General features: G+C 60.1%; 50 protein-coding genes, 4 tRNA genes, 1 pseudogene and 1 CRISPR repeat array. Of the genes and pseudogenes, 18 read left to right on the forward strand and 37 right to left on the reverse strand.

The annotated features are described in order from the left end of the window. Positions 1 to 36 precede the first annotated feature (36 nt). Positions 37 to 804: direct repeats of the CRISPR family, unit length 28 nt; unit sequence GTATTCCCCGCTTATGCGGGGGTGAGCC. 87 nt (positions 805 to 891) lie between these two features. Then, positions 892 to 1,254, reverse strand: a pseudogene (locus FYJ43_RS12505) (hypothetical protein); the annotation flags it as partial. 170 nt (positions 1,255 to 1,424) lie between these two features. Next, positions 1,425 to 1,856 carry a hypothetical protein gene (locus tag FYJ43_RS00005; protein WP_154560891.1) on the reverse strand — a complete coding sequence of 144 codons (432 nt, stop codon included), beginning with the start codon at positions 1,854 to 1,856 and terminating at the stop codon, positions 1,425 to 1,427. 969 nt (positions 1,857 to 2,825) lie between these two features. Between FYJ43_RS00005 and FYJ43_RS00010 the strand changes: the two genes are divergently transcribed. Both FYJ43_RS00010 and FYJ43_RS12120 read left to right on the forward strand, forming a co-directional pair. Beyond that, positions 2,826 to 4,814 (forward strand): oxidoreductase, encoded by a 1,989-nt coding sequence (locus FYJ43_RS00010; RefSeq protein WP_154560893.1) that lies wholly within the window; start codon positions 2,826 to 2,828, stop codon positions 4,812 to 4,814. Positions 4,815 to 5,295: 481 nt separating this feature from the next. After that, positions 5,296 to 6,351, forward strand: a complete 1,056-nt coding sequence (locus FYJ43_RS12120; RefSeq protein WP_229771538.1) for a L,D-transpeptidase family protein — start codon at positions 5,296 to 5,298, stop codon at positions 6,349 to 6,351. Between the two features lie 569 nt (positions 6,352 to 6,920). On the opposite strand, the gene FYJ43_RS00025 is transcribed toward FYJ43_RS12120, so the two are convergent. From FYJ43_RS00025 to FYJ43_RS00040, 4 genes are read right to left on the reverse strand one after another with little or no spacing between them, the layout of a single operon-like run. After that, on the reverse strand, positions 6,921 to 8,033 hold the full coding sequence (locus tag FYJ43_RS00025; protein ID WP_229771539.1) for an HNH endonuclease family protein: 1,113 nt from the start codon (positions 8,031 to 8,033) through the stop codon (positions 6,921 to 6,923). Positions 8,034 to 8,067: 34 nt separating this feature from the next. Beyond that, positions 8,068 to 8,850: an NAD-dependent protein deacylase gene (locus tag FYJ43_RS00030; protein ID WP_154560897.1), complete on the reverse strand. Its 783-nt coding sequence runs from the start codon at positions 8,848 to 8,850 to the stop codon at positions 8,068 to 8,070. Beyond that, positions 8,847 to 9,560 (reverse strand): hypothetical protein, encoded by a 714-nt coding sequence (locus tag FYJ43_RS00035; protein ID WP_154560899.1) that lies wholly within the window; start codon positions 9,558 to 9,560, stop codon positions 8,847 to 8,849. The genes FYJ43_RS00030 and FYJ43_RS00035 overlap by 4 nt, the downstream gene beginning before the upstream one ends. A 45-nt stretch (positions 9,561 to 9,605) precedes the next feature. Further along, the gene (locus FYJ43_RS00040) at positions 9,606 to 10,853 is read right to left on the reverse strand and encodes an alpha/beta fold hydrolase (protein ID WP_154560901.1); all 1,248 of its coding nucleotides are present in this window, start codon (positions 10,851 to 10,853) and stop codon (positions 9,606 to 9,608) included. Positions 10,854 to 11,230: 377 nt separating this feature from the next. On the opposite strand from FYJ43_RS00040, the gene FYJ43_RS00045 reads away from it, so the two are divergent. Then, positions 11,231 to 12,289: a septal ring lytic transglycosylase RlpA family protein gene (locus FYJ43_RS00045; protein WP_154560903.1), complete on the forward strand. Its 1,059-nt coding sequence runs from the start codon at positions 11,231 to 11,233 to the stop codon at positions 12,287 to 12,289. Positions 12,290 to 12,358: 69 nt separating this feature from the next. Here the strand turns inward: FYJ43_RS00045 and FYJ43_RS00050 are convergent, their stop codons facing one another. Both FYJ43_RS00050 and FYJ43_RS00055 read right to left on the reverse strand, forming a co-directional pair. Beyond that, entirely contained in the window at positions 12,359 to 13,189 is an 831-nt protein-coding gene (locus FYJ43_RS00050) for a PRC-barrel domain-containing protein (protein WP_154560905.1), read from the reverse strand. Positions 13,190 to 13,333: 144 nt separating this feature from the next. Next, positions 13,334 to 14,503, reverse strand: coding sequence for a MalY/PatB family protein (locus FYJ43_RS00055; protein WP_154560907.1), 1,170 nt, complete (start codon positions 14,501 to 14,503; stop codon positions 13,334 to 13,336). Positions 14,504 to 14,638: 135 nt separating this feature from the next. Here FYJ43_RS00055 and FYJ43_RS00060 point away from each other — a divergent pair, with 135 nt between their 5' ends. Both FYJ43_RS00060 and FYJ43_RS00065 read left to right on the forward strand, forming a co-directional pair. Further along, entirely contained in the window at positions 14,639 to 14,950 is a 312-nt protein-coding gene (locus tag FYJ43_RS00060; RefSeq protein WP_326833191.1) for a type II toxin-antitoxin system VapB family antitoxin, read from the forward strand. Next, entirely contained in the window at positions 14,937 to 15,491 is a 555-nt protein-coding gene (locus tag FYJ43_RS00065; RefSeq protein ID WP_195839844.1) for a LytR C-terminal domain-containing protein, read from the forward strand. Before FYJ43_RS00060 ends, FYJ43_RS00065 begins: the two co-directional genes overlap by 14 nt. 12 nt (positions 15,492 to 15,503) lie before the next feature. On the opposite strand, the gene FYJ43_RS00070 is transcribed toward FYJ43_RS00065, so the two are convergent. From FYJ43_RS00070 to FYJ43_RS00090, 5 genes are all read right to left on the reverse strand, one after another. Then, a complete protein-coding gene (locus FYJ43_RS00070) occupies positions 15,504 to 17,018 on the reverse strand; it encodes a potassium/proton antiporter (RefSeq protein WP_326833290.1) in 1,515 nt (504 codons plus the stop codon). A gap of 125 nt (positions 17,019 to 17,143) precedes the next feature. Continuing rightward, positions 17,144 to 17,231: transfer RNA gene (locus FYJ43_RS00075), tRNA-Ser, on the reverse strand. A gap of 64 nt (positions 17,232 to 17,295) precedes the next feature. Further along, positions 17,296 to 18,705, reverse strand: coding sequence for a lipopolysaccharide biosynthesis protein (locus FYJ43_RS00080; RefSeq protein WP_326833192.1), 1,410 nt, complete (start codon positions 18,703 to 18,705; stop codon positions 17,296 to 17,298). Further along, positions 18,702 to 19,151, reverse strand: a complete 450-nt coding sequence (locus tag FYJ43_RS00085) for a nucleoside deaminase (protein WP_195839845.1) — start codon at positions 19,149 to 19,151, stop codon at positions 18,702 to 18,704. The genes FYJ43_RS00080 and FYJ43_RS00085 overlap by 4 nt, the downstream gene beginning before the upstream one ends. A 36-nt stretch (positions 19,152 to 19,187) precedes the next feature. Further along, positions 19,188 to 19,829, reverse strand: coding sequence for a tRNA adenosine deaminase-associated protein (locus FYJ43_RS00090; protein WP_154560917.1), 642 nt, complete (start codon positions 19,827 to 19,829; stop codon positions 19,188 to 19,190). Positions 19,830 to 20,000: 171 nt separating this feature from the next. Between FYJ43_RS00090 and upp the strand changes: the two genes are divergently transcribed. After that, positions 20,001 to 20,627 (forward strand): uracil phosphoribosyltransferase, encoded by a 627-nt coding sequence (gene upp / locus FYJ43_RS00095; RefSeq protein WP_154561993.1) that lies wholly within the window; start codon positions 20,001 to 20,003, stop codon positions 20,625 to 20,627. Between the two features lie 152 nt (positions 20,628 to 20,779). On the opposite strand, the gene FYJ43_RS00100 is transcribed toward upp, so the two are convergent. After that, a complete protein-coding gene (locus FYJ43_RS00100; RefSeq protein ID WP_326833193.1) occupies positions 20,780 to 21,349 on the reverse strand; it encodes a YbaK/EbsC family protein in 570 nt (189 codons plus the stop codon). 51 nt (positions 21,350 to 21,400) lie between these two features. Here FYJ43_RS00100 and FYJ43_RS00105 point away from each other — a divergent pair, with 51 nt between their 5' ends. Together FYJ43_RS00105 and FYJ43_RS00110 are read left to right on the forward strand one after the other, a co-directional pair. Next, on the forward strand, positions 21,401 to 23,296 hold the full coding sequence (locus FYJ43_RS00105; RefSeq protein ID WP_154560921.1) for an alpha-amylase family glycosyl hydrolase: 1,896 nt from the start codon (positions 21,401 to 21,403) through the stop codon (positions 23,294 to 23,296). Between the two features lie 198 nt (positions 23,297 to 23,494). Beyond that, the gene (locus FYJ43_RS00110) at positions 23,495 to 25,375 is read left to right on the forward strand and encodes a potassium transporter Kup (RefSeq protein ID WP_154561995.1); all 1,881 of its coding nucleotides are present in this window, start codon (positions 23,495 to 23,497) and stop codon (positions 25,373 to 25,375) included. Positions 25,376 to 25,421: 46 nt separating this feature from the next. Here FYJ43_RS00110 and FYJ43_RS00115 read toward each other — a convergent pair whose 3' ends face one another. Both FYJ43_RS00115 and FYJ43_RS00120 read right to left on the reverse strand, forming a co-directional pair. Further along, positions 25,422 to 26,135, reverse strand: a complete 714-nt coding sequence (locus FYJ43_RS00115; protein ID WP_154560923.1) for a type 1 glutamine amidotransferase — start codon at positions 26,133 to 26,135, stop codon at positions 25,422 to 25,424. Between the two features lie 115 nt (positions 26,136 to 26,250). Beyond that, the gene (locus tag FYJ43_RS00120) at positions 26,251 to 26,976 is read right to left on the reverse strand and encodes a glycerophosphodiester phosphodiesterase (RefSeq protein ID WP_154560925.1); all 726 of its coding nucleotides are present in this window, start codon (positions 26,974 to 26,976) and stop codon (positions 26,251 to 26,253) included. 56 nt (positions 26,977 to 27,032) lie between these two features. Here FYJ43_RS00120 and FYJ43_RS00125 point away from each other — a divergent pair, with 56 nt between their 5' ends. Next, positions 27,033 to 27,239: a PLDc N-terminal domain-containing protein gene (locus tag FYJ43_RS00125; RefSeq protein ID WP_154560927.1), complete on the forward strand. Its 207-nt coding sequence runs from the start codon at positions 27,033 to 27,035 to the stop codon at positions 27,237 to 27,239. A gap of 72 nt (positions 27,240 to 27,311) precedes the next feature. On the opposite strand, the gene FYJ43_RS00130 is transcribed toward FYJ43_RS00125, so the two are convergent. Both FYJ43_RS00130 and FYJ43_RS00135 read right to left on the reverse strand, forming a co-directional pair. Beyond that, positions 27,312 to 27,384, reverse strand: a tRNA-Arg gene (locus tag FYJ43_RS00130). Positions 27,385 to 27,598: 214 nt separating this feature from the next. After that, positions 27,599 to 27,688, reverse strand: a tRNA-Ser gene (locus tag FYJ43_RS00135). 236 nt (positions 27,689 to 27,924) lie between these two features. On the opposite strand from FYJ43_RS00135, the gene FYJ43_RS00140 reads away from it, so the two are divergent. Then, entirely contained in the window at positions 27,925 to 29,769 is a 1,845-nt protein-coding gene (locus FYJ43_RS00140) for an LCP family glycopolymer transferase (RefSeq protein ID WP_326833194.1), read from the forward strand. Between the two features lie 41 nt (positions 29,770 to 29,810). On the opposite strand, the gene FYJ43_RS00145 is transcribed toward FYJ43_RS00140, so the two are convergent. Both FYJ43_RS00145 and galK read right to left on the reverse strand, forming a co-directional pair. Continuing rightward, positions 29,811 to 30,782: a LacI family DNA-binding transcriptional regulator gene (locus tag FYJ43_RS00145; protein WP_154561999.1), complete on the reverse strand. Its 972-nt coding sequence runs from the start codon at positions 30,780 to 30,782 to the stop codon at positions 29,811 to 29,813. 128 nt (positions 30,783 to 30,910) lie between these two features. Then, on the reverse strand, positions 30,911 to 32,140 hold the full coding sequence (galK, locus tag FYJ43_RS00150; RefSeq protein ID WP_154560929.1) for a galactokinase: 1,230 nt from the start codon (positions 32,138 to 32,140) through the stop codon (positions 30,911 to 30,913). A 227-nt stretch (positions 32,141 to 32,367) separates the two neighbouring features. Between galK and FYJ43_RS00155 the strand changes: the two genes are divergently transcribed. After that, the gene (locus tag FYJ43_RS00155; protein ID WP_154560931.1) at positions 32,368 to 34,077 is read left to right on the forward strand and encodes a sodium:solute symporter family protein; all 1,710 of its coding nucleotides are present in this window, start codon (positions 32,368 to 32,370) and stop codon (positions 34,075 to 34,077) included. 55 nt (positions 34,078 to 34,132) lie between these two features. Continuing rightward, a complete protein-coding gene (locus tag FYJ43_RS00160) occupies positions 34,133 to 34,360 on the forward strand; it encodes a hypothetical protein (RefSeq protein WP_154562001.1) in 228 nt (75 codons plus the stop codon). A gap of 113 nt (positions 34,361 to 34,473) precedes the next feature. Here FYJ43_RS00160 and FYJ43_RS00165 read toward each other — a convergent pair whose 3' ends face one another. The 4 genes from FYJ43_RS00165 to FYJ43_RS00180 form a co-directional block, all read right to left on the reverse strand. Next, positions 34,474 to 34,965 carry a hypothetical protein gene (locus FYJ43_RS00165; RefSeq protein ID WP_326833291.1) on the reverse strand — a complete coding sequence of 164 codons (492 nt, stop codon included), beginning with the start codon at positions 34,963 to 34,965 and terminating at the stop codon, positions 34,474 to 34,476. Between the two features lie 70 nt (positions 34,966 to 35,035). Further along, positions 35,036 to 35,121, reverse strand: a tRNA-Ser gene (locus FYJ43_RS00170). Between the two features lie 136 nt (positions 35,122 to 35,257). Further along, entirely contained in the window at positions 35,258 to 35,743 is a 486-nt protein-coding gene (locus FYJ43_RS12125; protein ID WP_326833292.1) for a hypothetical protein, read from the reverse strand. A 413-nt stretch (positions 35,744 to 36,156) separates the two neighbouring features. Then, positions 36,157 to 36,813, reverse strand: a complete 657-nt coding sequence (locus FYJ43_RS00180) for a hypothetical protein (RefSeq protein WP_154560937.1) — start codon at positions 36,811 to 36,813, stop codon at positions 36,157 to 36,159. 173 nt (positions 36,814 to 36,986) lie between these two features. Between FYJ43_RS00180 and FYJ43_RS00185 the strand changes: the two genes are divergently transcribed. From FYJ43_RS00185 to FYJ43_RS00195, 3 genes are all read left to right on the forward strand, one after another. After that, on the forward strand, positions 36,987 to 37,985 hold the full coding sequence (locus FYJ43_RS00185) for an NAD(P)H-quinone oxidoreductase (RefSeq protein WP_154560939.1): 999 nt from the start codon (positions 36,987 to 36,989) through the stop codon (positions 37,983 to 37,985). A 167-nt stretch (positions 37,986 to 38,152) separates the two neighbouring features. Then, on the forward strand, positions 38,153 to 39,604 hold the full coding sequence (argG, locus tag FYJ43_RS00190) for an argininosuccinate synthase (protein ID WP_154560941.1): 1,452 nt from the start codon (positions 38,153 to 38,155) through the stop codon (positions 39,602 to 39,604). 327 nt (positions 39,605 to 39,931) lie between these two features. Beyond that, entirely contained in the window at positions 39,932 to 41,146 is a 1,215-nt protein-coding gene (locus FYJ43_RS00195) for an MFS transporter (RefSeq protein WP_154560943.1), read from the forward strand. A gap of 57 nt (positions 41,147 to 41,203) precedes the next feature. Here FYJ43_RS00195 and FYJ43_RS00200 read toward each other — a convergent pair whose 3' ends face one another. Continuing rightward, complete coding sequence (locus FYJ43_RS00200) at positions 41,204 to 43,351, reverse strand: cation:proton antiporter (protein ID WP_154562003.1); 2,148 nt, start codon at positions 43,349 to 43,351, stop codon at positions 41,204 to 41,206. A 356-nt stretch (positions 43,352 to 43,707) separates the two neighbouring features. On the opposite strand from FYJ43_RS00200, the gene FYJ43_RS00205 reads away from it, so the two are divergent. Next, the gene (locus FYJ43_RS00205) at positions 43,708 to 44,274 is read left to right on the forward strand and encodes a WhiB family transcriptional regulator (RefSeq protein WP_326833195.1); all 567 of its coding nucleotides are present in this window, start codon (positions 43,708 to 43,710) and stop codon (positions 44,272 to 44,274) included. 72 nt (positions 44,275 to 44,346) lie between these two features. Beyond that, positions 44,347 to 45,102 carry an HAD family hydrolase gene (locus tag FYJ43_RS00210; RefSeq protein ID WP_195839877.1) on the forward strand — a complete coding sequence of 252 codons (756 nt, stop codon included), beginning with the start codon at positions 44,347 to 44,349 and terminating at the stop codon, positions 45,100 to 45,102. A 40-nt stretch (positions 45,103 to 45,142) separates the two neighbouring features. Here the strand turns inward: FYJ43_RS00210 and FYJ43_RS00215 are convergent, their stop codons facing one another. The 8 genes from FYJ43_RS00215 to FYJ43_RS00255 all read right to left on the reverse strand — a co-directional run bounded on the left by FYJ43_RS00215 (position 45,143) and on the right by FYJ43_RS00255 (position 54,177). Further along, positions 45,143 to 46,468, reverse strand: coding sequence for a DUF4921 family protein (locus FYJ43_RS00215; RefSeq protein ID WP_326833196.1), 1,326 nt, complete (start codon positions 46,466 to 46,468; stop codon positions 45,143 to 45,145). Further along, a complete protein-coding gene (serS, locus tag FYJ43_RS00220; protein WP_154560949.1) occupies positions 46,465 to 47,739 on the reverse strand; it encodes a serine--tRNA ligase in 1,275 nt (424 codons plus the stop codon). Before serS ends, FYJ43_RS00215 begins: the two co-directional genes overlap by 4 nt. Before the next feature lie 82 nt (positions 47,740 to 47,821). Next, complete coding sequence (locus FYJ43_RS00225; protein WP_154560951.1) at positions 47,822 to 48,673, reverse strand: DUF2382 domain-containing protein; 852 nt, start codon at positions 48,671 to 48,673, stop codon at positions 47,822 to 47,824. Between the two features lie 197 nt (positions 48,674 to 48,870). Beyond that, positions 48,871 to 49,797 (reverse strand): prephenate dehydratase, encoded by a 927-nt coding sequence (pheA, locus tag FYJ43_RS00230; RefSeq protein ID WP_326833197.1) that lies wholly within the window; start codon positions 49,795 to 49,797, stop codon positions 48,871 to 48,873. A gap of 44 nt (positions 49,798 to 49,841) precedes the next feature. Beyond that, positions 49,842 to 50,573, reverse strand: a complete 732-nt coding sequence (gene aat / locus FYJ43_RS00235; protein WP_326833198.1) for a leucyl/phenylalanyl-tRNA--protein transferase — start codon at positions 50,571 to 50,573, stop codon at positions 49,842 to 49,844. 1,160 nt (positions 50,574 to 51,733) lie between these two features. After that, positions 51,734 to 52,588, reverse strand: a complete 855-nt coding sequence (locus tag FYJ43_RS00245) for an undecaprenyl-diphosphate phosphatase (protein ID WP_326833199.1) — start codon at positions 52,586 to 52,588, stop codon at positions 51,734 to 51,736. Between the two features lie 415 nt (positions 52,589 to 53,003). Beyond that, positions 53,004 to 53,498 (reverse strand): ferritin, encoded by a 495-nt coding sequence (locus FYJ43_RS00250; protein WP_154560957.1) that lies wholly within the window; start codon positions 53,496 to 53,498, stop codon positions 53,004 to 53,006. Between the two features lie 40 nt (positions 53,499 to 53,538). After that, positions 53,539 to 54,177: a hypothetical protein gene (locus FYJ43_RS00255; RefSeq protein WP_326833200.1), complete on the reverse strand. Its 639-nt coding sequence runs from the start codon at positions 54,175 to 54,177 to the stop codon at positions 53,539 to 53,541. A 99-nt stretch (positions 54,178 to 54,276) separates the two neighbouring features. Between FYJ43_RS00255 and FYJ43_RS00260 the strand changes: the two genes are divergently transcribed. Continuing rightward, complete coding sequence (locus FYJ43_RS00260; protein WP_407643710.1) at positions 54,277 to 55,644, forward strand: MFS transporter; 1,368 nt, start codon at positions 54,277 to 54,279, stop codon at positions 55,642 to 55,644. A gap of 127 nt (positions 55,645 to 55,771) precedes the next feature. Here FYJ43_RS00260 and rplI read toward each other — a convergent pair whose 3' ends face one another. The 4 genes from rplI to rpsF all read right to left on the reverse strand — a co-directional run bounded on the left by rplI (position 55,772) and on the right by rpsF (position 57,602). Beyond that, on the reverse strand, positions 55,772 to 56,221 hold the full coding sequence (gene rplI, locus FYJ43_RS00265) for a 50S ribosomal protein L9 (protein WP_154560961.1): 450 nt from the start codon (positions 56,219 to 56,221) through the stop codon (positions 55,772 to 55,774). Positions 56,222 to 56,235: 14 nt separating this feature from the next. After that, complete coding sequence (gene rpsR, locus FYJ43_RS00270) at positions 56,236 to 56,475, reverse strand: 30S ribosomal protein S18 (RefSeq protein WP_002514173.1); 240 nt, start codon at positions 56,473 to 56,475, stop codon at positions 56,236 to 56,238. A 127-nt stretch (positions 56,476 to 56,602) separates the two neighbouring features. Continuing rightward, positions 56,603 to 57,184: a single-stranded DNA-binding protein gene (locus FYJ43_RS00275; RefSeq protein WP_154560963.1), complete on the reverse strand. Its 582-nt coding sequence runs from the start codon at positions 57,182 to 57,184 to the stop codon at positions 56,603 to 56,605. 127 nt (positions 57,185 to 57,311) lie between these two features. Then, positions 57,312 to 57,602: a 30S ribosomal protein S6 gene (rpsF, locus tag FYJ43_RS00280; RefSeq protein WP_154560965.1), complete on the reverse strand. Its 291-nt coding sequence runs from the start codon at positions 57,600 to 57,602 to the stop codon at positions 57,312 to 57,314. Between the last annotated feature and the right edge of the window lie 69 nt (positions 57,603 to 57,671).

Consider the following 57,671-nt stretch of genomic DNA (forward strand, 5'->3'; position numbering starts at 1 on the left):
GCCTCCGTCTCACCCCACAGCAGCGCCACAACTGCAGTATTCCCCGCTTATGCGGGGGTGAGCCTACACGCCGTGAGCCATCGACGCCCCAGCAGTAGTATTCCCCGCTTATGCGGGGGTGAGCCTATCCCCAAAAAACAGTCTCCGCGGAACAAAAAGTATTCCCCGCTTATGCGGGGGTGAGCCGGATCATCGAGCGCGACGGTGGTCGCTGCACCGGTATTCCCCGCTTATGCGGGGGTGAGCCATGCTGAGCAGGCCTCAAAATACTGTCCAGTATGTATTCCCCGCTTATGCGGGGGTGAGCCGAGACGACTACTCATCCAAAGAATCCGCTATTTGTATTCCCCGCTTATGCGGGGGTGAGCCGGGCGGAGCGACGCCAATCAAGTTTCGGGCTGGGTATTCCCCGCTTATGCGGGGGTGAGCCGTATAGAAATAGGCGGGCGGGGTGAATTTGTGGGTATTCCCCGCTTATGCGGGGGTGAGCCGACACCCAGGTCTCCGCAACCTCGGACGAGTGGACGGCCGTGTATTCCCCGCTTATGCGGGGGTGAGCCTAGCGTTTTTCCCATTCTGGCGCGGAACAGCTAGTATTCCCCGCTTATGCGGGGGTGAGCCCATGGACCCGGCGTTTGCTGCGGCTCAGCGAACGTATTCCCCGCTTATGCGGGGGTGAGCCTGACAGGGTTTGTCCTTTGAGGCCCTTGGACGGGTATTCCCCGCTTATGCGGGGGTGAGCCGGGGTTCGGGGAGTGGGGAGCCCGATGTAGGGCGTATTCCCCGCTTATGCGGGGGTGAGCCGTAGTTGTGCATGGACAGGTTGGCCCGGTTGTAGCGGGGGTCGTGGAGACGAATGTCGGCGAAGGGGACATTGCCGATTGTGGCGTCGAACGTGCCGTCTGGGACGCTCGTGGCGGCGAAGGACTCGGCGCGGATGTTGGCGTCGGGGTACAGTGCTGCGGCAATGGAGGCAGTGGTGGGGTCCAGTTCGACGCCGGTCATTTGTGTACCTGTCGGGGCCAGTCCGATAAAGGTTCCCGATCCGCAACCGGGTTCAAGAACGCGCGAGTCGGTGGGTAGCCCTAACTCGGTCATGGTGTGCCACATCCGTGACGCGATGCGCGGATCGGTGTAGTGGGCGTTGATTGTGGATCGTTTTGCTGCAGCGAAGGCGTTGGAGTCGAGGAGCTCGTGAAGGGTTTCCCGGCGGTGGGCATGATTGGCTCGGCTCTCATCGAAGATGGCTGACATGCCTGAGGCTCCCCAACCTGACCACCGGGCGAGAACATCCTTCTCGTCAGCAGTGGCTACGCGCTGTTCACGCTGGAGAGTCTGCGCCACTCGGATTGCAGCCACATTCGCGTCGAACCGGGCCACTGGGGTAGCTGGCACGATCGGCTCTTGCGGGGCCTGCCACGACGTCAGTGACTCATCTTGTCGGTTTCCTCCGGGTACTGGGCGTCGATCTCCGCGTTGTCCCTGTCGATCTGATCCATCCGTTCTGCCCAACTCCGCAGAGACTCTGGGCTGCCGGCCTGTCCCCACATCGGGTCCGAGTCGGGACGACTCGGGTCGTTCAGTTCCTCGTCGTCCTCGATCTCGGGAGGTGCCAGAATCTCGGCTCGCACTATTTCCTCGGCCTGCATCCTCGCTCGGTTCAACCTCCCAACTTTGTGAAAATAGGTCTCCCCCGGTTCGTCCGGTCCGGCCAACTGAGGTGTCAACTCGCTGATCATCATCGAGGCCTGCTGGCCCAGATTCTCGAAGAACTCCTCGGGATTGTTCATCTGTTGCACGTGGCTCGGACAGGCTATCTGCCACGCTCTCCATGTCTCGCTGGCGTATCTGTTCATTGCTGACCTCCTCTTCCTGTGGCTGCGGTTGCGACCACCATTCCTCAAGGGTCGGCTGAAAGAATCCATTGTCGGCACGTCGACGTCGAACCACGGTCCACTCCCTCCACGAAAGTTGACCTAAAGTCAACGGTCTTGTGCGATCACTGAATCCTAATATCCGCCGCTACTTGTATCTTAGCATTCTTAAATTCAAAAACGGGATGCAGTCATGCTGTTTTGACGACATGGATGCATTAGGGCTTGTTTGCTGCCGTATGTGGGACTGGTCTTGGTGGAAGCGGTGGGCTTGTATTCCCCGCCTACGCGGGGGTGGCTTTATTGTTTTCGGTGAATCGTGTCCAGCACGCACAAATTCCTCGCCTACGCGGGAGTGGCCCTGAGCTGCGAGAATCCATCCCCCGCCATGACGGATAGTCCCATACATTCAGGAAGACCTAACCGTCATTCTCAGAAAACTGAGAAAATGGCAGAACCGGACCAGATATTCCAATCTCCGCCGGATAGGAACGTGAATGAACGTCTGCTTTGGAAGCAGGAGACCGCAGACTCCCGTTGACATCGGTCCCCAGCTGACCAGGAGCGCAGTCCCCACTCGTCGTGGCCCCAGCGTCTCCTGATCACCGCAGTCTTCTCGGCACCCCTCCAAGCCCGACAACCAGTCAGTGACCGACGGCGGGGCCAGAACCACCCGGCAAGCCCTCCTCGACCGCAGCACTTTGGCCTGACCTGACTGGGTTGTCCCAGCTCCCAAGTGAGCCACCCCCGATGGCAGCGAGTACCTGGGTGAAGCCCCGTGGATGACGCCAAGAAGAACCTGCACGCAATCTGGGAATCGAGCGGACGAAGCGCCGGCCGCCACACCTTTCGAGGGGGGTGGCCGCGGAACGTCGGCAGGCAACGCATACCATCGATGAGCATGGACGCTGCCATGACGCAGCGTAGACCACTCGTAGTGGAGGCACTCCCATGACCAACGACACCGCACAAGTCCACGGGGCGAACAGGCTGCTGACCACCCCCTTCACGATCGGGTCACTCACCATTCCCAACCGAACGGTGATGACCCCGGTAGGCACCAATCTCGCAGACCCTGACGGCACGCCTGGCAAGCGGCTGACGGCTTACTGGATGGAGCGTGCGCGAGGCGGCTGCGGCCTCCTCGTCTCCGAGATCATCCGGGTCAACGAGGTCCACGGCGCAGGGTTGCCGCGTCAGCTCGCCCTCACGCGCGACGAGCACGTCGCACCCCTGCGGGAAGCGATCGAACAGATCCACTCGACCGGCACGAAGTTCCTCGCCCAGCTCCACCACCCGGGCTCGGAGGGCATCCCCCCGCTGTGCGCCGACGGGGTGACGGTGTCGCCATCCGGGGTCGTAGTGCGCACCACGAAGGCACCCACGCGCGAGCTCACGACCGACGAGGTGGAGGGCCTCGTCGGTGACTTCATCCAGGCCGCCCGCCGCGCAAAGGAGGCGGGCGCCGACGGGGTCGAGATCCACGGCGCCCACGGCTACCTCGTGTGTCAGTTCCTGTCGCCGTACACGAACCGGCGCACGGACCGCTACGGCGGAGACTTCGACGGCCGTATGCGGTTCGTCACCGAGATCATCGAGGGCATCCGCAAGGTATGCGGCCCCGACTTCCCGATCTCGGTGCGCATCTCCGCGTCCGAGATGATGGAGACGATCGGCGAGCCTGGCGTCGGCATCACCGTCGAGGAGGGCGCCCGGATCGCGCGGCGTCTCGAAGAGGTCGGCGTCGACCTCATCTCGGTCTCGACCGGCACCTACGAGACGGGCACGACGATCATCGAGCCCATCAACACCCCGCGCAACTGGCGTGACCCGATCATCCGCGCCGTCCGTGACGCCGTGTCGATACCCGTCATGGGCACCTCCATCACCCGGATGCCCAGCCAGGCGGAGCAGATGCTGCAGGACGGACTCGTCGACCTCGTCGCCATGGGCCGGTCGTGGCTGGCCGACCCCCAGTGGGGGGTCAAGGCCATCGAGGGCCGCGACGACCAGATCGTGCGTTGCATGGGATGCATGGCCTGTTTCCAGGCACTCGGGAGCGGACCCATCATCTGCGCCCTCAACCCGCGGTGCGGCCATGAGAGTGAGTTCCCGCCGCTGCCAGCGCGGGACTTGGAGGGACGTTCCGCTCTCGTGGTGGGCGGCGGCCCGTCGGGTTGCGAGGCAGCCGAGCAGCTCGCCCTCCGCGGCGCCGACGTCGTGCTGACCGAGGCCACCGACCGGATCGGTGGCCAGGTGCGCCCCGGGTGCAACCCTCCGGGCAAGGAGCCCATGAGCTGGGTCATCGACAACTACGAACAGCGGCTGCGCCGTGCGGGCGTCGAGGTACGACTCGGCACGGTGATGACGGCCGACGCCGTGCGCGGGTTCGGGGCTGACGTCGTCGTCGTCGCGACGGGCGCGGTGCCGTTCCGCCCCGCCTTGCCCGGCATGAACCTACCGCAGGTCGTGGAGGCGATCGACGTCCTGCGGGGCGATGCGGAGGTCGGCCGGCGCGTCGTCGTCGTCGGGTCGGGGATGACGGGCCTGGAGACCGCCGAGCTGCTCCACCAGCGCGGCCACGAGGTCATTGGCGTCTACGAAATGGCTGACACGATCGCCCCCGGAGCCTTCCGTCAGAACGTGGAGTCCGTTGCCTCCCACCTCCGTGCGGCGAAGATTCCGCTCCAGACAGGGCACAAGCTGCTCGAGGTGACGCCCGATCAAGCGATCTTCGGCACCGCGCAGGAACGTGTCGAGGTTCCCTGCGACACCGTCGTGACCGCGATCGGCATGCGCCCGAACGCCGCCCTCGGCCAGGAACTTGCAACCGAAGGGGTCGAGGCGGTCCCCGTAGGCGACGCCACCGGCGTGGCCCGGGTCGCCGAGGCCGTGGCCTCGGGCTTCCGAGCGGGCAGGACGGCCGCAGTGCACGCCTGACTCACGGTGCCCGAAGTGGGGTCGTGGTCGGTTCGCCGACCACGACCGCATCGGCCTGCTGCTCAGCGGCAACCGCGTCACGGTCACGGGCATCTCTGTCAACGGCTGAGCCCCGTCACCATCGACGGACATCCAGCGTGGGTCTGTGCCCGTTACCTGACGATCCGTCGGCGCTGCAGGCCAGGCACCTCCCAGAACGGCATGTTCGTCGGCGACGTGGTATTCCCCGCTTATGCGAGGGTGAGCCGATCCATCTTGGTCATGAGGTGGCCGTCAGTGATCGTGGCCGGGTCAACCGGTATCGCGTGACCGATATCACCGTGACGCCGAAAACGAGGCTGCCCGACTGGGTGTGGGGCACCTCTGCTGGTCCTCGTCGTGTGATCCTGGTGACGTGCGGTGGCCGCGAGACTGGTCGTGCCGGTCATCGGATGTGGGACAGTAATGTCATTGTGACCGCAACAAGCGTTAGGAACCAATAATGCGTAAAGCTTTTCCGACCCTGGTGGCGGTGATTGCGGTTGCTGCTACCGGGTGTACCCACCAGCAGCAGTCCGGGGTGCCCGCAGGCACGGTAGCCTCGTCACTCCCGTCGGCCTCGCCCTCAACGCTGGCACGCCACCGCTCACTGTCACCTTCCCCGTCGGCCTCGTCGAGTCTGGCGACGTCGGCGGGCAAGGTGGGTGCGGCTGCGGCTGTGACGCCTCGCGCATCTGAGCATGGGCGCTCCGTGAGCGAGCGGCAGGCAGGGATGGGTGGTCGTCCGTCGGCCTCGTCGCGCCATGACGTGGCTGCTCCTGACCGGGTGCGGGCCACCTCTCACGCGGTAGCGGTGCATCGGGCGCGATCGTCGTCACTGTCTCAGGCCAGCGAGTCCCGGCGTGCCCGCCCTCGTCGTAGTGCGACTCATGCGGCCACATCGACGGTGTCGGTGTATGCGCCGGGTACGGGTGTGTCGGCGCGTACGTCGCAGCAGGTGATGGTCGCCGATCGGACGTCGGGGTCGCGGGGCACGTGGATTCGCTACGAGTGGGAGGGCCCTTCACGCGGATGGAGGCAAGTATCCGTTGGGGGTGTCACGGTCCATTTCGGTAAGCATGGGGTGAGGCCGGGGTCTCGTCGTGTGGAGGGGGATATGACGACGCCCTCGGGCACGTATGGGTTTGTGATGGCGTTCGGCTCGGGTGATCCGGGGACGAAGCTGCCGTATCGGCGGATCAATGCGTGCTCGTGGTGGATCGGGGATCCTGCCGCGAGTGACTATAACCGGTGGCGGCAAGACTGCGGCTCGCTGTCACGGTCGAAGAATGAGCACTTGGCCGACTATGTGGGCAAGCAGTACATTCAGGCTGCCGCCCTGGACTTTAATTACTACTCGCGGGTGCGTCATGGTGCGGGCTCAGGTTCGGCGATTTTCTTGCACTATGCGACGAGCTATACCGCTGGGTGTGTCGGGTTGGACTCACTATCGGAACTGACTCACACACTTCGCTGGCTTGACCCTGCGAAGAATCCCCGCATTGTTATTCGAGGGTGACGGTGATAAGCACAGCCGATTCCCGTAACCCCTATTTTTCGACCAGCCTTTGCAGCTTGTCCTCATGCCCGGCAGCCGCGTCAGCTGCAGCCGCTGCTTGCGGCACGGCAACGTGCACCACACCCACATCCCAGGCTGAGCCCATCGGAGAAAGATTGCGTGCGGAATCAGCCAATCACACCACGTGCGCCCAAAGTACGTCTCGGACCAGTACGGAATCCTCCGGAAGTACACAACTGACGCCAGATCAGGAAAACCCTTGTCCAACCCAGCTGGGCATTTCGTTTCCCTAAGCCGACCGCGTTCTTGGGTTTTCCATACTCCCCTGGTTGATCTTGGCCGTCATCAGCCAGCGGCTCGACTCAACCACATAACGCTCCCCGTACCCCCGTTCGGTCTCTGCACATGCAGGCAGGCCGGGATCGTCGTCAAAAATGTCAAGCTTGACGGCCAGTTCCTCCATCAGTTTGATGCACAACACACACGGACGCGGTGCTGCCCCCATAACCAACTCTTATGACGCCCACCATCACGCGACAGCGCCAACGAGTCAGTTCACACGAGGGCATTTACTTCTTCCACCTGAGACGACCATCTTTGGCTGTCTTGCAGGTCAGAACCGTACCTTTTGAGCTCACTCCCTGGGCACCAGTGTCAGAGCAAAATGACCCGCCATGGACGTGAGATAAGTCGCCACTGTCATTGCGGGGCTGCACCTTACTGGTGTGCTGCTGTTCGGATTTCCTGGTGGCAGTCTTTTTCGGGGCTGCTTTTCTGGCCTTAGGCTTAGCAGCCGACTTAGCTGTGGCCGTCGTCGAGGCCGGACGAGACGTCCATGTCACCGTTGGCGCGACAGCCGCTGGCACCATCTGGTTCTTGCACCCCGCCAGAGTAGAAGCGATCGCATCGTGCTCCGACTGAGTCACCCACAGCCGATACTGACGTTTCACCGCCACCTGACGGGCCACGTACTGGCATCGAAAAGCTTTATTCGCGGGCAGCCACGTCGCCGCGTCACTGTCACTCTTGGCCTGATTTGCGTGACCATCAACAGCAAACAAATTAAGCGGATCATTAGCCAGCCGAAGACGATCAGCGGCACTAGTGTTCTGAGCACCCTTTTGCCAGGCATCAGACAGGGCCACAACATGATCAATCTGGACCGCCTCGGACGTGCCATTGCCCTTACGGAAACTAATCGTCGTAGCCGTATACGGGTCACGCAGGACACCGGAAGTGACCACACAGTCATGAGTGCCAGCTTTATGGGTCACACGAGCCAGATCACGATTAAGGATGTCATCACGGGTGCCGCATCCATTACGATCCGTGTCCGCCCAGCGTTGCCCGAATTGTGCGCGGCTATAACTCGTCTTAGGGGCCCGTCCTTTCACCGGTAACGCCTGCAATACTGCCAATGCTGTACCAGCGGCATGCTTCATGGCCGATGCACTCGCGCTGGGGGACGGAGTGGCTGTCGCCGTGGGCCTAGGCGTCACCGTGGCAGTTACCGCATGACGTGACGCTTGAGTGCTGACAGCTACCGAAGGGCTAGCGGCCATGTGCGCAGCGTCACCGACCCCACAAGCAGACACTGCCGCCAGCGCGACCGCAACAGCTAGCAGACCACCTGACCGCCTCCATAGTCCAGACCCCTTAACATGCTCACGATGACCCGCCATGAGACTCCTACTCGGTCGATGAGGCGCCCTAGTGCTAGCCGGTCTCATCATAAGCACCTCCGGTTGGTGCGCTTTTCTCACCCCTCACCATAATGGCGTGTTGAACAGCCGATAATGTCTCGCCCAAACCACCGCGAATAACAAGGTCGGCTGCTCGGTCGTAACCGGTATCCTCGCGGTTAATAAGAACCAGGTGACGGCCACGGAAGAACCTCAACAAGGCTGCGGCCGGGTAAACGTTGAGCGACGTCCCTCCAACGATAAGCAGGTCAGCGGTACTGATCGCGGTCATGGCGTCGTCGAGATCCTGGCTCCGCAGGGATTCCTCATACAAAACCACTTCAGGACGCACCATCCCCCCGCACGAGCACCGCGGAATTCCGGGAGTGTCCATAATCACCGAAAGTGAATGCGCGCTCCCACAATTCACACAGCGGTTACGATGTATCGACCCGTGTAACTCAATCACGTGACGGGACCCAGCCTCCTGATGCAGGCCGTCAATATTCTGAGTGATAATCGCCGATATTTTCCCGGCCCGTTCCAGGGCAGCCAGCGCACGGTGACCGATATTGGGCTTGGCCTCGGGATGGACGAGGTAGGTGCGGTAGAAGTCGAAGAACTCCCCCGGATGCTCAACCAAGCACCCGTGACTGAGCATGTATTCCGCGGGATAAGGCACGTCGTGCCGGATAGTGTAAAGCCCGCCAGCCGAGCGGAAATCCGGAATACCCGACTCGGTGGACATTCCGGCGCCGCCGAAAAACACCGTCGACGTCGATTCGTCGATCCATCCTGCGAGTTGTTCCCCGGTCATCGTCGGGCTTGCCTCAACAAGGTTCGAACGAGGTCAGGATCTCGGCTCATGTCGAGGCTCGCGAAAACATTGGAGACGTCAACCTCCGGCCGCTGCCAGCCGATCGTTGCAGCGTGAGCAGCCAGGGCGACGCAGATCTCCTGGCATCCGTCAATGATCCACTCAGGATCAACATCGGGGTTGACATATCGACTAAATTCCTCGGCGTCACGACGCTGGGCTGCGAGGATCGCTGACAGACCGCTACGCAGTTGCTCGACGGCCTCGTCGCCCATAGTGGAGACGACAACCGGGTCAGCCAAGTCACGACGCACCCGCTCGACGAGCAGGCCGGGAACGTCGGCGGCGGTGAGGCCGTCGCGGTCGAAAAGCCAATCTGGCAGGTAAACCTCAACCGCGTCGTCGTCAACCTGTTCGACCCGCTTGACGGCAGCCTCTAGCACGCTGACACCGAGCATAACGGCACCCTCTAGCTGGCATAGTGGGGTCAAGGCGATAGAAATTGCGGCCCGTCCCGACTCCAACGGATCAAGCTGTTCGCCCCGCTCTTGAGCTCGCAGCTCCTCCTCACTGACCTGACGCAATACCTCAAAGGACTCTGCGGGCGGGATCTGCACGGTTTGCGGATCGGCTTCCACCTCGTCAGTCTCGGGAAGCGGAGCTCCGAGGGCCTCGGGATCGCACCAGGAAGTGCGCGCCTTAGAGTTCATGGTCGTTCATCCTTCTTATCGTCGACCCAGGATATTAACCCGATATCATCTAGCAATCTCGCCGTTCGCAAGCTTGATCAGGCGATCAAGCACCGCTCCGCCCGACGCATTTGACCCGTTGTGCTCGTATTCGGTCGTCACCCAGGCGTGCATTTGAGGCAACAAGGCCGCCGTTTCCAGAGAAAACTCGCGCGGCACATACGCGTCGTCGTGATACACCGCCGCCGCACACGGCACCTGCGCACTCTGAAGCACGTCGCGGTCATACAGCTTCGGCCACGGATGATTCGCGATGAGGTTTGCGACCTCCTTCCAAGGCCGCAGTTCCTGGTCGGTGTCGAACCACTCCGGCATCACGTGCTCGCCGGTCAGCAGAGTCGGGTCTTCCTGAAAGTCCTCCGGCAGCATCCGGGCAGCCGACCAATCGGTGACAACACCGTCGGCATAGGACGACTCATGGATGACGGCGTATAGCGGGTTACGCCCGCCATAAGGCAATAGCTCAGCCAGATCATGGCGGAACGCCCTCGACGTGTGCGGGTATTCCAGCAGATAGTGCAACTTCTCAGCCCCACCTGAAGCGCCCAGCAGATGTCCTAGCGACCGCAACCGCGAGGGGCACACCACGTCACCATTCGGGGTGGTGATCTCCCCTTGTTCAGCCAATGTCATCAACTCAGCGAACCGCGCCCGGTCTGCAGGGAAACGCTTGTAATACTCCAGCGACTTGGCACGCAGCTGGTGGTAGCAAGCAGTGTAGATGTCGTCAGCGGATCGCCCGACCGCCGACAAACCACCCGTAAAGTAGCCAGCCGATAACGACTCTGGATGGGTGGACAAGTATCTCAGCAAGGTAAACCCACCAAAGGACTGCCCCAGCGCCGCCCACTTCCCAATACCGAGGTGGCGTCGAATGTCTTCGCAGTCTTCAACGATCTCGTCGGCTCGAAGGTGGGTGAGGTATTCGGCCTGGCTGGCGGCATCCCCCACCGGCTCATTCACCGGAGACGACAACCCTGTGCCGCGCTGATCGAGCAGGACAAGCTGGTAATCCTGGAGGGCGCGCGACAACCATCCGGGAAACCCTGGGTCCGCCAGCGTCGGGCGAGGGGACTCACATCCCGGTCCACCTTGTAGGAACACCAGGTAAGGCTTGTCGGTGCCGTCGGGGGTGGCTACAACACGCGCATAGACCTCAATAGTGCGCAGGTCGTCGGGGTTGCTGTGATCCAGCGGGACTCTCAGGCGGACGTCGTCGGTAAGAAGGCCAGGGATATTGCGATTCCACGTCATGGGATTAGCCTAAGAGGTCTCGACGCCCAGCCCCACCACCTCGTGAGGTCATCTACCGAGGACTCGGCCATGGCTTTGCCACAACCACTCCAGCCGAAAGGCAGTTGACCATGGCCGACGGCACCCGCGACGAGGCGGCAGCCGTCACAGAGTCCAAGAAATGAGACCACACCCTCAGTATTTTCTCAGTTTTTCATCACATGCGCGCCGATGTGGGACTACCGTCGTACCTTGTCACAGGGCTCCAGGGGCGTCTTCAGCAGAAGCTACCAGGCGTCAGCCACTCACTAAGACTGAACGGATTTTGAGAATCTCTCAGGAACACGTACAGTTCAACAAGCCCTTGAACCTGCGGCAACGCTCGGAAGGAACATCGCATGACCAACACCTCGACCAATGCCGGGACGACCTTTAAGCGCACAGTCGCCCTGACTGCTGCGGCGGGTCTCGCCGTCATGGGCACCATCGCCGAGGAGGCACACGCCGCCCCCACCGGCACCCCTGGGGCTCATGCTGAGAAGGCTCCCGCCCAGCAGACCAAGAAGGCGCCGACCAAGCAGGCCAAGCGCGCCACGCCTTACAACGCCCAGTTTGCGCTCTCCCGCGTTCACCTCAATGTTCGCTCTGGCCACAGCACTGACTACAAGCGTTACGGGCTCATCCATCCCGGCGACAAACTCCTTATTATCGGTCAGGATGTGCAAGGTTGGACGCCGGTCAACTACCGCGGTAAAACCGCGTGGGTTGCTACCCGTTTCATCACTAAGGTGACCCGTCCCGTCGGCATCTACGCCCAGCGTGGTGACCATAACGCCCGCTCGAAGGCTGTCCAGCGCGATCTGTCGAGCCTCAACTACTTCCCGGCCAAGTGGGTCGGTCTGCCCTACGGCCCGTCCACTACCAACTCCGTCAAGGTCTTCCAGCGGGCCAACGCCCTTAAGCAAACTGGCGTCACCGACGCTGTCACCCTGAGCCTGCTCAAGTCGAAGGCCGACGCCCAGCGCGCTGCGGAGGCCGAGAAGGCCGCCGCCCGCAAAGCCGCCGATCGTAACACCGAGGACAGCCAGGATGAGGCGACGCAGCGTCACTCCTCGAGCACCTCCCGCTCAGCGAACCGTTCGACCCGCAATTCATCCTCCGACGTTTCCACGAGTGGTATCGCCGGAAGCTGTGAGGCCTCCTTCTACGACGACACTCAAACCGCATCCGGTGAGTCTTTCAGCTCGTCGGCCTTGACAGCTGCTTCTAAGACCTACGCTTTCGGCACCCGCCTGAAGGTCACAAACAAGGCCAATGGGCAGTCCGTTGTGGTGCGCATCAATGACCGTGGTCCCTACGTCTCTGGGCGCTGCCTTGACCTATCGCCAGCCGCTTTCTCCCAGATCTCGTCGCCAAGCGCTGGTGTCGCCGACGTGACCTACGAGAAGGTGTCCTGACCAAGCCGATGTGACGACGTGAGCCCCGGGGATCACCCCCGGGGCTCACTTAGTTACGGCTTTGTCGCATCAGCCAGCTGGGGCGTCAGGGCCATCGTTAAACCACCAGGTCGCCTGCCCCGGAACTCCAACCTTTTTAGCCTCTTCGGGGGCCTCGACTCTGTCGAGCTCGTGAATATTGCCCTCGGAGTCCTCCCAGCACACCACCTCGCGGCGCACCGGAATCTGCACAGTCACCACATCGGTGACGACGTAACGACGCAGTTTGGCACCCGCAGGCAGCCCCATCGTTGGGGCGGTCCCGGCAAGACGAACCTCCTCGTCATGCTGGTCGTCGCTGGGCACCTGGCCATCGCTGGGCACCTGAGGACTGCTATCCTCGTCGCCATTGTCAACACTCGGCGCCGACTCGTCAGAACCAATGTCAGCCCCAACGATCGGGGTAATGACGGTGTCCTGATGAGCCTCGTCGTCGACCACATCGCCGGGTTCAACCACATCCGCCTCGACGACGTCGCTTACGGCGCCGCGTCCAGGCTGAGCGATAGTTGAGTCATCGTCAATTTCTAGACCAGAACGACGAGCAGGCTCCATGCCGTAATGCCCGTAGACCTCAGCCTCACGGTCGCGCGAAAGGTCGTCCTCCTCGGATGCCTCGGGAGCGGTCTCAATGAGGTCACGAGTAAACGGGACATTAACTTGGCTCGTCGAGTACTCGGCACCTCGCACCGGAATGAAATGCTCGCGACCCTCCGAAAGCACCGTCACAAAGGTCACGGCTCCGGTGACCTCGTCGGCAAAGATCTGCTGGACCGTCCCGACCTTCTCACCGTCTGGTCCAACGACCTCGGCATCAAACAGTCCGGGAATGTCCTTGGGATCCATGGCGCTGATGTCCATGTATCGACCTCTCGCTAGGGGGCGTCCACGCATACGCGTGCTCTTTCCTTCAGCTTGTCATACCGCGCCGGGCAACTGTCGAAACGCCGCCGGGCGCGTCTCGAACTAAGTGTGCTTTGCGTGGTCAATGTGATTCATCTGCCGTCAGCGTGCGCTCATCGCGGCAATCATTCTGTCGACGGCCTCCTCAAGCAGGTAGCGCGGGGTGGCAAGGTTGATACGCGCGTGCCCCTCACCGCCAGGGCCGAACGTTGGCCCATCATTGAGACGGATACGGGCGTGACGCAACAGCCACTGCCCCGGAGCGGTCGGCAGCTCGTAGGCGCTGAAATCAAGCCAGCCCAGATAGGTGCCCTCGGGTATCCGGTAAGACACCCCCGGTAACTCGTCCGCCAAGACTTGCGATAGCCACACCGCATTGTCATGGATGTAACAGTTGACGGCATCGAGCCATTCCTGACCAGAATCAAAGGCAGCTTTGTTGGCCGCCATCCCGATCGTGGTGACACCCTCAGTATCCAGCGGATGAACCTTCTCATCCCACATGTGCGCCTGATCGTCGGTAAAGAGCGTGACGAAGGCTGTCATCAGGCCCGGCACATTGAACGACTTCGACGCCGACGACACCAGCACCGAGTGGGAGGCTGCCAGCTCGCTGACACTCGCGTACGGCACAGAGGCCTTGCGGCTGTCACAAACAGGCACCAGCGGTCCATGGATCTCGTCGGAGATGACGAAACCGTGATGACGATCGACGACCTCGGCAAGCCCCCGCAACTCGTCGGCGGTAAAGACGCGGCCGAGTGGGTTGTAGGGCTGACACAAAATGATCGATTCAGCTCCCTGAGCGAAGGCATCGTCAATGCCGTCAAGGTCGAGGGTCCAGCCAAAGTCGGAATCCACCATCGGCACCGACAGAATGTCGCGGCCCTCCAGCCCTGGCACATCCCAAAAAGGCATATAGGCCGGCGAAGGCAGCACAACTGGGCTACCGGGGCTGCTGTAGGTGCGAATGGCCAACTGCACACCGGAAAGGACGTTGCGGACATAGCGCACTTTCAGCGGGTCAATGGCCAGGCCTTGCACCCTATGCGCCCACGCCGCCCAGGAATGACGCAACCCGTTGTCGCGCGGATAGCCATAGGCATGGTTCGCGACGGTGGACTCGATGGCCTGCTGCACCGGTGGGGCAACCCGAAAGTCCATTTCGGCTACCCACAACGGGATGACCCCCTCAGCAACGTCATGCCACCTCGCTGTGCCTCGGGAGCGCAGCCACTCGACTGTGGGGCTGTCAAAATCAAAGCCAGTCATTGCCGTCCTTCCATCTTCCTTGCCTGAGGCGGCGCTCGGTGACGGCGACGCCCTGCCGGTGTCTTTCCCAGCCTGTCACATACTCTCCAGGCCTGTCTGCCGGGATCGCGCAGGAGGAGCTTGTAGGATCGGTGCGTGATCTTCAAACGTGTCGGTGACTCTCGTCCATACCCTGACCACGGGTACGCGCAGAAGCAGTGGTCCCAATTGGCACCCGTTCAGGTGCGCCTGGACCAGCTGGTCACGACGAAGAGCACCCTTGATTTAGCAAATCTCCTCGAAGATGACTCCACCTTCTATGGGGACCTCTTCGCCCACGTCGTGGCTTGGAATGGCGACCTCTACCTCGAAGACGGCCTGCACCGTGCGTTGCGCGCCGCGTTGCAGCAGCGCCAAACCCTCCACGCTCGTGTTCTCGACCTGAACGGCCATCATGACTTCCGATGAACGTCGCCATTATGTGAGGATGGCGGGGACCCCGTTAACCCTGCTAGCCCTCGTCATCCTCATTGCGGTGGCCATCCGCGTCGGATGGAAAGCTGTGAGTGCTCCCGTTCCGCCGCCGCCTATTACCCCTTGCATCACGCAGGACGTCAAGGGCAAGTTGACCACCCAAGACGTCACAGTCTCGGTGTACAACTCAGGGCATACCCGAGGGCTGGCAGGTAGCGTGTCAAAACAGCTTGCCAATGTGGGTTTCATCATCGACTCGGTGGCTAACCGTGATCCGAGCGTCAGGACGGTCACGATCATCGGGCAAGACGCAAAGAACCCCGAGGTCAGACTCGTTGCCGGTTATTTCCCGGGGGCAGTCGTGAAATCGGATCCCAAACGCGTCGACCATGAAGTCGAGGTGGTGATCGGTGATCGCGACCCAAACGTCAAAACGAATGCACCGAAGTTCGTGAAAGTCGACGGGCCGGTATGTCTGCCGTCCCCCTCCCCGGCACCATCCATGCTCGCGACCCCGGGGCAGCAGCCCTCCTAAACACCTCGCAGCTCAGTCGCTAGCCTGCACTCGCAGACCGTTCCAGCGTGCCAGACGACCTCCCCGACCAATCTCGGTAAGCCTCTCGACGACAGTGCGACGCTGCCCTTGAGCGACGACGATAAGCAGCTCATCGCCCTGTTCCAGCGTCGTTCCGGCGTGCGGAGTGAAGGATCGATCCGCGCGAATGATGAGGGAGACCACACAGTTACGCGGCAGCCTCAACTCGCGGATTGCCACCCCGGCCAGGCGCGACCCCTCAGGAACGTCGGCTTGCAGTAAGTCGGCAGCGATCTCGTCGAGGGGCGCAACCTCGATCGAGACGTCTTTCGCCAGCTGAGGATCGACGACGCCGAGAATATTTGCTGCGGCAGGCAGGGTCGGGGCTTGGATACAGGTGAAGACGACGACGAGTACGAGGATGACATCGAAGAATTCGTCGGCACGATCCATGTGGGCCGCCATAGGAATGGTGGCCAAAATGATCGGCACGGCGCCGCGCAAGCCAGCCCATGACATAAAGAGCCGTTCGTTGCGACGGAACCCAAACCACGTTGTGCAGGCGGCCACCGCTATCGGGCGCGCAACGAAAGTGAGCAGCAAACCGGCAGCAACACCCACCCCAATCGAGCTCCAGGTGAGGCGATCAGGGTTGGCCAACAGGCCGAGCATGACGAATAGGCCAATTTGGCAGATCCACGCGATGCCTTCTGAAAACGACCGTGTGGTGTGTTGGTACGGAAGATCGCCATTGCCGATCACAACGGCAGCAACGTAAACCGCCGAAAACCCGGAGACGCCGATCCACACGCCCATGCCATAGGCGGTGACGGCCCATGCCATAGCGGCAATGGCGTACAGGTTTGCTGATGGCAGGCTGACGCGGCGACTGACCTTGACGGCTACCCACCCTACAAGCAGCCCTACTGCGATACCGCCGATGAGCTGGACCGCTATTGACCCGAGGAGAGGAAAGACGCCAGCGCTCGACTCCCCCGTGGCGACCCCTGTCAGAGCAATGACGACGAGAACCGTCGGAGCGTCATTAAGGCCTGACTCAGCCTCCAGTACAGACCTCAGGTGATCCGGCAATGAGACCCCTCGCAGCACAGAAAAGACGGCGGCGGAATCAGTGGGCGCGGTGGCTGCACCGAGCAAGGCGGCGACGCTCCAATGCAAGCCAAGCACGTAATGGCCAAGTAGCGTCATGACACCAAAACAGACCCCGACTCCCAGGGTTGCTAGCAACGCTGCCGGGCCCAATGCCGGTCGGATGTCCTTCCAGTTCGTCGAGAGTCCACCTTCGGCAAGGATGAGCACGAGAGCGGCAAAACCAATGGCGTGTGCGGAAGCTAGATCGTTGAAGTCGATTCCAAATCCGATCGGGCCAAGCAGCATACCGACCAGCAGGAATAGCAGCAGTGCCGGTAGACCGAGGCGGGTACCGATCCGGGCCGCGAAAGCAGCGAGCAGAACAACGACGGCGCCGAGGAACAGTGCGAGGTCGGCAGGCTGCATAACTCCTATTATTGCAGCCGGGCAAAATGACTCCTTGCGCCCAGTCGAGAAGGAACCCGTTGACGGTGCCGCTACATGGCGAGATCCCAGAGATATAGCGAAGTCCCGGAGATGGTGCATCCCCGGGACTGACATGGCGGTGACGGAGGGATTTGAACCCTCGGTAGCTCTCGCTACACCCGCTTTCGAGGCGGGCACTTTCGGCCGCTCAGACACGTCACCGTAAGCAAGGGTAGCGAATCGGCCACGGCACACCAAAATCCACGTATCACGCGTCGTCTACGTGTCAGGACCGGTTGTTCTCATCCTCGCATGCGATCTCGGCCTCTTGCGCAGCCTCGACCTCGCCGTCGACCTTCGCGTTCTTTCGGTCGTATCTCTTCGCTACCACGAGGGCCAGCCCGATGTAGAACACCAGGAGCCCAGCCATGATGAAGGACATCTGGTAGATCGTCCCGACAATCGACAGCGTGCTGAGATTCAGGTAGGTCAACGGCACCACCGCGTAGATAATCGCGAAAATCAGCGCAATGGCGTTATTTCGAGTCACGATAAACATGTTCGAGATCGGCGAGGTGACGAAATTGACGAACAGCCACGGCACCAGCGCCACCGCAATGTCAGCCGACTGGTGGAACTTTGCACCCAGCAGCCACGGAAGCACCGGCGGGATCAGCAGGTACAGCAGCCCGAAGGGCACGATGCCGATGAGGAAAGACCTCACCACCGACTTCTTGACAGTCTCATAGAACCTGCCGGCGTCAGATACCGACAGTTTTTGAAAGAACACCTGGGATAGCGCCTGGTTGATGACAGACGCCGGCATCTGCATGAGCGTCCACGCGATCGAGAACCGTCCATACCCCGACGTCGAAAACTTGACCATAATGATCATGTTGACGCCCTGCTGACGAATAGCGTCGACAATGACGTTAGGTGCCGTCAAAAGTGGCAACTGCCGATACTTGCGCATCAGGGTGCGCAGCGGAATCTCGGCTTCCTCGACGCTACGCAAATCCGGGCCCAGCCGTCGTCGGAAATTGCTGAGCGCCAGACACTTGCCCAGGAAGGTGGCGATAACCTGACCAAAAGCCCCCAGGGAGACCATGCAGGACGCAATTCGTCCCACAGCCGTCGTCGACTGGCACCACAACGCGTTGGTTCCGATGACACCGAAGTGTTTGCGCCGGTTAGCCCAGTAATTCACGACGCTCACCTGGGCATATGTAAAGACGATCGGCCCGACCGCCAGCAGCCACCACCGGGCCTCGGGTTTGCCCAACAAACCACTGAGGTAGGGGCCGAGCGGGATCATGGCCAGCATCGCGAGCGTGGACACAATGACGTTGATACGGGTGGCCAGTCGAAGCACCCGTTTAGCCTCCGAGTCGTCACGCGGCAGCACGATGGCCATGTCGTAGCGCAGGGCGGCAGCGGGAATGACAAACTGAGACACCGCCATGATGGCGCCGTAAATGCCCCAGTCCGACGGGTCAATGTGGTGGGTGACGTAGAGGGTGGCGAGGGCAGCAATGAGCTGAGCCGTGCCCGTGCCGCCAATAACCTTTGTCACCGATGCAAGGAACTCGTGGCGCTGAATGTACGCATGAACTCGGGGGAACCGCACCCGCTTGCCACCTGCGGTTGACGTCACCCCGGATTCCGCTGGCGTCGGTTCCGTTGTCGTGTTGGTCACCCGTCCACGGTACAGGCCCGATGCCCCTCAAAGAATTCACGCAACAAGGTGGCCGACTCCTCGGCCATCACACCTGTGACCACTTCGGGCCGGTGCGGCAACCTCGGATCGCGCATGACATCGAACAGGGAACTCACGGCACCAGCTTTCGGATCGAAAGCCCCAAAGACCACCTTTGGAATCCTGGCAGCAACGATGGTTCCGGCGCACATAGTGCATGGTTCTAGCGTGACGACGAGGGTACAGTCACCGAGCCGCCAGCTGTCACGAACCTCGGCCGCACGGCGGATAGCAAGGACCTCGGCATGGGCCGTCGGGTCGCCGGTAAGCTCACGTTCGTTGCCTGCCTGAGAGAGGATCTCACCGTCAGAACCGAGGATCACGGCACCAATAGGGACATCACCCCATGCGGCAGCGCGACGAGCGACGTCGAGGGCCTGGGCCATAGCGTGCCGCCAAACCGGCATCGGGACAGCCACAGGTCAGCGCACCGACGTGTTAGCGGCCCGCTCGAACTGCGGCCCGAAATGAACCCGGGCAGCAATGTCGGCCAGGATCTCGTCGGAGTCCTCGTCGGTGTCAGCGAAAGCCTCCATGTCAAACTCCCCCACCCCGGCGTCGGCAAACATGTCGCCGTCACCCATGGTTTCGGGATCGTCGTCGGGATCGGGAATGTCCTCACCGAGAAAATCAGCAACATCGCGGGCTATCGGCCAATCATTGGCCTGGGTAGCGTCGGAGAGGAAAGCCTGCACGTTACGGCCCCGCACCCGAACGATGACATAGAACTGGTGGTCGATGGAGACCATGCCCACGGCTCCCGCATCACCAGGCAAACGCCTCAGCTGGGTGATGAGCTCATCAAAGTCGTTGGCGAGCATCGGTTCCATCGGAACTGCCACGCGCTCGCCGTCATCGTTATAGAGGGCGACGACAAGGTCAATCTCGTCCTCGCTGGCGTCTTCGAGGTCGTCATCGTAGTCATCGTCGTCGGCATCCTCATCGCCGTAGTCGTCCTCATCATCGGACAACTCGTCGTAATCGTCGAGCTCGTCATAGTCATCGGCGTCGAAGGGCTTGACGCCATCGTCGGGGACAAACTCGTCATCGTTGAACCGGGACATGACGACCTCCTTGGGGCGGCGAACGTCTCCATCGTTGCAGAGATCGGGCCGGGGAGATAGTCGCATGGCCGATTTACCCATGACATTCTCGTTTTGCCACCACGTTCTCCAGGGTGCAATGCTCCTTCACTCGCCCGATATGCCAAGGTTGGAGTTGTGGAACTCAATGTCATGGATCACCCGCTCGTCTCTCACAAGTTGACCTTGTTGCGCTCGGTAGACACCCCTAGTCCGGTATTCCGCCAGCTCGTCGAAGAACTTGTCACCCTCATGGCTTACGAGGGCACCCGCGAAGTGCGCATCGAACCAACCACCGTCACGACGCCGCTCGCGACCACTGAGGGGGTAGCCCTGGCCCGCCCGAAACCCCTCGTGGTTCCGATTCTGCGCGCCGGTCTGGGAATGCTCGAAGGCATGATGCGCCTCATCCCCTCCGCTGAAGTCGGCTTCGTCGGCATGACCCGCGACGAAGAGACCCTTCAACCAATGACCTACGCCGAGCGCCTTCCCAAGGACCTCTCGGGCCGCCAGTGCTACGTCCTCGACCCGATGCTGGCTACCGGCGGTTCCCTTGGCGGTACCGTCGAGTTTTTGGTTCGTCGCGGCGCCGACCACATCACCTGCCTGTGCATCCTGGCCGCCCCCGAGGGCATCGAGAATTTCCGCAAGCTCGTCAGCGACCTTGACGTCCCCTGTCACCTCATCGTCGCCGGTCTTGACGATCACCTCGACGAGCACGGTTACATCGTCCCAGGTCTCGGCGATGCCGGTGACCGTCTGTACGGCCTGGCAGAGTGACGCCCAGCCCCGTCCGGTTTTGAGCAGCCCCACTAGTAGCGCTCCGCGAGATCGCCGCGCTGGCAAGCCAGGATCCCCCAGCACAAATCCCTCGAGCCGATGGGGCCGCAGCCGCTGCGATGGACCACCTCGGTAACCTCGCAGAGGGAACCTCAGTTCGCCAGTCCCTCAACAACCTCGGCACCGGGCAGACGGACCAAATCGGCCCCACTGACGATGAGCTTGGAACTACGCAACCCTGATCCAATGCACAGCGCCTCAGCTCTGGCCACTCGCGGATCGATCCAGATCGGCCATTCAGCGGGCAGCCCTACCGGGGTAATACCGCCGTATTCCATTCCTGACATGCTTACTGCCTCGTCCATCGGGGCGAAGGACGCCTTGCGGACGTCGAGCTTCTTACGCACGACCTTGTTGACGTCGACCCTTGTCGTCGCCAAAGCCAGGCATGCAACGTACTTCTCGACGTCACCGCGCTTCCCCTTGACGATGACGCAGTTGGCGCACGTCTCAGGGCCCTCACCGAACGCCTCGCACAGCGCATCGGTGTCAGCAATTGCGGGATCAATACTGAAAACGACTGCCGACGGCAACTCGGCGGCTCGACCGGCAACCGTCGCAGCCAGCAGCTCGGGGTGATCGGCAGCAGGCAGGTGTTCTACGGAGTCGTACATATAGCCCACCGTAGCCACGGTCGCCCCGTTGACGAGGCCATCTCTCACACCGCGGACGGATACCGTTAGCTGTGGTTGCTTTCGACGACAAGGAGAACGATGACCGACGACACGACCGCAAACCGCGCCAGCTCTCTGCCGAACGCCAATGATCCCATCCCCACTGACTACGCACGCCGCGCCAAAGGTATGGGCGTCTGCCTCATCAACGGCGGAGCGGCCTTCCGGGTGTGGGCCCCGCACGCTGAAGCCGTCGCCGTCACGGGGGCCTTTGACGACTGGCAAGCCCAGCCAGTGGGCGACAAGAGCGACGCCGAGAAGGTCCGATCAGCACAGTTCCAGCTCATCAGCGAAAACAACGGATACTGGTATGGCCATGCCGCCGGAGCGAAGGTCGGCGATGAGTACCGCTTCGTTCTCGTCAACGGCGAGCAGGTGATTTCTCGGATCGATCCCTACGCCCGCCACGTGACCAGTTCGATCGGCAACGGCATCATCACCGACCCCGACGCGTACGACTGGGAGGGCGACAACTTCACTCCCCCGACGATGAACGAGCTTGTCATCTATGAGATGCACGTCGGTACGTTCTTCGACAAAGATCCCGACGACAGCAAACCCGCAGATCTGACCGACGTCGAGTCTAAAATCGACCACCTCTCCCACCTGGGCGTCAACGCCATCGAACTCATGCCTCTCATGGAGTTTGCCGGCGACTATTCGTGGGGATACAACCCTGCCCACATTTTTGCCGTCGAGAGCGCCTACGGCGGCCCGGAGAAACTACGCGATCTTGTCAAGGCCTGCCACAAGCACGGTCTGGCGGTCATTATCGACGTCGTCTATAACCATTTCGGCCCCTCAGACCTTGACCTGTGGCAGTTCGACGGGTGGAGCGAGAACAACAAGGGCGGAATCTACTTCTACAACGACTGGAGGTCCTCTACCCCGTGGGGTGACACCCGCCCCGACTACGGCCGCGGCGAGGTGCGCGAGTTCATCCGTGACAACGCCATGATGTGGCTGGAAGAGTTCCACGCCGACGGTCTGCGCTACGACATGACGCCGTACATGCGCAGCGTTGACGCGGGCGACATGAACATCCCCGAGGGCTGGAGCCTCACTCGCTGGATCAACACCGAAATCCGCGCGAAGTTCCCCCAGGCGATCACTATCGCTGAAGATCTGCACGGTGAGCCGAAGGTTGTCTCGACCGCCGACGACGGTGCCGCGTTCCACGCCCAGTGGGACAACCACTTCGTCCACCCGATTCGCGCGGCCGTCATCGCAGCCTCTGACGAGGCCCGCGACATGGATGCCGTCCGCGACGCCGTCGAATTCTCGTATGGTGACGCCTTCTCCAGGGTCATCTACACCGAATCCCATGACGAAGTTGCGAATGGTTCAGCCCGCGTGCCACAGGAGGTCAACGACGACGACCCCACCGGCTACTACGCACAGAAACGTTCCACGTTGGGAGCAGCGTTGGTGCTCACCTCGCCAGGGCTGCCGATGATTTTCCAAGGCCAGGAGTTCCTAGAAGGCGAGTGGTTCCGCGATACCGTGCCGCTGCACTGGGATCGAAACGCTCAGTTCAAGGGCATCTTCCGGATGTACCGCGACCTCGTCGCCCTGCGCCTCAACGAGCAGGGCCATACCAAGGGCCTCACCGGCCAGCATGTAGAGACGTTGCATTTGCACCCGGACAATCACGTCTACGCCTTCCACCGGTGGGCTGACGGCGGCCGCCATGACGACGTGGTCGTGGCAGTGAATCTCGGCTCCACGACGTGGGGCGACTACACCGTAGGCATGCCGGCCGCTGGCCGCTGGGTAACGAGGTTCAACTCCGACGCGAAGGTGTATTCGGATGTCTTCGGCGGGGTAGATGTGCCCGAGTGGTTTGACGCCATCGAGGATGACTATGACGGCCATCCCGCCTCAGCTACCCTCGTCTTGCCACCGTATAGCGCCGTTATTATGTCGCGGGCGTAACGGCGTCATCACATCTTAAAAGTCAGACAATATAGCCGGGGAAGTCACAGTAACTTTTCCCGGCAATAAGTCTGACCCTTTAACCAATTTGCACTTGAGACTATTGGGTCCATACTTTCTTGAGTGATTCGCAGCCATGCACGGCAGACGGTGGTCAAAACCACCCAGCCAATCGCAGATCGTGAACCGATCCGAGCCATGAAGCCTGGACTAGCCCTAGCCGCGTTGGGAGTCGTCTTCGGCGATATCGGCACCTCGGTCCTTTACTCTCTTCAAACAGTGTTCTCAATGGAGAACCATGCAGTGCGCCCAACCCACGGTGACGTCATGGGGATTATCTCGATGATCTTCTGGTCGATTTTGCTCGTTGTGTGCGTCAAATACGTCATATTCGTTATGCGTGCTGATAACGATGGCGAAGGTGGCATCCTCGCTCTCATGGCCTTAGTACGTCGACTCATGGCCAGCCACAAGGGCACTGGCGTTACCGCCCTTTTCCTTGGCATCGTCGGGGCCGGCTTATTTTATGGCGATTCCTTCATCACCCCAGCAATCTCCGTCATGAGCTCGGTGGAAGGCCTGACGGTGGCTAACCCGAATGCCGAGAAGATCGTCCTGCCAGCCTCAGTCATCATCCTCACCCTCTTGTTCCTGGTACAAAGACGGGGGACGCAGGCCATCGGCAAGGCCTTCGGGCCAGTCATGGCGATATGGTTTCTCACCTTGGCGGCCTTGGGTATTCCGTGGATCATCCGCCATCCGGTCGTCATCACAGCCTTGTCTCCGCATTGGGCGATCCTGTTCGCCGTCGAACGCCCAGGCATGTCCTTCATCGCGATGGGCGCAGTCGTCTTGACGATCACCGGTGCCGAAGCACTCTATGCCGACATGGGCCACGTTGGGGCGCCGTCGATCCGACTGGCGTGGTTTGGCCTTGTGCTGCCCTGCTTGCTCCTCAACTACCTGGGTCAAGGCGCCATGATTCTGGTGCATCCCGACTGGATCGATAACCCGTTCTTCCGTATGGCCCCCGGCTGGGCAACCATCCCACTGGTGGTCATCGCCACGATAGCCACCGTCATTGCCTCCCAAGCGGTCATCTCCGGGGCGTTCTCAATGAGCTCGGAAGCTGCCCGCCTAGGTTTGCTGCCGCGTCTAGGGGTGCGTCATACCTCGAAGTCCGAGGGAGGCCAGATCTATATTCCGGAAATCAACTGGATCCTTTTCGCCGGTGTGTTAGCCCTCATCCTCATCTTCCAGACGTCGTCGAAGCTGGCTACGGCTTACGGACTAGCCGTCACCGGCACCTTCTTGTTGACGACGACCCTGTTCCTGGTACTGGCTCACCGGGCATGGCATTGGCCGATGTGGGCCCTCATCCTCTTTGGTGTCGTCATCGGAGGCGTCGAGCTGTCGATTTTCTCTGCCAACCTGCTGAAGATCGCCTTCGGCGGCTGGATTCCACTACTGTTTGCGGCTGCCGTCGTCACCATCATGACGACGTGGCGGCGCGGCACCGCCTACATCTCCACGCAGCGGCAAAACGACGAGGGGTCGCTAGACGACTTCCTCGACTGGATGCACGAGGCACAGCCCACTCGCGTCCCTGGCTTGGCCGTGTACCCGCATCCAGGCCGGGCGACAACCCCATTAGCCTTGCTCAACAACCTCAGGTTTAACCATGTGCTACACGAGCACAATGTCATCATCTCGATCGTGGTGGAGAATGTTCCGCACGTGCGCCACGTTAACCGGATTGAGCTGGTAGATCTCGGCAGACCGGCCGACGGCATCATGTACATCGCATGCCACGTCGGATTCGCCGATTCCCAGGACGTCCCAAAGGCGCTAGCCCTAGCCGCAGCCACATGCCCTGTCCTCAAGGACCATCTCGACGAAGCGATCTATTACCTTTCCCTGGTAGACGTCAAGCGCGACGAACCGCGGCAGGGTGCACGCATGGCCGGCTGGCGGAAGATGCTTTACATCGCCATGTCGCGCAACCAAGCCGACCGTACTCGCGTCTTTCGCATACCGCGTACTCGCGCAGTGGTGATGGGCGAGGCCGTCAATTTGTGACGGCGACACCTAGCGTGATTCCCGAGGCCCAACCGTGCTTCGGGAATCACCGTTTCTCGGGGTCCACAAGCTCTAAGAATCGCGCCGCGAAAGCTGTTCCAACGGTGGCAACGTCGACGTCGTAGCGCACCGCCTCTGCTGCTGATACGGCATCTGCCCAGGGCAGGCGCTGGTTCCAGCCCTCCTCGGTGTGACCGATAGTCCAGCCGTCAAAAATGTCAGGGGTGCACTCGGGATGAAACTGAACTCCCCATGCGCGCTCGGCAAAACTCACCGCCTCAACCTGACCAGAGGGATCGCTCGCCAGCAAGACAGCGCCCTCGGGCACGACGACGGCAACGTCATTGTTGAAATGAATCCCGCGATGTCCCTGATAAACCGACAGCAGTGGGTCTTGTTCGCCATCGGGGGTCAGATGCATCTCGGCTGGCCCGAGGCACAAGTGGTCGCAGGTGCAAACCCGTCCTCCTAGCGCAACAGTGGCGAGCTGATGGCCCAGGCAGAAACCGAGAAAAGGCGTGCCCGTCTTCACCGTTCGGGCGATGAGTCTGCGAGTAGGGGCGAGCCATGGAGCCTCAGCGTCGTCGTGACAGCCCATCGAGCCCCCTAAAACCACGAGCGCGTCGGCCTGAGCAACCGGTGGCACCGGCTGAGTCCAGGCGTTGACTTCAATGACCTCTGCCCCGGCCCCGCGCCAAAAATGTCCAAGTCTGCCTGAGCTGCACGAAGGCTCGTGGACGATGACCAAGATCCGCGTCATGGCGAAAACACTACGTACGTTGTGTAACTGCCGTGTGTCGGAATTGTTGCCGGGCACATTTCTGTCGGTCAAAGGCCGGCTGCCGCAAGAAAATGCCGGGCAGGTGAGGGTGGCGTCAATTTTCGTCACGGACTTGTTGGGCGGTGGCGGGGTCGTTGGTGATGACGGTATCGACGCCGAGAGCATAGGCGGCACGCAGCTCATCGGGGAGGTCGAGCGTCCACGCACGTACCGCCAAGCCGGCGTCATGAAACGTCGCGACGTCATCACGATCTACGAGAAGATGCGCCCCCGGATGTACAGCTTGGACGCCAAGGTGCCGGGCGTAGTCCCACGGGTCAACGATGTCATCGGCGTAGAGGATGGCGCGAGCGACGCGATTGTGGGTGCGTTCAGCAACCTCAGCCATGCAGCGGTGATTGAACGAGGAGATGACAATGCGGTCGGCGATGTGGCGACTATTAATGGCGCGAACAACAGCGTCGACGAGGCCCGGATAGCGTTCCACACTGTTCTTGAGCTCAATGTTGAGAGCAAGCGAGGTGGGAACAAGAAGGTCCAGGACCTCGTCGAGGAGGGGAATGCGGGCACGAGGGTGACTCGTGCCGAAGGCAGCATTGAGGCGACGAATATGGTCAATGGTCATGGCGACGATGGGTCCATGACCATCGGTGGTGCGATCAACGGTCTCGTCGTGGCAGACGACAACGTGGCCGTCGCTGGTGAGTTGGACGTCAAGTTCAATACCATCAGCGCCGAGATCGATGGCATTGCGGAAGGCGGGAAGGGTGTTTTCCGGGAAATACCTGCTCGAACCACGGTGGGCCCACACGGTCGTCATGGGGCCATGATGCCACCGGTATTGAGTCGCTCGACGGCATCGGTACGCTGAGTCACATGATTGCGAGCAGTCTCTTCTTGATCTTGTTTGCTCTGGGAACCGTCATTTCGGGCATCGTGTTTGTGATGTCCCTGCTGTCGATTCTCAGGGCAGACCACCTAACGGGGACGGGCAAGACGATCTGGATCGTCATCTGCTTCTGCTTCCCGGTAGTTGGGCCTGTCGTGTGGTTTATCGCCGGTCGGAACGCAGCGCTCAGTTAAACGGCAGATAAGACAAGCCGATAACAACGAAACCCCCGCCATCGTGGCGGGGGTTTCGTTGTTATCACTGTGCGCGCCCGGAGGGATTCGAACCCCCAACCTTCTGATCCGTAGTCAGATGCTCTATCCGTTGAGCCACGGGCGCCTTTCGCTGTGCGCGTTGCTAAACATTACAGCCCTCGGGCTTGCAATGCAAACTCGAATGGATCACCCCCTGAATTTCCGCCAAATACCTGGGTTTCGGGCCATCATGGGGCGGCTCACTTGCCCCAGCCCTAGGAGATCTACCTGACGGCTAACAGCGTCACCATCTAAACGCACAGGCCCGGCACCCCATATGTGAGGCGCCGGGCATCCGGCGGAGGTGGCGGGATTTGAACCCGCGATGGGATTACCTCCCAAACCCGCTTAGCAGGCGGGCGCCATAGACCTGACTAGGCGACACCTCCAAGTGCCGTGTCAGCCTACCCTCTCAACCCCTAACCCTCCAATTCTGAGCGCAGGATTCAGGCACGAAAAAAGCACTACCCTGCCTCCAATACGCTTCTGACAAGGGACGCTTCTGCCATAACGACACAGAACGGACGTCATCACGGGCATAGCCCAGCCAGCCGGTACAGCCTCATGTTGCGGGCAGAGGTTAACATGGAGTCCGCCCTATCGGGACCCACGGAAAGGGATGAGCATGGCTGACGCGTCGTACGGCGCCCATTCGCCGTCTCCACGTCACGCCGCCCAACCGGATTGGATGAACGACCCGGAAGCCAACGAGGACACCCACGTCCTGCGGCGGGCAGATCTTGAGGCAGCCGCCCGACAGCCGACGCCCTATCCGCGTCCACGGCGATCCGCAGCCGAACCCCCCGTGAACACTCCGCAACCCGCCAGGGCGCCGAAATCCCGTCCCACCCCAGCCCGACGAGCTGCCGCCGCTAACGCGTTATCAGCTGGCCGCAGTCACCGCACGCCATCGAGGTGGAACGAGGAGGCCAAACGTAACCATGCTTTCCGCGCCTGTCTGGGATGGACCGTCCTTGGGGCTTTCATCCCCGGCCTAGCCTTGTCTCGCAGCCGCATTCCGCGACGCCGTGTCACCGGACTGACGATCATCGGTCTCATCCTCATCGTGCTGACCATCTCCGTTTTCTTCGTCGTGGCGAATCCTTCAGTTGCAGCATCGGTTGTCGTGCGGCCACGGTTGCTCACCGCTTTGACATGGGGCTTGCCGATTCTTGCCGTCGCCCTCGTGGCGCTGCTGACCTTTTCCCATCTGGACCTCAGGCCTCACGGCATCACCCGCGGACAACGCTGGGGCTCGACCATCCTTGTCACCGCGCTGTGTACCACCGTCGCGACCCCGTTAGCCGTCGCTGGCCGGTACGCCTATGACGAAGCACACATGCTTGGCCAAATCTTCACAGACAAACGCTCCGTCACCCGCCCGTCCATCAACTACAACCAGGACGTCAAGGCGATTTGGGCGTCCAAACCGCGAGTCAACGTCCTGCTCGTCGGAGCTGACGACACCAAGGCTCGCAATTATCGTGCCGACAACACCATGAACACTGACACGATCATGGTGGCGTCGATCAACACCGCTAACGGTGACACGTCGATCTTCCAACTCCCCCGCAACACTGCGAGGATGCCATTTCCACCGGACTCGCCACTACATGCCATATTTCCTAACGGGTTCGTCAGCGAAGACGGCGACGGTGACAATGCCAACTACATGGCGAATGAAATCTGGTCAACGGTGTCAGCTCACTACGCCGACCGCATGGGAGCAACCGACTCTCCCGGAGCCGATGCCCTGAAACTGGCCACCGGGGAGGCCTTCGGTCTCAAGATCGACTACTTCGTCATGCTCGACATCGACGGTCTACAGAAACTCATTGACGCCCTTGGCGGAGTGTCGGTAAACATCAACGAGCGTCTACCCATCGCTGGCAACACCGAAGGCAAGAAACCTGACGGTTACCTCGAAGTTGGCCCTAACCAGCACCTCGACGGCTACCACGCTATGTGGTATGCCCGCTCGCGTTCGGAGAGCACCGACTATGACCGCATGGGCCGTCAATCCTGCCTTATGAAGGCTGTTCTCGATCAAACGAGCCCGCAGACTGTGCTGACCCGATTTGAATCGATCGCCGACGCGTCCGGACAGATGGTGGTCTCTGACATCCCTCAGGGAATGCTGCCAGCTTTCGTCGACCTCGCCATCAACATGCGCGACGCCAACATTAACCGTGTCGTTTTCACCAATGGCCAGCATGATTTTGTCTCGTCCCATCCGGATTACGGTCTCGTCCGCAAGCAAGTACAAGCCGCTATCCATGGCGTCTCTCAAGCAAAGAACAAGAACAAGCCAGTGACCGGGTCCTCGGCTAGCAAGGCCACCAAATCCACCACGCCGAAACCCCGCACGTCAAAGGCGCCCACACGCACGACTCCACGCACTTCACCTAGCAGCCACGACGTCTCGCAGTCAGTGACTGACGCCTGCGCTTACAACCCGCAGCAGCCCTGACGCCCTACCGCGTGCGAGGTGACGCGGCTCATTTCTGCGGGTCAGTGTTGCGGAGGTGCGGTACTCGCCCGAACGACCAGAGGAGCCGGTACCATCACCGACGTCTTCGGGGCACCCTGCAATTGGGCCAGGAGTTCTTCGACGAGACGTTGACCGATCGCCGCGAAGTCCTGCCGCACCGTCGACAACGTCGGCCACACTGCATCGCCAAGGACGTCATCAAAGCCAACCACCGATATGTCGTCGGGAACTCTGATACCCATGTCGAGCAGGCCAATGATGACCCCTGCTGCCATTTCGTCGTTGCTGGCGAGCACAGCGGTCGCCCCGGTGGTCTTGAGGTAACGCGCCGCATCGCGTCCTGACGAGGCCGTCCAACCCCCTGTAATGACATCGGGGATCTCGCAGTTGTTAGCCTCCAAGCATTCTTGCCACGCCTGACGGCGCACGGCAGCTTGATGCGAGTAGTCCGGGCCGCTGATGAGGTGGACAGTGCGGTGCCCCAATGCCAAGAGATAGTTGACGGCAGCACTCACGCCAGCAGCCTGGTCGCACCCAACAGTCGAGAAACGGCGGCACGGAGGGCCAGCCACCACGACTGGAGCCCCGGGCGGCACCTCAAGTTCCTCGGGATGGCTCAGTTCAAGCCCCTCAACGATGAAACCGTCGACCCGTCCTACCATTCGCTTCATCGCGTGCCGGTATGCCGTGACGAGGTCATCAGTGGGTTCAAGGCAATCAAGGACGACGGCGAACTCGCTGCGTCGGGTTGCTTCAACAATGGCTTGGACCGTCCGCAACTCTCCAGTACGCGAAAGGTCTGTAACAAGGACGCCGACGGCACCCATGCGCCCCAAGCGCAAACTCCGAGCCGCCACGTTGGGTGAATAACCGACGTCGGCCATCGCCTTAAGGACCTTGTCAACGGTTTTCTTGCGCACGGCGTCGGAATTGTTGACGACCCGCGAGACGGTCTGTTGGGACACCCCAGCCGCCGCGGCGACGTCACCCATCGAAGGCCGCGAAGACCCTCGACGCTGCTGGTCGGTCATAAGCTACATCCTCTACACAAGCACGTCAGCAACCCGCATCCGACTGCGGGCATCGTCCGCCGTTTACGTGCGGCGAATCCTGCCCCACATCATTGCACCCGTAAGGCGGCTGGACCGGGGGTAACGACGTAGAAGTCGGGGTGGGAGAAGCTGGCATCACGGAAGGTGTCCGCGATCTGCGTGGCAACCTTGTTGCGAACGTCGCGATCAACCAACGCGATGGCACAACCGCCGAATCCGCCACCGGTCATCCGCGCACCGAGAGCACCGGCAGTTCGGGCCGCGTCGACGGCAGCGTCCAGCTCGGGGCAGGTGACTTCGTAGTCGTCACGTAGCGAGTCATGGGACGCGTTCATGAGGGGTCCTACGTCGCGGATACGACCGTCGTCGAGGAGTTTGACGAATTCGGTGACACGATCATTCTCAGTGACGACGTGACGGACGCGACGCGCCATCTCGTCGTCATCGAGAGCAGCCAGGGCAGCCCCCAAGTCGGCAACCTCACGCAAACTACCGACGCCCAGGATGCGAGAAGCGTCCTCGCAAGATCGGCGGCGCGCCTCGTACTGGCCGTCAACCAGACGGTGAGGGGCTCGGGTGTCAATGACAAGCAGCTCCAAACCCGCGCCATCAAGGTTGAAGGGGACTTGACGGGCCGACCAGTCGTCACAGTCGAGGAGGAGGGCATGGCCTTCGGTCGTGCGCAGCGAGGCGGTCTGGTCCAGTCCACCGGTCGGGGCCTTGGCAACCTCGTTCTCAGCGGCACGTGCAACATTGACAAGGTTAGTACGGTCGGCATCGGCGAGGCCGAGGTCGTAGAGGCCAGCGAGGGCAAGGCCGACGCCACATTCGACGGCTGCCGACGACGACAGCCCAGCGCCGAGCGGCACGCAGGTGACCAGCGCAGCTTCGAATCCTCCTACCTCATAACCAGCCTGACGCAGCGCCCACGCAACGCCCCCGGTGTAGGCCTTCCACCCCGTCACCGATCCGGGAGCGATGTCGTCAATGGCTCCCTGCCAGGTCACGACGCTGCCGTCAAGCTGGGAGACGAGGGTGACGCGGTCATCCTCGCGGCGTCGAGCAGCAACATAGGTGCGATGAGGAAGGGCAATGGGCAAACAAAAACCGTTGTTGTAATCCGTGTGCTCGCCGATGATGTTGACACGCCCAGGGGCCGCCCAGACGCCGTCGGGGCTGCCCCCAATGTGCTCGGCGAAGAGGTGACGTGCGCGCGTGGCACCTTCCTCAGCTGACCAGGCTGTACGAATCGTGGGGGTCTGGTGTTCTGCCGCCATGTCGTGGGGTATCTGCGACATTAATGGCTCCTTTGCCGGTCGAAATCCCTTGTCAACAGAGCTGAGCGTACGACGAAGGCTGCGACGACGTCAGCGCAATGCCAGCTTCGCTCACTCAAAATGTTTACGTACTCAAAACTAGCGGGTGCGGGTGAGTTAACGCCACACCGGGGGTCTATGGTTCCCCACGGGGCGACGCCAACGAGGCCGTTCCTTCCCCGTACCAACCGAAAGGACATCCCCACATAATGCCGTTGGAGACACTCATCAATGCAGGGTTCGTTGATTATCTGATCCTGCTCATCTATTTCGTGTTCGTGCTCGGAATCGGGCTGGCCGCCAGACACCAGGTATCCGACTCTCTCGACTTCTTCTTGTCCGGTCGGAGCCTACCGGGATGGGTGACAGGGCTGGCATTCGTGTCAGCGAACCTTGGCGCAGTCGAGATCATGGGCATGTCAGCCAATGGCGCCCAGATCGGTATTCCGACAGTCCATTACTTCTGGATCGGCGCTATCCCCGCGATGGTGTTCCTCGGCATCGTCATGATGCCCTTCTACTACGGCTCTGGCGTGCGCTCAGTGCCAGAGTTCATGCTCAAACGGTTTGGTCCGGCGGCGCATTTAGTCAATGCGATCTCTTTTGCGCTGGCCCAGCTACTTATCGCCGGTATCAACCTGTACCTTCTTGGAACGATCGTCCATGCTTTGTTGGGATGGCCATTGTGGGTCGCCCTCATCGTCGCGGCGGTCATCGTGCTCGCTTACATCAGTCTTGGTGGCTTGTCGGCAGCCATTTACAACGAGGTGCTGCAGTTTTTCGTCATCGTCGCTTCTCTCTTGCCCCTTGTCATTATTGGTTTGCACCGAGTTGGCGGCTGGAGCGGCCTCAAGGCCAAGATCACCGCTGCCGCTGACGCTCATCCCGACGTCGTGACGCCCGCTGCCCAGCAGCTTCATTCCTGGCCCGGCCAAGCACTATCCGGGTTCAGCAATCCGGTGATGTCTGTCATTGGCATCACGCTCGGCCTCGGATTCGTGCTGTCCTTCGGCTATTGGACGACAAATTTCGTCGAGGTACAGCGAGCAATGGCATCTGATTCGCTGTCATCTGCGCGCAAGACGCCCATTATCGGCGCTTTCCCGAAGATGCTCGTGCCTTTCCTGACGGTTTTGCCAGGCATGCTCGCAGCGGTGCTCGTCCCCGAGATCGCCCGTATGAAGGCTGGCGAGAAGGTTGCCGGCGGCGCATCAGGCGGCTTCGTCCAATACAACGACTCCGTGCTGTTCCTCATCCGAAGCCTGTTACCTACTGGACTGACGGGCGTGGCAATAACGGGTCTACTGGCTGCATTTATGGCTGGCATGGCGGCGAATATTTCGGCATTCAATACCGTCTTCAGCGTGGACATCTGGCAGCACTACGTCGTCAAAGACAAGTCCGACGACTACTACGTCAAGGTGGGACGCATCGCCACAGTTATCGCAACCGTCATTGCCATCGGAACGGCGTTTATGGCGTCAGGGTTCTCCAACATCATGGACTACTTGCAGACGTTGTTTGGGTTCTTCAACGCCCCGCTCTTTGCGACGTTCATCCTTGGAATGTTCTGGAAGCGGTCAACCCCTCATGCTGGTTGGTCGGGCCTCGTCGTCGGCACTCTGAGCGCTGTGACAGTGTGGGTTATGAGCCTGACGGGAGTGTTTACCTTGCCAGGTCAAGGCACGGCGTTCCTTGCTGCCACGGTAGGGTTTGTCGCCGACATCATCGTCAGCATCGTGGTGTCGCTGTTCACCGAGCCCAAGCCCGCCGAGGAACTGGTCAGGCTGGTGTACTCGGAAACCCCAAAGGAGCACCTCGTCGATCCGCAAGAGAAGAGTCTGCCGTGGTACCGCCGCACGGTTCCGCTCGGCATGACCGTGTTAGCCATCACCGTCGTTCTCAACATCGTCTTCTGAGGAGCTTGCCATGTCGAACGCAACTGCCACCTCTCGCCGTCGTGTCGCTCGCGCGATGGACATTCGGACTGTCATTGGTGGATTACTCGGACTTTACGGGATTATTTTGACGATCACTGGGCTGGTCAAGGGTTCTGACGCTCACGCCGACCTATGGTCGGGAATATGCCTGCTCGCCGCAGGAACAGTGTTCCTGGTGTGGGTGAAGCTTCGCCCGGTCAAAGTACCGGAGGCTAAGGATGCCGACGGGTCTGCTGCAGGGGATCGCACGACGACGGCCTGAACCTTCCGGTATTAATTGCTAGCTAAGGCTAGCGGTACATTTCAAGGCAGTGGTGTTCCGAGGATGCTTCGGAACACCACTGTGTTATGTAGCCCAGTTATGTAACCATTGACTCAGATGTCTTGACGATACCCGCGTGACTTGTCGAGGCGATGTGCGACATCGACGGCGAGGTCATCCATCTCTTGGGGGTCCCCCATTCCGGGACGGACGATATGTGTACGCCCAACCCGGCCGTGGTAAAGGGTGAGACGGGATCGTGACTCGGTGAGCGCAGCCTTCGTGACCTTGCTCCAGCTCCCGCGACGGTCTTGTCCGGCACCGTGGATGTGGTAGCCCTCGTCGTCTAAATCAACATAGAGCTTCATGTGAGCCATCGACCATGCCGCCGTGACGGCCAGGGCAATACCGCAAGCGAAAACAGCGATAAAGAGAATGGTCACCAGCTCATGCCAGCCCTTAGCGATGCTGACGATCATGAGGACAGCGCCGACGATGGACAAGATGCCAGCAATGATAAAGCCACGAATAGGGGGCTCCGGAGACATGACATGCCTGGTCGTGCCGGGTGGAAGATCCGTCACGTCCGTCCTGGGCATCCCAATCTCCCATCACTGCTAAGCCGATATATGAAGGGCCTGACCCTCAGATATCGCACCTGGGAGCCAGGCTCCGTGGCGGCGAGAGTGGGATTCGAACCCACGGAGGTTTCCCTCGGCCGCTTTCAAGGCGGCTGCACTCGTCCACTATGCGATCTCGCCAACCGGGCACGACCCGGTGATCACATCTTAGCCATGATTTGCCGATCATATTCACTCACCCAGAGACATGCTCATACATCAGCGTTGTCATCCTCGGGCGCGGGTAGCAGCGCCTTCGGAGCTCAGGCGGCCGACCTCATCGCCCTCCAGACGCTGTGAGTACGCCAATGAGTTCGTTGACCTTCAACGGTTTAGACGACGATCGCTTCGCGACGATTACACCTGACTGGTCCCCTGACCGCCATCCCACGTGCCATACCTCAGTCATGCGCAGGGTGTAATTTCCCGGATGCTGATAAATGTAACCACAATCTGGAGACTGCGCCCGAGGATCGGCGTTTTCTGGGCGTGGAGTTGAGTGTGCACAATGGATGGTTTTCTCTCCGGTGTCATAAATTGTCTCAACTCGTTCAGCATCTAGGGATACGGTAATTCCGTGCGATGATTCACTAGCGGTGTGACGTTCTGCCCCTGCATTGTGAAACCACAACGGCTGCCCCACCGCAGTGATGCCCCATTTGTTAGCGGAAGGCCTCGGCTCAATATCGACGACTGGCTTAGCGAGATGAATATTCGTCGCAAGATTGATCGACCATTCTCGGACTTCTTCTCGAGTCGGCACGTGAGGCTTAGCAGGAGATGGAGATGACGCCGACCGGTGAAGCTTTGATTCCTTAGAGCGAGGGTTAAGCCCAGGCAAGTAAGGAATTTTAGACATAGACAAAATGGAGGAATCAATATAGGCATCACTTCCCCATCGCCTTACCGGTTCGGACGGCCCAGGATGAGCAGGGGATCGACGACTTCCCGCGTGCGGACTGCGGCGCTTGCGATGGGAACCGTCGAATCCCGGCGTGCCATGCTTAGCCCCTCCGCCAATTTTGATCCCGGGTTTACGGTGAGAACCACGCAAATGTTTCTCAATGCTTATGACGCCACTCTCCTCGTTATCAACGACTCCCCTGGACCGAGAACTCCCATCTGCTTGCGGAAATCCGATCCCTTGAACGGCAACTAACACCGCCACCGCGAGCGTCAAGATTCGCATTTGCTAACCCTTTCCGAGAGTCCATCTACGATCACCATCCGACCAGCAACGTGGTCAAGAAACACTTCGTTGTGCTTAATAATTCCACGTGAAACTACATTACCTTCAGAGTCAATAAACTCCCACCCCCTTTGGTCAACACACGAATTGATGGCAATTTCATGCCCCTCGCGATCCGCACGACGACCAATGTTAACAAAGCCGTATCCCGCAGATTCAGGGCGTACTATATGGCCGCGCTCTTTTACCTTCTCGTAGTATTCTGAAATCATCTCTTGCCATACTCCGCCAACCACGCTTTCTAAGCCTAGTGGAAGATTCTTACCCCCGCCTTCTTGCTCAAACAATAAGGTTTGTTCCAGATACGTCTCATATACCTGCTTCGCCTCTAAAAACAACGCGTCCTGCTTCGTCCCAGGGACTGGGGTTGCCGAAACCTTGACAACCTTTGGCGTCTGCGCACTGGGCGGCGGCGTCGACCTGTGTGTCGAAGTCGCCCTCGCAACCGGAGTTATCCCTCCTGTCGCGTCAGAAGAATTTCCGGAAGTTCCACATGCCGCCACCCCTAAACCAGCCACGACAAGGGATGCCACCATCGCAACGCGCCGACGACAGCGTCTTGCGCCTTTACCATTCATCACCATGGCGACAATCCTGAGGGTGCGCGAAACTCATGAGAAGCCTCAGATCCAAAATCTGTGGATAAGTCCCAAGATCTGTGGACACTCCCCGTCCCTCCACGTGAAATCTTGAGGCTACGGCGTGGGGCCTTACATCTCAGACAGCCCAGCTGAACTCACTGTGGCAGGCTTGATACATGCATGCGATCACCGTCCGCCCTACTGACAAGACCGATTCCAAGGGGCGCCATCGTCCCGGCCCCGAGTGCATTGAATGGACCGAAGTTCCCACACCCCAACCGGGCCCAGGAGAGGTCCTTGTCAAAGTGAGGGCAGCGGGTATCAACCGGGGCGACCTGCTGCAGCGCCAGGGTCTTTACCCGCCCCCGAAGGGTGTTTCGGACACCATGGGTCTTGAAGTCACGGGCACAGTCGTCGCCCTCGGCTCTGACGTCACTTGGCCTAAGGGGGACGAGGTCGTCGCTCTACTTGCGGGCGGTGGCTACGCCGAATACGTCGTCGTCCCTGCTGGCCAGCTTCTGCCAATTCCCGAGGGCATTGATCCAGTCACGGCGTCAACTCTCATCGAGGTCGCGGCCACCGTCATCTCCAATATGGATCACGTCGGGCTAGCCAAGGGCGAAACCTTCCTCGTACACGGCGGCGCAGGCGGCATCGGCCAGTTCGCCATCCAATACGCCAAGGCGCTCGGATGCACGGTTATAACTACCTGCGGCACCGTCGAGAAGCAGGAGTTTTGTCGCAATCTCGGCGCCGACATTGCCCTCGACTACCACGGTGACTGGGTTGCCGCAGTTAAAGACGCCACCGAAGGCCGCGGCGCCGACGTCATCCTCGACGTCATGGGCGCTAAGTATCTCGGTCTCAATGTCGATGCACTCGCCACGGGCGGACGTCTCGACATCATCGGAATGCAGGGCGGCGCCAAGGGAGAGCTCAACATTGGAAAACTCCTTAACAAGCGCGCCTCTATCACCGCTACTAGCCTGCGACCCCGGCCCCTTGACGAGAAAGCCGCAATTTGCCAGCGCGTCCGCGAGGTCGCGTGGCCCATGTACACCAACGGCGATATCAAACCTGCCCCGGTCGAATCCTTCCCCATGACTGAGGCTGGCAAGGCTCACGAAAAGCTCGAATCCGGTGCGGTGCTCGGCAAGATCGCGCTCACTCTCTGACTGAGGCAATACCAGCACACCCCATCTCAAGCAGCGACCTGCCATGACGTCAGTCTTGGCAGGTCGCTTCATACTGCCCGGCAATCGTTCGGCCCTGACGGCAGACTGCCAACCCTCCACGCGTCATCAGGTGGTCCCTCAACCCAACAGACCGCATATCCATTTGGATGTCTGCATATATATGCGCTAGGGTTGTCGACGTGTCCAAGGTCATCACTCATCTTCCCGTCGGCGAGCGCGTCGGCATCGCATTCTCCGGAGGTCTCGACACCTCCGTCGCCGTCGCGTGGATGCGCGAAAACGGCGCAGTGCCATGCACCTACACCGCCGACATTGGCCAGTACGACGAACCCGACATCGCGTCAGTGCCGGGACGCGCCCTTGACTACGGCGCTGAAATCTCCCGACTCGTTGACTGTAAAGCAGCGCTCGTCGAGGAGGGCTTGAGCGCTATCGCGTGCGGCGCATTCAACGTTCGTTCCGCCGGACGCCCCTACTTCAACACCACTCCCATCGGTCGCGCCGTCACCGGCACCCTGCTGGTACGGGCCATGCATAACGACGACGTCTCCATCTGGGGGGATGGCTCCACCTACAAGGGCAACGACATCGAACGGTTCTACCGCTATGGCCTGCTCGCCAACCCACAACTGCGAATCTACAAGCCGTGGCTTGACGAAAACTTCGTCGCCGAACTCGGCGGTCGCGACGAAATGAGTGCCTGGCTCTCAGCGCATAACCTTCCATATCGCGACTCCAAGGAAAAGGCATACTCCACCGACGCCAACATTTGGGGCGCCACCCACGAGGCCAAGAAACTCGAATCCCTGCACGTCTCCCTCGAATCCGTCGACCCGATCATGGGCGTCAAGTTCTGGGACCCAGACGTCAATATCGACGCTGAGGAAGTGACGGTCTCCTTCGAACAGGGTCTGCCCGTCGCCATTAACGGCAAGGAATATGACGACAAAGTCGCCCTGGTTCTGGAGGCCAACGCCATTGGCGGTCGGCACGGCCTCGGCATGAGCGACCAGATCGAAAATCGCATTATCGAAGCAAAGTCTCGCGGCGTCTATGAAGCCCCAGGCATGGCCTTACTTCACATCGCCTACGAGCGTCTTGCCAACGCCATCCACAACGAAGACACGCTGGAGACCTATCACAATGAGGGGCGTCGCCTTGGGCGGCTGCTCTATGAGGGGCGCTGGCTCGACCCACAGTCGCTCATGATTCGGGAATCTCTCACCCATTGGGTCGCCAGCGCCATTACCGGATCGGTCACGCTTAAGCTGCGTCGTGGCTGGGACTACACCATCCTTGACACCACCGGGCCGAGCTTCTCATACCACTCCGAGAAGCTGTCAATGGAGCGCGTTGAGGGTGCCGCTTTTGGCCCCACCGATCGCATTGGTCAGCTCACCATGCGCAACCTTGACATCGCCGACACCCGCGACAAGCTTGAGCTCTACTCTGCCCAGGGCCAGCTCACGAGCCACGCTGACCTCGTCGGGCAGCTTGAGGCCGGTGGTGCAGCAGCTATTGCGTCCAACGACGATGATGATGACGGGGATGGTCAGAAGGCTCTCGACGCTGCTGCAATGGAATTTGGCGTCGACTGATCGCTGGGAAATATCCCTGATTCTGCGCATCATTTTGTCGTTACCTTGTGGCTTTCGATGGTTTTTGCTCCATATTCCTTACTTCATATGCGTTATATGACAGCAATATCGACCCCTTGACGATCACCGCCGGTTGGATTCCGTCATTTCCCGTGAGCGTTTGCGGCGATGACGAGTCGTCGCAGATATCAAGACCAGTGAGAACTCGGCCACTATCCGCAATGCGTCGACGGCGTTATCTGGGTGGGCTGCGTATCGTCGCCTAGCCCACTCAGACTGAGGCGGTAGTGAGGCGCTAATACATCGTGAACGTTATAGAGTGCTTAGATGCACGGTTACCGGGATGTTATCGCCATTCGGGAGGTATGGACGACCCTCCTGTTATCGGCCCTTATCCGCATTCCGATTTTCAGCCTCGGAATCGTCATGAGTGTCCACGTGGTGAGTTCGTTACACCTCGACTACGTGCGCGCCGGAGCGGTAACGACCGTGGTCACCGTCGCAACAATGGTCTCTGGGCCCTGGCGCGGCAGCATGGTCGACCGCCGCGGACTGCGACGCACGATGTTTCCCTCACTCATTATCACGACTGCCACGTGGGGATTGTGTCCTTGGCTAGGGTATTTTCCACTCCTAGCGCTGTGCGCAATCGGTGGGCTATGGAATTACCCGATCTTCACTATCCCGCGTCAAGTCCTTATGGCCGCCGTGCCCTCATCACGACGCCGTGCCGCATTGTCACTTGATTCTGTAAGCGTGGAAATCTGCTACATGATCGGCCCGACCGTCGCTATTATTGCCGCCACGACCATCGGGACCCAGATCACGATCACAGCGTGCGGATTCGTTGCCGCCATCGGAGCTGTCGGTCTGATGGTCCTCAATCCTGCGACGACAGAACCATCAGAGGACAACCCAGTCCCGCCCGCCGCTCGCACCCCAGCCTCAGCTGCGCCAGTCGTCCAGGCGCCTCGTAGTCGTAAGGTGGCGTGGTTGTCGCCACGGTCAGCGTCCATCCTCTTCACCGTCGTCGCCACCGGGTTCTGTCTTGGGGGTATTGAGTTGACGACCGTCGCTGCCATGAGGTCGATGGGGTACCCCGAAATGATTGGTTGGGTGCTGGCTGCATCCGGGTTCGGGTCAGCTATTGGCGGCGTCCTGTACGGAGCTTTGCCTCGAGGAGCGTCAACTGCGCTTCTCTTGCTATTTCTGGGCGCCCTCACCGCTTTAGCGGCCTTATCGAACGGCCCGGCGTCATCGGCCATCTTGCTCTTCGTGGGCGGAGTGTTCTGCGCTCCGACGATCACGTCCTCGGTCGATGCGCTGACCGACCTAGTGCCTCCAAGCTCGCGCGGCACCATCATCGGATGGCAGGGATCGTGTCTCAATGGCGGGACGGCCATGGCGGCCCCGCTCATCGGCGCCATTATGGACGCCAACGGCTGGCAGTGGGGATTCCTCGTCGCCGGAATCGCAGGTGCCGTTATTGGCGCCGCCATGTGGACGACGGAAAGGGCGATCCGCAACCGTCGCATTGCGTAGCAACGTGATATTGCGTAGCAACGTACGTAGCGTAGACCCGATCGAGTATTTGGCCCTTCACCACTCATTCGGTGAATCAGCCGATACCGGCGACGGTCTGCCAGGACTCAACTCACCGGATCGTGGCTGTACTGGCTCCTCTTCTCGCCCATGAGTCTGCACAACATGCTCAGATTTCCCGCCTCTTTCACCATAACCAGACGAGTCGTTACCTACCGCATTGTCAGCAGGTTCATCCTTCGTGTCAGCCGCTTTCCGGTCGGCGTCAATGCGATCTCGCACTGCCTCCTCTGAAGACGGAACCGACATCGTCTGTCGACTCGGCTCCTCCTCCTGTGCGACAGCGGGCTGTGGAACGTGTTTCCACTCGTCTCCCAGGTAAATGATGGTGTCGTCCTCTTTAGGAGCGCTCATCTCATTATTGGCAACACTGACCGACGACGGCTTCACGACAAACATCACCACGGCGTCTGGCATCGCGTCCCGGAATTCGTCCCAGCTGAGGTCCTCATCCAACGTGACGCGGCGCACTCGTTTGCCATTACGCCACATTTTGTCCATGGCCGAGTGCGAGGTCGGCGGATCAAAGGCCGTTCTCGCTTTGAGGATCTGCGCGGCACCAGTAGTGGCGTCACCGTCATCTCCTTCATCCATTCGCTTTAATTGGAAAACATTCGCCCGCCCCAATGCACGCCGATAATGCACCGACGCAATGGAATTAGTGTCGTCGTCTGACGTACACGCCACCATCGAGGCGATGCCTGCCAAGTCCATATCTTCGGTGGCGTATTCGGACAGAAAGTCGGCAGCCTCACATCGCAGACCGGCTTTGCGCGCTGCGTATAGGTCATAGGCGCGTCGAGTGACGATGAGGGTCGGCACGTCGAGGTCACGCAATGTCTTGGCAGTGTCGATCGTCCAGGAGGGCGACCCTGCAAACATCACTCCCCGTGGGCTTGCGGAGGCGAGCCCGAGTTTCTCGGCAAGTCTTCCGATACCCAACCCGTAGATGGCGACGGTGCAGACGATGACCAAGAAGACTAGCGGCACGAGCCTGTCGACCTGGCTAGCCATACCAGCGATCTGATTGGCGAAGGAGAGCAGTTGCTTGGAACGCTCCGGATCAGATTGCGCAATCTGCGTCGCCTGCTCCCGTACGTGGTTAGCGGATTCACTGAACTGCAGCGCAAAAACTGACGCCACCGACGCCGCCACGATTCCTCGGGGAGCCATAAACGCCATCAGCGTGCGTTCTTGGCGCGTCGTCTCGGTACCAACCAACCCCAGAAGCACCGAAGCGGGACGGATGACGAGCACCAGAAGCGCGACGAAAATGAGGCCGGTAGGCAAGATGTCGAGGATCTGGGATGGGGTGACGCGCCCGGCAAGCATGATGAACAGCACACCCACTAACAGCACCTGCAGGTGCTCCTTGAACTCGACGACGGGTTCAAGCTCAAGATTGCGCTGATTAGCCAAGTAGATGCCGAGCATCGTGACGGCGACCAGGCCCGACTCCTCCTGAAGGACGTTTGCGCCAACACATGTGCCAACCGCAGCCCCGACAAAGATCACGCCTTGCAGGAAGTCGGGAATGAGGTGCCGCCTCATCATCGCAGTAAGAATCCAACCAATAGGGCCAGCAAAGAGCAGCCCTACTAGAAGGGTGAGCCCTAAGTTCAAGACTCCCCGTCCAATGGACGATCCGTCGATGCTAGTAATGGCCTGGTAGACCAGCAGGGCCAGAATGGCACCGAGCGGATCGACGACGATTCCCTCCCACCTCAGTAGGGCACTCACTCGTCGGGTGGGGCGTAACTGACGCAAAATCGGGTTAATCACCGTTGGGCCAGTCACTATGAGGATGGCACCGAGCAGCAAGGAGACTCGTCCATCGAACCCCAGGAGCGTCGCCGCGACGGTAATGAGAACCCACGCCAACCCTGCGGTGAGAGTGCACAACCGGAAGATCGGTCGTCCGAGATCCCGGACTTCGCGCAGTTTCAGTCCAAGTGACCCCTCGAAGAGGATAATTGCCACAGAGAGGTTGACGCCGTCGAATAACAGCTTCTTACCGAAGATCTCATCGGGGGTAACCCACTGTCCGAGAGCGAAACCAATGACGAGGAGGAACAGCAGCGCGGGCAGGCGTAACCGCCATCCGAGCCACTGGGCACCGACTGCCAGGACAAGTACAAGTGCCATGTATGTTGCTGCATCCACCCAGGCACTCTAACCGGGACGCCGCCACTTTCCCACGCGGGACCGGCAGGTGACGGGTCCTGCCGCGAGTGTAAACACCGTATGCACATAGACGAAAGTCGAACGCTCCAGTCGCGCACTGTCCAAAAGTACACTCTCGGCTGTTCTGATAACCATCCGTCCGCCTCGCCTTTCGCTGCGAAAACTCGATTATGTGTACGTGCACATCAGCCCCACAAGCAAATTTGGACGTCCAATTTGATCACCGTCCACGCCACATTGCGCTCTGCAAAGCACTTGTAGCATCTCTGCCAGCTGACGTCGCACACGCCGCCTTGGCCCATTGGAAAGGAGCCATCGTGAATCGGACGAATGATCGTAATCTCCCGTCCTGCGCCAACCTCAGAGCGGTCTTCCAGCATCCCCTGCTCGAAGGTGACAGCACTGCTGCTACACCTGACGAACAGCGCCTGGAGCGCACACTGCAGGCCCGCGCTCGCGCCGCGTGCTCTAGCTGCCCACTCTTTGAGCAGTGCCTCGAGAATGCCATCCTCGATCACGACGTCGCAGGATTCGTTGCCGGCACCACACCGCGTCAACGCTCGCGCATCCGCGCCTACCTCGGCATCAAGGTGCGTCCCGACGATCTGGGATCCTTCGCCGGAATCATCGGCAGCGGCCACCAGATTGCCACCCAGGACGTCATACGGCTTCGCCGGGCTCACCCGGACCAGCCGCTGAGCTTCATCGCAGACCGTCTCGGTTGCTCGCTGTCCACCGTGAAGCGGCACCTGCGTCGGGCCCGCGACGCTTCGCCAACTCCCCATCACAAGGATCCGTCAAAAGTCGCGGCGCCCCGCCTGCCTGCCGCCTACGAGTCAGTGACTGGTCGTCCTCATCCGAGCCGTACACGGTTGGCCGCCTGAGAACGTCACGCATTGTTCACCGCGTGATCATCCTGTGGTGGCAAGCTGGCTGACATGACATTCACTCCTCGCATGGTGGCCCTCGATATCGACGGGACCCTCGTCGACCATCAAGGAGAACTTCCCGACACGATCCGTGAGGCGGTCGCCACGGTTAACGTTCCCGTCGTTTTGGCGACTGGGCGAGGGTTGTTTGGGGCAGTCCCCATCCACGAGGCACTCGGCCTACAGGGCGGACACGCGGTGGTATCCAACGGCGCCGTCACCGCATCAATGTCTCCCCTCACAGTTCAAAATGAGGTCACCTTCGACCCGCGGCCGATCATCGACCACGTCATGGAGGTTTATCCTCAAGCGCTCATCGCCGTCGAAGAGGTTGGCGTTGGGTACCGGCTCAACCAGCTCTTTCCAGCCGGTGAACTGCAGGGTGAACTCCACATCGAAACGATTGACGAGTTGGCATCACGCCCTGCACCGCGAGTCATCATCCGTGACCCAAATGGTTACGCTGATTCGTTCAGTGATCTAGCGCGCAGCCTCGACCTACATAGTGTTTCCTATGTCATCGGGTGGTCGGCGTGGCTCGACATCACCCCGGAGGGCGTCACGAAGGCTTCCGCCCTTGACGCGCTATGCCGCCTCAAGGGAGTCGATCCCAAGGACGTCCTGGCCATTGGCGACGGTAACAACGATGTTGAGATGCTGCAGTGGGCCGGGCGCGGGGTAGCCGTCGGGGATGCCCCTGACTCCGTCAAAGCCGTGGCTGACGACGTCGCGCCATGTTTTGCCGACGGTGGCACTGCGGTTGAGCTGAAACGCTGGTTCTGAGGCCAGGTTGCCAGCACGGCGTCAGGTTGCCAGCACGGCGTCAGTCGATCCGACCAGCTCTCAGCACCCCCGGTTCGACGTGGCACTGCGCACCCAAGTCCATAGCGGCAATCCTCCCAGCTGACCGAGCCTCGAACAGCTTTGGCATCAGCATGGCAGCTAATGCCGTCGGCGAGATGGTGTTGACGTAGACCTTCGTCCCGCCTTCAAATCCGGCCAGGGTCGAGACCCTCAACTTGAGGATGATCCGCCATGGCACCGCCACCCCGGTACCCACTGGGCGGTAATGCCATTCCTCATTGGCAGGCACATCATCGCCCACCGCCACGTGCGCGGCATGGAGGAGATCTGAGACGGCGTCAATACCATCGTCGCCAACCCGCCAGGGCTGATCGGCTCGACTCGTGGACCACACCTCCACCGACGGGTACCGGTGCCCGAACCCAACCGTCATGACGGCACCCTCATTGCGGGCCAACACCAAGCCATGCTTCACTGCGAAGTCGGGGCCCCACCGGTTGAAAATATCCGGATCAAGAACGGCCTTCGGCAGCACGGACTCGTTATCGGCACCGATCTCGTCAATGGCCACCAGCTGCTTATGCAAGTGGTCAAAGGAGGCCCCCGCTGCCTTGAGCCAGTTCTGGAAAACCACCACATACCGCACATGCTTGTTGTGGCGATGTAGCTGAGCCATCGAGTCGACGGTCAGCGCCATAAAGGCCCGATGCTCGTCAACCGTAAGGCTCGCCGATCCGGCAATGTCGGCGGTCGTCGTCCCCTCGTCGGTGTAGTGACGGCGGGCGACGATGACGTCATGCCCACCAGCAAAAAACGCCGCCGACGCTTGTCTCAGTTCTTGAGGCCCAAGGTCCTCAGCGCGCTGGTCCGACCCCACCGCCTTAAACTTCGCGTTGAGGACTGACCTCACATGGGCCTCCCCCGCCGGATGAGATAGGTATTCCTCCTGCCACTGCCGCGACACCCGAGGAAGGTCCATCCCCCAATTGAGCTGCCAGTACTGCCACGACAGAATTTCGAAAAGGTTGGGGATGCGCCGAAATTCTGGAATGGTCGAGTCAAGTTGATCTGCCGGAACACAACGAATGAGATCGTGACCGCGCACCAGGCCGCCTTCGCGTTTCACCAGCCGGGACTTCTCCGGCGGTGTCAGCACGTGGTTATCGGGGCAGAACGCGCAGGCGGCACGACGATCACGCTCAGTCAATTCCCGGGCGTGCTCGACCGGCTTACCCAATGGGCGCGCTCCCCGGCCCGGAACCGTCCACACTTTCGTCCCGGTGAACGGATTGACCTGCTTGATTGTGCCGTCGGGCAGCTCCCGGTAGTACAGGTCGTCGCTCACTTCACCGGCTCAATGATCTCGCGACCACCGAGGTAAGGACGCAGGGCCTCCGGCACCCGCACCGAACCGTCGGCCTGCTGGTGATTCTCCAGCAACATGATGATGATGCGTGTCATCGCGCACAAGGTGCCATTGAGGGTAGCCAAAGGTTCGACTCCGTCAGGCCCCCGGTGGCGGATGGACAATCGACGCGCCTGGAAGGTCGTGCAATTCGACGTCGAGGTGATTTCGCGATAACGATTTTGGGTCGGCAACCAACCGTAGCAATCGTATTTGCGAGCAGCCGACAGGCCCAGATCACCGGAGGCGACGTCAAGCACCTGGAACGGGATGTCTAGCGCGGTAATGAAGTCTTTTTCAAAACTGAGCAGCTTCTCATGCCAGGTCTCGGCCTCCTGCGGCAGGCAGTAAACAAACATTTCGACTTTGTCGAACCAGTGGACCCGGAAGATTCCTCGGGTGTCCTTGCCATAGGAGCCTGCCTCACGTCGATAACACGGCGAGAAAGCGACGTAACGCTTGGGGAGCTCAGCGTCGTCGAGGATCTCGTCGGAGTGGAAGGCTGCCAAAGCCACTTCGGAGGTTCCAACCAGGTATTGATCATCCTTGGGCAGGTAGTAGACGTCGTCAGCAGCTTGGCCGAGAAAACCGGTACCCTCCATGGCCGACGGCTTCACCAGGGCTGGCGGGATCATTGGGGTGAATCCCCACTGGGCTGCTTTGGACATCGCGAGGTTGAGCAGGGCGAATTCCAACTGAGCGCCAACACCGGTGAGGACGTAGAACCGGGAGCCAGAAATCTTCGTGCCCCGCTCCATATCAATAGCGCCGAGAGCTTCACCAATTTCAAGGTGATCCTTGGGCTTGAATCCTTCAGCGGCGAAATCACGCGGAGTTCCGATGGTCTCCTTGATGACGCCTTCGTCCTCGCCGCCTGCGGGGACCCCGTCGATGACGATATTGCCCAAAGTCTTGGCAAGCTCGACAAACTTGGCGTCAGCCTCGTCTGCAGCCTTCTTGAGGTCAGCAACGTCACCGGAGATGGTCTTCGTCCGCGCCAGCAGCTCCGCCTTCTCGTCACCAGATGCCTTGGCAATCCGCTTGCCGAGTCCCTTCTGTTCTGCGCGCAAATGCTCGTGAGCAGCAATGGCTTCACGACGAGCCTCATCTGCGGCGACGACGTCGTCCACGACCGAGGGATCCTCGCCGCGGGCGATCTGGGAACGACGAACGGCATCCGGATCCGTTCGCAGGAGCTTGGGATCGATCATGAAACTGATCCTACCGGGCTAGATGCACACATGGGTGAGGCCCAGGTTGCAGACAGCCTGGGCCTCACTCGTCGTCAAGGCATCACTTGGTGCGCTTGGCGTTATCGATGTCGATCTGCTCCTTGGCAACCTTGTCGGATACGGTCTCGGTGTCCTGCACGGCTTCTTTGTTAATTCTGATCTTCTCGACGCCGACGGTCTCCTTGTTGACGACTGGACGCTCTTCATGAGTCACGATGTCGTGGGTACCCTCGGACAGTTTGACGTCATCAGCGGCAACCTTCTCATCAAGAGGAACACGCTCGACGTGAATCTCCTCACGCTCAACCGGAACCTCAACGGTCTCGGTGTCGTGGACGATGTGCTTGTGGATACGCACGCGACCAGTCTCGACGCGCTCCTTGCCTACATTGAGGCGCTCCTCGTGACGGACGACGGAGCCGTCCCCAGCAACTGGAGACTTGTGGTCGGTGCCGTGATCCTTGGTGTCAGAGACCGTCTTGTTGTCGGCAACCTGATTGCCCCCAGCTCCACCAGCGGCGACTCGACCACCCTGGTTGACGTTCTTGTCTGTGGTCTCAGTCTTACCGGTGGTCTTGCCCGAAGCGAAGGCGTCGGAGTAGTAGCGGTAGAGCTCCTCGGTTTCATCTTCAGACAGGTGACCGTCGGGGTCAACGTTCGGGGCGTCCTTCACCTTGTCCTTGGTGTAGATAGTGCGGATCTGGCCACCCGAGGTTTCCAGGCCCTTGAAGGGGACAAAGGTCTCATTGCGTCCGAATAGGCCGGTCTTGACGGTCACCCAGGCCGGCTGACCTGATGCATCATCGAGGTAAACCTGACCGATCTCGCCAATTTTGTTACCGGACTGGTCAACAACCGTGCGGTCGTAAAGAGCGTCGATCGTGGCGTTTGTAGGCGTCTTGTCAGTCGACATTCTTGTTTCCCTTCGTTGAGATTTCCACCAATCTCGTCGGGTAACCGAACGAGATCGGCTGATGTCTTCGACGATACGGGACAAAGGACCACATGCAAATCGGCCAGAGAGCAGGATTTCCGTTAATATTTAAAACCCTTGTTTCTATACCATGCCTATGGTAAGGTGCGCTCATTATCGCAGTGGCGAAGGTGGTGTCATTTTCCGGTAACCCGCGCAAACCATTCCTCCGCCGCGGCGTAGTCCTCGTCACGGAAGCCACAGCCGACACCACAACCTTCTGACGGCGATGAGCCCGTTATGAAGCCGTTTGGATAGGACCCGAGAAAGATCACCTTACGGCTGATCCGATACAACCCTTTGAGTGCGGCAGCCATCCTCGCATCCTCAATATGGCCGATGGCGTCAATAGAGAAGCAGTACTCACCCAGACGATCCTTCGTCGGGCGAGATTCAATTCTCGACAAATTAATTTTGCGGAAAGAGAACTGCTGCAAGATTTCCAGCAACGCACCGGGATGGTCATTCGGAGGAACGACGACAACAGTAGTTCGATCATCGCCAGTTCGCGCCATCATCTGACCGTTTCTTGCAACAAGGATGAATCGCGTCACGGCGTCGGGATTATCGGCAATTCCCTGTGCTACAGCTGTGAGTCCGTACATTGTTCCGGCAACCTCTGCACATACCGCGGCATCAAATCGAGACCGCGGGTCGGAGACCTCCTTAGCGGCCGCAGCCGTTGAACCACCCTGGGTGATCTCGGCATGGGGCGAAAGGTTGGCAGCCAACCACTCCCGGCACTGATTCGCGGCATGAGGATGGGTCAAGACGTGGCGAATTGACGACAAGCTCGTTCCCGGACGCACATAAACGTTGAACTGCACCGGAATGACGACTTCACGGACGATCTGCAACCCACCAAGCACCGCGAGGGTATCGAGGGTGGCACTCACTCCGCCTTCCACTGAGTTCTCGATGGGAACCAGTGACGCCTCAACGTCGCCGTCAACGACCCCCTGGAGAGCACCTCCCACTGTCGCGTAAGGGCGAGCGTCATCGTAGTCGAGAGTTTTGAGAGCCTGATGGGTGAAGGTACCCGCAGGGCCGAAGTATCCATACACGTCGCCAGACTATCCGCGAGGTCGCAAATGTGATCGCGACTCCGTTAAGCGGGCATTTTTCGCACCCGATCGAGAAGGCAGACACCATTCCACGCCGGATCATCTGGACTCGTCCATTGCGGAGCGGGGCGCTCAAGCGCATCAGAGAGAAGGGCGAGGTACTCACCACGGTCGACCTCAGTAACACCGAGGCTGGCCAAATGCGGGGTGCTCCATTGAACATCAAGGAGCCCACCGCTGAGTTCGCAGACCAGCCTCATCAGAGCCGTCTTGGAGGCATCGCGGCCATACTCTGGATCATGAAACATCGACTCGCCACTGAAGAATCCCCCAACATTGACGCCGTAGAGGCCTCCTACGAGGCGGCCTTGCGTGTCCCACGTCTCGACTGAATGGGCCCATCCGCGATCATGAAGGTATTTGTAGGCGTCCATGACCCGGTCGTCGATCCAGCCGTAAGGGCGAGTTGGGTCCGCACACCGCGCGATGACCTCATCAAACGCGCGGTCGATGGTCGTCGTGTGATGTTTAGTCGTTTTGCGCAAGCTGCGGGCGACCTTGAGGTGGCCGGGCAACAGGATGCCACGGCGCATAGGAGACCACCATGCCGTCGCACCATGAAATTCCCGAGGCACCTCGTTGTCGGTAATGGGCATGGGGAAGACGCCTTCGTGAAGGGCCGCCAACACTAAGTGAGGACTAAACACTCCCGTAATCGCGATGAGATCATCGTCAGGCCACTGATCCGGGTCTCCGAAAAGTTCTGGCACCGTCACTGACTTGGCCTCCTGAGAGTTCGCTGCCGGTCTATTGTCCACCCGGCGGTAACGAGACTTCCCCGCGCTCCGCCTGGACGGGCATCGTTCTGCTACTCGGCGGTATTCATCCCGGCCAGGCATTCGCGTGCCCCGCCATCGGCTTGACATTTTTCTCGCACCGCACGACCTGATGGGGCCCTACTGCCGGTACGAGCGTAACGGTCCAGATGCTGTCGGCCGTCTCGGTGGCCACATCGAGGGAACGGGTGATCGTCGTCGCGCTTCGACGGCTGAGACAGCGACCCAACCGTCGCCGCAATCACACAACGAGCCAGTCTGGGCTCCGAGCTGGTCCCGGCTCCGCTCCCTCCGTGCGGCGCCACACGCGCCGCAGAGCACAGGGCCGCCGCCGTTCACTGGCCGGTCCCACAGCACAGTGCACTGGCCTTGTCAGGCGCGCCCTTATCACGATTGACAACCGCCGTTCACTGGCCGGTCCCACAGCACAGTGCACATTTTTGTCACGCAAGCACGGTCACGAGCACCACGGTGCTTTGTCCCCCGGTGAGCTGACAATTTCGTTCGGTGACTGTGAAGTCAAATGAGTAGGCGATGGCCTCAGGGAATCACATCGGCCGAAATTACATCTATGTGAGTTGTCCCCAGTTGGTGGATAACCCTGTGGATAACTCATGGAGGCACCTAGCAGAAACAGCCAGGTACCCAGCGCTCAGCGGAGATCTCCCCCTAGCTGTTTCGTCAATGCTGCAGCATGGCGCCACACCCAAATACTCGGCCCCACACGGACCTGGGGGGAAACATCATCTTGTTGGTGGGGGTACCCGTGTCCGGCACGGTCCGCTATGACATTTCGATCGACTTCGAGCGGTATGTCACCCGTTGTCACCGACCAGGCCACAATCGTCGCAACAGGCCCTCGCGACGCTGCCACCACCCGACAACCCCGCACCCAACAACCCCACACCCGTTCATGGAGAGGCCGCCATGGTTCGTCGCCACATCGGACGATGACGTGGGTTAGCCCAAGACCGTGCTCAAGTGCCAGTCCATCGGTTCGCTGATCATGGCACCGACAGTTTGCGCGCCCATCAATCGCTCAATGAAAGTCGAGAAAACACGTGCCTGAGCATCCCTGGCACCGAGCTAATAGCGCTAGATCAGGCAGTGACGACGTTAGTCAAAATCAAGCCCATCATAATGATCCCTACCGCCACGCGGTACCAAATGAACCCGGTGAACTTATTCGACGAGACAAACTTCAGCAGCCACGCGATAGAGACATACGCAACGACGAGGGAGACCACAGTCGCTATGATCGTCGGCCCCCAACCGATTGCGGCAGCACCACCTGAGGCGGTGGAAATGTCACCAGCGGCGGAGACGGTCTCGTACAGCCCGGCCGCAACCAGCGCTGGAATGCCCATGAAGAATGAGAGTCGAGTGGCCGTGGCACGGTCAAACTTGCGGAACAGGCCAGCAGAAATCGTCGCACCCGATCGGGAGATGCCGGGGAAGAGCGGGGCTAGGGCCTGGAAACATCCAATGACGACGGCATCAACGACGCCAACATCCTTCATACCCCTGTTGAGACCCGACTGACGATCCCCTAGCCACATCACACCGCTCCAGAGGATAAGGGCAATGGCGACTACCCACAGAGAGCTCAACGTGTTTTCAATGGCGTCTTTGAACACCAACCCCACGACACCCACTGGAATCGAGCCCAGGATAATTCCCCAACCGAGGGTGTAGTCCGGATCATCACGGTCGTCCTTGTGGATCAGCCCTTTACACCATGCAACGACAATGCGCACGATGTCGGACCAGAAATAAATGATCGCAGCAATGATCGCGCCGACCTGGATGATCGCGGTGAAGGCAGTGATCCCGGCACCTTGGATGTCGTATCCCAGTAGCTTCTCAACAATGCGCAGGTGACCAGTGCTGGAGACAGGCAAGAATTCGGTGATGCCCTCGACTATGCCGAGGATGACGGCGTGCAGCCAGTTCACGGATGGAAACCTCTCGATTGGGAGCCAAGCGGATGCGAGGGTCAGCGCATCCGGGCCCCAACATTAGATGCTGGCAACGACAACTTCCGCGTCGTGGCCTCACATTCGTGACTGCGGTAGGGTCTAGGTTCCTCCAGCTACGACCGCGGTCGTTATTCCCGCCGCGGGCTCACCGCAGACCACAGGTCCGCGATGCGTTCCCTCAGAGGTACTCCACGGACCCAAATTCGGTGTGTGAGCAACCCGGACCGCCGTCTGCACTGAGTTCACTTCGACCGGCACTCACGCTAACGGTCGACTCTTCGCTGCCAGTAGCCCCGAGGTTGAGTGTTGAAAAATGTCGCCTCCGAGAGCCCGACATCATTGTCGTGCCTCACACCTCTGCGAGGCGATATTTTTCGCACTCACACGCCGCTCACTCCTGGCTGCGGCCCCCGAGTTCGGCATCGAGAGCACTCAGACCTGCGACGTCGGCACCCTGGATGCGCGCAATAATCCCCCCGACAGTGGACTCCTCCTCGTCTTGTTCCTTGAGGAACCAGTCCACAAGCGCAATGGACTCCTCGTCTCCGGCAGCGACACACGTCTGCTTGAGGTCGTTGATCGCTGCGGTGACCTTTTTCTCGTGGGCCAAGGACGCGTGAAAAATATCCAAGGGGGAAAGACCCACCCCTACCTGGGGCGACTCAATGGCCTCAATCTGGGGACGACCGCCGCGCTCAAGGACATGGTCGGCGAACTTGTGCGCATGGGTAATTTCCTCATCAGCTTGCGCCCGCATCCACGCAGCAATGCCCGGATAGCCCTGGTTAGCGGCCTCGAAGGAAAGCTGACGGTACGTGAGATCGGCAATGAACTCGAGCGTGACCTGGTGGCTGAATGCCGCCGCGATATCGTCTGGAATATCCATGTCAGTATTTTACGGTCGACCGCCGATTTTCGCCGCCGAATCAGGGGAACAGGCGGTACGTGTAGCCGTCACCCACCCGCCATACTGAGACCCCGGCCACCCCAACGTCCAGAGGCACCACACCAGCGAGAATTCTGACAGCTCGGCCCTGTAATTCCGGCAGAACTTGGTACCCCATTGTGACGTGCGGGTTCCACCATCGAGGCCCGTAATAGTTGAACGCAATAACTCCAGCCGCAGCCAACCGACGGTGCAGCAACTCGTGGGGCCGCTGGAGGGACTCCGGCAGACACTGTGACGCGCGAAAATTACCGGCAGGGGCAGTGGCGGTGCACAATTCGGCCCCTCCCCCTTGTGTGGCGTCAGAAATTGTCACGGGATCATTGGGCGTAGGGTTGTGAGGGCATAACGCAACGACGCCGTCAGAATTGGGAAGGCGGCATGACGTCGTGAGAAGAATCTTGGCGGGCCATCCAGCATCAACGAGATGGGAATCAACACCCTCCATGGTCGAAACAGCCGCGATCGTGATGTGGGCTGGCTGGTGCAACACAGGTACGCCAGCCGCCATGAGCCGACTACGGATACCTTGTAGGGTCTCTTGCGCTTTGTCGTCAAGGGTAAGGGACAAGGTGTGGGTGAACACCACGCCGGGCTGCCAGTCGATGCCGTCTGTCACAACTTACCCCCAAACGTGTTACGGTTTTGTGAATTTTGTCACTACAACCTCTCAACATAGGGCATAGTTCCAACCACGATGCCGAAGGAGGCGCCAATAGTGACAAGCGAAACACAACTAGTCCGCGAGGAACACAACCTCGGACGAGCTGCACTCAACACCCTGAAGGGGTGCCTGGGCAACCTCGTCGAGTGGTACGACGTCTACACCTACACGGTCTTCGCGACATACTTCCAAAACCAGTTCTTCAGCCCCGAGGACAAGAACTCGCGCATCTACGTCTATGCCGTGTTCGCCATCACGTTCCTCATGAGGCCATTAGGGTCGTGGTTTTTCGGGCGATGGGCAGACCGTCACGGACGCCGCTCTGCCCTCACTTTTTCTGTCCTCGTCATGGCTTTCGCCTCGCTCGTGGTAGCAATCCTGCCGTCACGTGACCGCATTGGTATGTGGGCCGCTGTCTTGCTCATCATCTGCCGCATCGTTCAAGGCTTCGCAACCGGAGGCGAATACGGCACCTCGGCGACTTACATGTCGGAGGCGGCCGTTCGTCACCGGAGAGGATTCTTGTCGTCTTTCCAATATGTGACCCTTGTCGGCGGTCAGGTCATCGCCCAGGCTGTTCTCCTCATCGAGACCGCCACCATGTCTCACGATCAGATCGCCACCTGGGGTTGGCGCATTGCTTTTGGTATTGGCGGCATCGCAGCAGTCGTCGTGTTGTGGATGCGACGCACCATGGATGAATCCCTCACGGAGGAGCACCTGAAGAACATCCGCTCCGGCCTAGACCGGGATTCCGGCACGATGCGTACCCTGCTGGTGCAACACTGGCAGCCCCTTCTGTTGGTGTTCCTCATCACTATGGGCGGCACGGTCTGCTTCTACACCTATTCGGTCAACGCTCCAGCCATCGTCAAGTCCACATTCGAGGATGATGCGATGACAGCGACCACTATCAACCTCATCGCGCTCATCATTCTTATGTTCCTACAGCCCATCGGGGGCCTCATTTCCGACAGGATCGGCCGCAAACCGTTGCTAGTCTTCTTCGGAGTCGGCGCCATCTGCTACACCTGGGCGCTCATCACCTTCCTACCGAAGACCACGAATCCTTTCGGTGCCTTCGGTCTGCTGCTGGTCGGCTACATCATCTTGACCGGATACACGTCGATCAACGCTCTAGTGAAGTCCGAGCTCTTCCCAGCCAGCATCCGTGCCTTAGGTGTCGGCCTCGGCTACGGACTTGCCAATTCCTGTTTCGGTGGCACTGCCCCACTCATCTACGAGGCCTTCAAGGAACAAGGCAAAGTAACGTGGTTCATCGGCTATGTCACGACTTTGACTTTCATCTCAACCCTCATTTACATCTTCGGGTTGAAGAACAAAACCGCAACGTATCTTGATCACGAGCAAGGACATGCGTGGGCCCATAATGAGGGAGGGACTCCGCCGGCCGCCATATGACACGTGGGGCACGTGGTGAACCCCTGAGGCGCAACAATGAGGTTGCCTCGTCATTTACTTTCGCCGGTGGTGACGCAACAAGGGGGAGGATGCCCAGTGGGCACCTCCCCCTACGTCTGCGTGTGCGTCACGCGGCGGGAACAGTCTCGACCGTGACGTGGCCCTTAATGGATTCATGCAGCTTAACGCCGACGGTATGCTTGCCGATGGTCTTGATCGGCTTGGTGATCTCGATAGCCCGCTTATCGAGGGCGGGGCCACCAGCCTTCTTGACGGCCAAAGCGATATCGCCAGGAGTCACCGCACCAAACAGACGACCGCTATCCCCGGCTTGGACTGTCACCTGGACGACCAGATGCTCCAGCTGCGAGCGGATCTGCTCAGCCTCCTCCTTGGACTTGATCTCCTTGGCCTGGCGAGCGCGCGTAATGTCCTTGATCTGGGCCTCAGCGCCACGCGTCCACTTGATGGCGTAATTCTTCGGCAGCAAGTAGTTACGGCCGTAGCCATCCTTAACCTCGACGATGTCACCAGGGACACCAAGCTTCGCCACCGGGGCAGTGAGAATAAGCTTCATGTCTTTCTCCCTTCTCAGCGAGCCGTCGAGGCGTACGGGAGCAGTGCGAGTTCGCGTGCGTTCTTGATCGCGATAGCAACCTTGCGCTGATCCTGAACAGACAGCCCGGTAACGCGACGAGCGCGAATCTTGCCCCGCTCAGAAATGAACTTGCGCAGCAGGGCGGTGTCCTTGTAGTCAACCGCGCCAATATGCACGGTCTTGATCGGAACGACCTTCTTCTTGTTCACAGACTTGCGCTGTGGACCGGCCATTGTGGTGCTCTCCTTCGTATGAAAGCCCGGCTTTTGCCGGAATGTGCCTTGTCCGCAACCCCCGGATGGGGGCGCCGAACCTGATGTTTTTTGATGACGCTTTGCCTCAGCGACCTATTCCTACCGATCAGAACGGAGGCTCGTCGGTCTGGGCTGAGGCCCACGGATCGACTCCGCCACCACGGTTGGCGTCACCGTTGTTATAAGACCCCTGGTTCCCGGAGTTCCCACCCCAGTTACCTCCCTGACCACCCGACCAACTGCCCTGGCCACCACCGGAGTTTCCACCCCAGTTGCCACCCTGACCGCCGCCAGCATTGCCGCCCCAGTTGCCTCCACCGGAGGACTGGTTACGCGAAACCTTCGCCGAAGCGAACCTCAGCGACGGGCCAACCTCGTTGACGTCAATCTCATAGGAGGTGCGGCGGTTACCGTCGCGATCCTCGTAGGAACGAGCCTTGAGATTGCCGTTGACGACGACGCGCATCCCCTTTGAGAGGGACTCAGCAACATTTTCGGCAAACTGACGCCACACAGAGCAGTTGAGGAACATTGCCTCACCGTCACGCCACTCATTGGTCTGCCGGTCAAAAGTTCGCGGGGTCGACGCCACCGTGAAGTTCGCGACGGGCACCCCGTTGGGGGTGAAGCGCAGCTCAGGATCAGCAGTTAAATTGCCGATCACCGTAATGGGTGTTTCGCCAGCCATGTCAGTCTCCAGATCGCAGCGGTTCTCTTAGTTTGCAATCAATGGTTCCAGTGTGCCGCTCGCCCCAGACAGTCTCCCGGGCATCGCCTAAGAAACAGAGCGAACAGCCTTGTGGGGTCTGAGATCGTCAGTGGATCTCGGGACGCATGACCTTGGTACGCATGACCTTCTCGTCGATGGCGAGAAGACGATCCATCTCCTGGATGGTCGCGGGCTCACAGGTCGCGTTGACGACGACGTAAATGCCTTCCGACTTCTTCTGAATGTCGTAGGCCAAACGACGCTTACCCCACACGTCAACGTTATCGACGGTGCCCTTCTCGTCAGTGATGACCTTCAGGTACTTCTCCATAAGGGAATCGACCTGACGCTCTTCGACGGTCGGATCAATGATGATCATGACCTCGTACTTACGCATACGCTGACTCCACCTCCTCTGGTCTCAGCGGCCACGAGTACATCCCGTGGCAGGAGGGCGAATGCCACC

It is taken from the genome of Cutibacterium porci (assembly GCF_009696315.1).
GTDB lineage: Bacteria > Actinomycetota > Actinomycetes > Propionibacteriales > Propionibacteriaceae > Cutibacterium > Cutibacterium porci.

What these genes read in the sequence shown, in the direction of transcription:
- FYJ43_RS00005 (WP_154560891.1), bottom strand. Translation starts at nt 1,856, where the DNA reads ATGAACAGATACGCCAGCGAGACATGGAGAGCGTGGCAGATAGCCTGT.
- FYJ43_RS00010 (WP_154560893.1), top strand. Translation starts at nt 2,826, where the DNA reads ATGACCAACGACACCGCACAAGTCCACGGGGCGAACAGGCTGCTGACC.
- FYJ43_RS12120 (WP_229771538.1), top strand. Translation starts at nt 5,296, where the DNA reads ATGCGTAAAGCTTTTCCGACCCTGGTGGCGGTGATTGCGGTTGCTGCT.
- FYJ43_RS00025 (WP_229771539.1), bottom strand. Translation starts at nt 8,033, where the DNA reads ATGGCGGGTCATCGTGAGCATGTTAAGGGGTCTGGACTATGGAGGCGG.
- FYJ43_RS00030 (WP_154560897.1), bottom strand. Translation starts at nt 8,850, where the DNA reads ATGACCGGGGAACAACTCGCAGGATGGATCGACGAATCGACGTCGACG.
- FYJ43_RS00035 (WP_154560899.1), bottom strand. Translation starts at nt 9,560, where the DNA reads ATGAACTCTAAGGCGCGCACTTCCTGGTGCGATCCCGAGGCCCTCGGA.
- FYJ43_RS00040 (WP_154560901.1), bottom strand. Translation starts at nt 10,853, where the DNA reads ATGACGTGGAATCGCAATATCCCTGGCCTTCTTACCGACGACGTCCGC.
- FYJ43_RS00045 (WP_154560903.1), top strand. Translation starts at nt 11,231, where the DNA reads ATGACCAACACCTCGACCAATGCCGGGACGACCTTTAAGCGCACAGTC.
- FYJ43_RS00050 (WP_154560905.1), bottom strand. Translation starts at nt 13,189, where the DNA reads ATGGACATCAGCGCCATGGATCCCAAGGACATTCCCGGACTGTTTGAT.
- FYJ43_RS00055 (WP_154560907.1), bottom strand. Translation starts at nt 14,503, where the DNA reads ATGACTGGCTTTGATTTTGACAGCCCCACAGTCGAGTGGCTGCGCTCC.
- FYJ43_RS00065 (WP_195839844.1), top strand. Translation starts at nt 14,937, where the DNA reads ATGACTTCCGATGAACGTCGCCATTATGTGAGGATGGCGGGGACCCCG.
- FYJ43_RS00085 (WP_195839845.1), bottom strand. Translation starts at nt 19,151, where the DNA reads ATGGCCCAGGCCCTCGACGTCGCTCGTCGCGCTGCCGCATGGGGTGAT.
- FYJ43_RS00090 (WP_154560917.1), bottom strand. Translation starts at nt 19,829, where the DNA reads ATGTCCCGGTTCAACGATGACGAGTTTGTCCCCGACGATGGCGTCAAG.
- upp (WP_154561993.1), top strand. Translation starts at nt 20,001, where the DNA reads ATGGATCACCCGCTCGTCTCTCACAAGTTGACCTTGTTGCGCTCGGTA.
- FYJ43_RS00105 (WP_154560921.1), top strand. Translation starts at nt 21,401, where the DNA reads ATGACCGACGACACGACCGCAAACCGCGCCAGCTCTCTGCCGAACGCC.
- FYJ43_RS00110 (WP_154561995.1), top strand. Translation starts at nt 23,495, where the DNA reads ATGAAGCCTGGACTAGCCCTAGCCGCGTTGGGAGTCGTCTTCGGCGAT.
- FYJ43_RS00115 (WP_154560923.1), bottom strand. Translation starts at nt 26,135, where the DNA reads ATGACGCGGATCTTGGTCATCGTCCACGAGCCTTCGTGCAGCTCAGGC.
- FYJ43_RS00120 (WP_154560925.1), bottom strand. Translation starts at nt 26,976, where the DNA reads ATGACGACCGTGTGGGCCCACCGTGGTTCGAGCAGGTATTTCCCGGAA.
- FYJ43_RS00125 (WP_154560927.1), top strand. Translation starts at nt 27,033, where the DNA reads ATGATTGCGAGCAGTCTCTTCTTGATCTTGTTTGCTCTGGGAACCGTC.
- FYJ43_RS00140 (WP_326833194.1), top strand. Translation starts at nt 27,925, where the DNA reads ATGGCTGACGCGTCGTACGGCGCCCATTCGCCGTCTCCACGTCACGCC.
- FYJ43_RS00145 (WP_154561999.1), bottom strand. Translation starts at nt 30,782, where the DNA reads ATGGGTGACGTCGCCGCGGCGGCTGGGGTGTCCCAACAGACCGTCTCG.
- galK (WP_154560929.1), bottom strand. Translation starts at nt 32,140, where the DNA reads ATGTCGCAGATACCCCACGACATGGCGGCAGAACACCAGACCCCCACG.
- FYJ43_RS00155 (WP_154560931.1), top strand. Translation starts at nt 32,368, where the DNA reads ATGCCGTTGGAGACACTCATCAATGCAGGGTTCGTTGATTATCTGATC.
- FYJ43_RS00160 (WP_154562001.1), top strand. Translation starts at nt 34,133, where the DNA reads ATGGACATTCGGACTGTCATTGGTGGATTACTCGGACTTTACGGGATT.
- FYJ43_RS00180 (WP_154560937.1), bottom strand. Translation starts at nt 36,813, where the DNA reads ATGGTGATGAATGGTAAAGGCGCAAGACGCTGTCGTCGGCGCGTTGCG.
- FYJ43_RS00185 (WP_154560939.1), top strand. Translation starts at nt 36,987, where the DNA reads ATGCATGCGATCACCGTCCGCCCTACTGACAAGACCGATTCCAAGGGG.
- argG (WP_154560941.1), top strand. Translation starts at nt 38,153, where the DNA reads ATGTCTGCATATATATGCGCTAGGGTTGTCGACGTGTCCAAGGTCATC.
- FYJ43_RS00195 (WP_154560943.1), top strand. Translation starts at nt 39,932, where the DNA reads ATGCACGGTTACCGGGATGTTATCGCCATTCGGGAGGTATGGACGACC.
- FYJ43_RS00200 (WP_154562003.1), bottom strand. Translation starts at nt 43,351, where the DNA reads ATGGCACTTGTACTTGTCCTGGCAGTCGGTGCCCAGTGGCTCGGATGG.
- FYJ43_RS00210 (WP_195839877.1), top strand. Translation starts at nt 44,347, where the DNA reads ATGGTGGCCCTCGATATCGACGGGACCCTCGTCGACCATCAAGGAGAA.
- serS (WP_154560949.1), bottom strand. Translation starts at nt 47,739, where the DNA reads ATGATCGATCCCAAGCTCCTGCGAACGGATCCGGATGCCGTTCGTCGT.
- FYJ43_RS00225 (WP_154560951.1), bottom strand. Translation starts at nt 48,673, where the DNA reads ATGTCGACTGACAAGACGCCTACAAACGCCACGATCGACGCTCTTTAC.
- FYJ43_RS00250 (WP_154560957.1), bottom strand. Translation starts at nt 53,498, where the DNA reads ATGGATATTCCAGACGATATCGCGGCGGCATTCAGCCACCAGGTCACG.
- rplI (WP_154560961.1), bottom strand. Translation starts at nt 56,221, where the DNA reads ATGAAGCTTATTCTCACTGCCCCGGTGGCGAAGCTTGGTGTCCCTGGT.
- rpsR (WP_002514173.1), bottom strand. Translation starts at nt 56,475, where the DNA reads ATGGCCGGTCCACAGCGCAAGTCTGTGAACAAGAAGAAGGTCGTTCCG.
- FYJ43_RS00275 (WP_154560963.1), bottom strand. Translation starts at nt 57,184, where the DNA reads ATGGCTGGCGAAACACCCATTACGGTGATCGGCAATTTAACTGCTGAT.
- rpsF (WP_154560965.1), bottom strand. Translation starts at nt 57,602, where the DNA reads ATGCGTAAGTACGAGGTCATGATCATCATTGATCCGACCGTCGAAGAG.